The sequence below is a fragment of the Salinarimonas ramus genome, from assembly GCF_014645695.1.
GTDB lineage: Bacteria > Pseudomonadota > Alphaproteobacteria > Rhizobiales > Beijerinckiaceae > Salinarimonas > Salinarimonas ramus.
Map to the genome: position 1 here is coordinate 57011 of NZ_BMMF01000015.1, position 56153 is coordinate 113163.

The 56153-nt window shown below is 68.7% G+C and carries 51 protein-coding genes and 1 riboswitch (1 of these 52 cut by a window edge); of the genes, 19 read left to right on the forward strand and 32 right to left on the reverse strand.

The window, feature by feature from the left end; genetic code table 11:
* Window positions 1-77: 77 nt before the first annotated feature.
* Window positions 78-1451, forward strand: a complete 1374-nt coding sequence (locus tag IEX89_RS21250; RefSeq protein ID WP_188915287.1) for a flavin monoamine oxidase family protein — start codon at window positions 78-80, stop codon at window positions 1449-1451.
* A gap of 15 nt (window positions 1452-1466) precedes the next feature.
* Here the strand turns inward: IEX89_RS21250 and IEX89_RS21255 are convergent, their stop codons facing one another.
* The 9 genes from IEX89_RS21255 to IEX89_RS21295 all read right to left on the reverse strand — a co-directional run bounded on the left by IEX89_RS21255 (window position 1467) and on the right by IEX89_RS21295 (window position 10266).
* On the reverse strand, window positions 1467-2420 hold the full coding sequence (locus IEX89_RS21255) for a LysR family transcriptional regulator (protein WP_188915288.1): 954 nt from the start codon (window positions 2418-2420) through the stop codon (window positions 1467-1469).
* A 146-nt stretch (window positions 2421-2566) separates the two neighbouring features.
* The gene (locus IEX89_RS21260; protein WP_188915289.1) at window positions 2567-3499 is read right to left on the reverse strand and encodes a dihydrodipicolinate synthase family protein; all 933 of its coding nucleotides are present in this window, start codon (window positions 3497-3499) and stop codon (window positions 2567-2569) included.
* A gap of 131 nt (window positions 3500-3630) precedes the next feature.
* Complete coding sequence (gene hydA, locus IEX89_RS21265) at window positions 3631-5055, reverse strand: dihydropyrimidinase (RefSeq protein ID WP_188915290.1); 1425 nt, start codon at window positions 5053-5055, stop codon at window positions 3631-3633.
* Window positions 5056-5068: 13 nt separating this feature from the next.
* Complete coding sequence (locus IEX89_RS21270) at window positions 5069-5482, reverse strand: DUF3830 family protein (RefSeq protein WP_188915291.1); 414 nt, start codon at window positions 5480-5482, stop codon at window positions 5069-5071.
* Complete coding sequence (locus IEX89_RS21275) at window positions 5479-6249, reverse strand: HpcH/HpaI aldolase family protein (RefSeq protein WP_188915292.1); 771 nt, start codon at window positions 6247-6249, stop codon at window positions 5479-5481. Before IEX89_RS21275 ends, IEX89_RS21270 begins: the two co-directional genes overlap by 4 nt.
* Window positions 6249-7217 (reverse strand): DUF6282 family protein, encoded by a 969-nt coding sequence (locus IEX89_RS21280; RefSeq protein ID WP_188915293.1) that lies wholly within the window; start codon window positions 7215-7217, stop codon window positions 6249-6251. The genes IEX89_RS21275 and IEX89_RS21280 overlap by 1 nt, the downstream gene beginning before the upstream one ends.
* A 94-nt stretch (window positions 7218-7311) precedes the next feature.
* Window positions 7312-8289 (reverse strand): TRAP transporter substrate-binding protein, encoded by a 978-nt coding sequence (locus tag IEX89_RS21285; protein WP_188915294.1) that lies wholly within the window; start codon window positions 8287-8289, stop codon window positions 7312-7314.
* Between the two features lie 113 nt (window positions 8290-8402).
* The gene (locus IEX89_RS21290; protein WP_188915295.1) at window positions 8403-9683 is read right to left on the reverse strand and encodes a TRAP transporter large permease; all 1281 of its coding nucleotides are present in this window, start codon (window positions 9681-9683) and stop codon (window positions 8403-8405) included.
* Window position 9684: 1 nt separating this feature from the next.
* Window positions 9685-10266, reverse strand: a complete 582-nt coding sequence (locus tag IEX89_RS21295; RefSeq protein ID WP_188915296.1) for a TRAP transporter small permease — start codon at window positions 10264-10266, stop codon at window positions 9685-9687.
* 617 nt (window positions 10267-10883) lie between these two features.
* Window positions 10884-10984, forward strand: a riboswitch (TPP riboswitch).
* Window positions 10985-11045: 61 nt separating this feature from the next.
* Here IEX89_RS21295 and IEX89_RS21300 point away from each other — a divergent pair.
* Window positions 11046-11864 carry a 3-oxoacyl-ACP reductase gene (locus tag IEX89_RS21300; protein WP_188915297.1) on the forward strand — a complete coding sequence of 273 codons (819 nt, stop codon included), beginning with the start codon at window positions 11046-11048 and terminating at the stop codon, window positions 11862-11864.
* 181 nt (window positions 11865-12045) lie between these two features.
* Here IEX89_RS21300 and IEX89_RS21305 read toward each other — a convergent pair whose 3' ends face one another.
* Complete coding sequence (locus IEX89_RS21305; protein ID WP_188915298.1) at window positions 12046-13722, reverse strand: methyl-accepting chemotaxis protein; 1677 nt, start codon at window positions 13720-13722, stop codon at window positions 12046-12048.
* Window positions 13723-14576: 854 nt separating this feature from the next.
* Between IEX89_RS21305 and IEX89_RS21310 the strand changes: the two genes are divergently transcribed.
* The 7 genes from IEX89_RS21310 (at window position 14577) to IEX89_RS21340 (ending at window position 24997) form a co-directional block, all read left to right on the forward strand.
* A complete protein-coding gene (locus IEX89_RS21310) occupies window positions 14577-16268 on the forward strand; it encodes a methyl-accepting chemotaxis protein (protein WP_188915299.1) in 1692 nt (563 codons plus the stop codon).
* 91 nt (window positions 16269-16359) lie between these two features.
* The gene (locus IEX89_RS21315; protein ID WP_188915300.1) at window positions 16360-19200 is read left to right on the forward strand and encodes a hybrid sensor histidine kinase/response regulator; all 2841 of its coding nucleotides are present in this window, start codon (window positions 16360-16362) and stop codon (window positions 19198-19200) included.
* The gene (locus IEX89_RS21320; RefSeq protein WP_244645625.1) at window positions 19197-19685 is read left to right on the forward strand and encodes a chemotaxis protein CheW; all 489 of its coding nucleotides are present in this window, start codon (window positions 19197-19199) and stop codon (window positions 19683-19685) included. The genes IEX89_RS21315 and IEX89_RS21320 overlap by 4 nt, the downstream gene beginning before the upstream one ends.
* Before the next feature lie 27 nt (window positions 19686-19712).
* Window positions 19713-20096, forward strand: coding sequence for a response regulator (locus IEX89_RS21325; RefSeq protein WP_188915301.1), 384 nt, complete (start codon window positions 19713-19715; stop codon window positions 20094-20096).
* A complete protein-coding gene (locus tag IEX89_RS21330) occupies window positions 20093-20791 on the forward strand; it encodes a hypothetical protein (RefSeq protein WP_188915302.1) in 699 nt (232 codons plus the stop codon). Before IEX89_RS21325 ends, IEX89_RS21330 begins: the two co-directional genes overlap by 4 nt.
* 95 nt (window positions 20792-20886) lie before the next feature.
* Window positions 20887-24006, forward strand: a complete 3120-nt coding sequence (locus IEX89_RS24655; RefSeq protein WP_188915303.1) for a sensor domain-containing protein — start codon at window positions 20887-20889, stop codon at window positions 24004-24006.
* Window positions 24007-24685: 679 nt separating this feature from the next.
* Window positions 24686-24997 (forward strand): hypothetical protein, encoded by a 312-nt coding sequence (locus IEX89_RS21340; RefSeq protein ID WP_188915304.1) that lies wholly within the window; start codon window positions 24686-24688, stop codon window positions 24995-24997.
* Between the two features lie 81 nt (window positions 24998-25078).
* On the opposite strand, the gene IEX89_RS21345 is transcribed toward IEX89_RS21340, so the two are convergent.
* Genes IEX89_RS21345 through IEX89_RS21360 form a run of 4 tightly spaced genes read right to left on the reverse strand, consistent with a single transcriptional unit; the run spans window position 25079 to window position 30499 of the window.
* The gene (locus IEX89_RS21345; protein WP_188915305.1) at window positions 25079-25486 is read right to left on the reverse strand and encodes a hypothetical protein; all 408 of its coding nucleotides are present in this window, start codon (window positions 25484-25486) and stop codon (window positions 25079-25081) included.
* Complete coding sequence (locus IEX89_RS21350) at window positions 25483-28584, reverse strand: efflux RND transporter permease subunit (protein WP_188915306.1); 3102 nt, start codon at window positions 28582-28584, stop codon at window positions 25483-25485. The genes IEX89_RS21345 and IEX89_RS21350 overlap by 4 nt, the downstream gene beginning before the upstream one ends.
* Entirely contained in the window at window positions 28581-29888 is a 1308-nt protein-coding gene (locus tag IEX89_RS21355) for an efflux RND transporter periplasmic adaptor subunit (protein WP_188915307.1), read from the reverse strand. The genes IEX89_RS21350 and IEX89_RS21355 overlap by 4 nt, the downstream gene beginning before the upstream one ends.
* On the reverse strand, window positions 29885-30499 hold the full coding sequence (locus IEX89_RS21360) for a TetR/AcrR family transcriptional regulator (RefSeq protein WP_188915308.1): 615 nt from the start codon (window positions 30497-30499) through the stop codon (window positions 29885-29887). Before IEX89_RS21360 ends, IEX89_RS21355 begins: the two co-directional genes overlap by 4 nt.
* A 181-nt stretch (window positions 30500-30680) precedes the next feature.
* Between IEX89_RS21360 and IEX89_RS21365 the strand changes: the two genes are divergently transcribed.
* The 3 genes from IEX89_RS21365 (at window position 30681) to IEX89_RS21375 (ending at window position 32649) form a co-directional block, all read left to right on the forward strand.
* Complete coding sequence (locus IEX89_RS21365) at window positions 30681-31202, forward strand: DUF2249 domain-containing protein (protein ID WP_188915309.1); 522 nt, start codon at window positions 30681-30683, stop codon at window positions 31200-31202.
* A 10-nt stretch (window positions 31203-31212) separates the two neighbouring features.
* Window positions 31213-31863, forward strand: a complete 651-nt coding sequence (locus IEX89_RS21370; RefSeq protein ID WP_188915310.1) for a DUF542 domain-containing protein — start codon at window positions 31213-31215, stop codon at window positions 31861-31863.
* 399 nt (window positions 31864-32262) lie between these two features.
* Entirely contained in the window at window positions 32263-32649 is a 387-nt protein-coding gene (locus IEX89_RS21375) for a hypothetical protein (RefSeq protein ID WP_188915311.1), read from the forward strand.
* Here IEX89_RS21375 and IEX89_RS24815 read toward each other — a convergent pair.
* The 11 genes from IEX89_RS24815 to IEX89_RS21425 all read right to left on the reverse strand — a co-directional run bounded on the left by IEX89_RS24815 (window position 32633) and on the right by IEX89_RS21425 (window position 45060).
* Complete coding sequence (locus IEX89_RS24815; RefSeq protein ID WP_373290621.1) at window positions 32633-32998, reverse strand: DUF6455 family protein; 366 nt, start codon at window positions 32996-32998, stop codon at window positions 32633-32635. The genes IEX89_RS21375 and IEX89_RS24815 overlap by 17 nt on opposite strands.
* 149 nt (window positions 32999-33147) lie before the next feature.
* The gene (locus IEX89_RS21380) at window positions 33148-33402 is read right to left on the reverse strand and encodes a hypothetical protein (protein WP_188915312.1); all 255 of its coding nucleotides are present in this window, start codon (window positions 33400-33402) and stop codon (window positions 33148-33150) included.
* A 25-nt stretch (window positions 33403-33427) separates the two neighbouring features.
* Window positions 33428-33670 (reverse strand): hypothetical protein, encoded by a 243-nt coding sequence (locus IEX89_RS21385; RefSeq protein WP_188915313.1) that lies wholly within the window; start codon window positions 33668-33670, stop codon window positions 33428-33430.
* Window positions 33667-33984, reverse strand: a complete 318-nt coding sequence (locus IEX89_RS21390) for a hypothetical protein (RefSeq protein WP_188915314.1) — start codon at window positions 33982-33984, stop codon at window positions 33667-33669. Before IEX89_RS21390 ends, IEX89_RS21385 begins: the two co-directional genes overlap by 4 nt.
* Entirely contained in the window at window positions 33981-34892 is a 912-nt protein-coding gene (locus IEX89_RS21395) for a peptidylprolyl isomerase (protein WP_188915315.1), read from the reverse strand. Before IEX89_RS21395 ends, IEX89_RS21390 begins: the two co-directional genes overlap by 4 nt.
* Window positions 34893-34894: 2 nt before the next feature.
* Window positions 34895-35683: a respiratory nitrate reductase subunit gamma gene (gene narI / locus IEX89_RS21400; protein ID WP_188915316.1), complete on the reverse strand. Its 789-nt coding sequence runs from the start codon at window positions 35681-35683 to the stop codon at window positions 34895-34897.
* On the reverse strand, window positions 35680-36390 hold the full coding sequence (gene narJ, locus IEX89_RS21405) for a nitrate reductase molybdenum cofactor assembly chaperone (RefSeq protein ID WP_188915317.1): 711 nt from the start codon (window positions 36388-36390) through the stop codon (window positions 35680-35682). Before narJ ends, narI (IEX89_RS21400) begins: the two co-directional genes overlap by 4 nt.
* Window positions 36387-37913: a nitrate reductase subunit beta gene (gene narH / locus IEX89_RS21410; protein ID WP_188915318.1), complete on the reverse strand. Its 1527-nt coding sequence runs from the start codon at window positions 37911-37913 to the stop codon at window positions 36387-36389. Before narH ends, narJ begins: the two co-directional genes overlap by 4 nt.
* Window positions 37910-41695: a nitrate reductase subunit alpha gene (locus IEX89_RS21415; RefSeq protein ID WP_188915319.1), complete on the reverse strand. Its 3786-nt coding sequence runs from the start codon at window positions 41693-41695 to the stop codon at window positions 37910-37912. The genes narH and IEX89_RS21415 overlap by 4 nt, the downstream gene beginning before the upstream one ends.
* Window positions 41696-41714: 19 nt before the next feature.
* Window positions 41715-44444 (reverse strand): nitrate/nitrite transporter, encoded by a 2730-nt coding sequence (locus IEX89_RS21420; RefSeq protein ID WP_188915320.1) that lies wholly within the window; start codon window positions 44442-44444, stop codon window positions 41715-41717.
* A gap of 220 nt (window positions 44445-44664) precedes the next feature.
* Complete coding sequence (locus tag IEX89_RS21425; protein ID WP_188915321.1) at window positions 44665-45060, reverse strand: hypothetical protein; 396 nt, start codon at window positions 45058-45060, stop codon at window positions 44665-44667.
* Between the two features lie 198 nt (window positions 45061-45258).
* Between IEX89_RS21425 and IEX89_RS21430 the strand changes: the two genes are divergently transcribed.
* Window positions 45259-45621: a hypothetical protein gene (locus tag IEX89_RS21430; protein WP_188915322.1), complete on the forward strand. Its 363-nt coding sequence runs from the start codon at window positions 45259-45261 to the stop codon at window positions 45619-45621.
* A 107-nt stretch (window positions 45622-45728) separates the two neighbouring features.
* Here IEX89_RS21430 and IEX89_RS21435 read toward each other — a convergent pair whose 3' ends face one another.
* Both IEX89_RS21435 and IEX89_RS21440 read right to left on the reverse strand, forming a co-directional pair.
* Window positions 45729-46475: a cyclic nucleotide-binding domain-containing protein gene (locus tag IEX89_RS21435; protein ID WP_188915323.1), complete on the reverse strand. Its 747-nt coding sequence runs from the start codon at window positions 46473-46475 to the stop codon at window positions 45729-45731.
* Between the two features lie 125 nt (window positions 46476-46600).
* Window positions 46601-46927 carry a carboxymuconolactone decarboxylase family protein gene (locus tag IEX89_RS21440; RefSeq protein WP_188915324.1) on the reverse strand — a complete coding sequence of 109 codons (327 nt, stop codon included), beginning with the start codon at window positions 46925-46927 and terminating at the stop codon, window positions 46601-46603.
* Window positions 46928-47119: 192 nt separating this feature from the next.
* Between IEX89_RS21440 and IEX89_RS21445 the strand changes: the two genes are divergently transcribed.
* From IEX89_RS21445 to IEX89_RS21470, 6 genes are all read left to right on the forward strand, one after another.
* A complete protein-coding gene (locus tag IEX89_RS21445; protein ID WP_188915325.1) occupies window positions 47120-47815 on the forward strand; it encodes a Crp/Fnr family transcriptional regulator in 696 nt (231 codons plus the stop codon).
* Window positions 47816-47901: 86 nt separating this feature from the next.
* On the forward strand, window positions 47902-48561 hold the full coding sequence (locus tag IEX89_RS21450; protein WP_188915326.1) for an NnrU family protein: 660 nt from the start codon (window positions 47902-47904) through the stop codon (window positions 48559-48561).
* Between the two features lie 98 nt (window positions 48562-48659).
* Window positions 48660-50183 carry a PAS domain-containing sensor histidine kinase gene (locus IEX89_RS21455; RefSeq protein ID WP_188915327.1) on the forward strand — a complete coding sequence of 508 codons (1524 nt, stop codon included), beginning with the start codon at window positions 48660-48662 and terminating at the stop codon, window positions 50181-50183.
* The gene (fixJ, locus tag IEX89_RS21460; protein WP_188915328.1) at window positions 50173-50790 is read left to right on the forward strand and encodes a response regulator FixJ; all 618 of its coding nucleotides are present in this window, start codon (window positions 50173-50175) and stop codon (window positions 50788-50790) included. Before IEX89_RS21455 ends, fixJ begins: the two co-directional genes overlap by 11 nt.
* A gap of 120 nt (window positions 50791-50910) precedes the next feature.
* Window positions 50911-51318, forward strand: coding sequence for a response regulator (locus IEX89_RS21465; RefSeq protein WP_188915329.1), 408 nt, complete (start codon window positions 50911-50913; stop codon window positions 51316-51318).
* Window positions 51319-51394: 76 nt separating this feature from the next.
* Window positions 51395-52669, forward strand: coding sequence for a molybdopterin molybdotransferase MoeA (locus tag IEX89_RS21470; protein ID WP_188915330.1), 1275 nt, complete (start codon window positions 51395-51397; stop codon window positions 52667-52669).
* A gap of 12 nt (window positions 52670-52681) precedes the next feature.
* Here the strand turns inward: IEX89_RS21470 and mog are convergent, their stop codons facing one another.
* The 5 genes from mog to narI (IEX89_RS21495) form a co-directional block, all read right to left on the reverse strand.
* On the reverse strand, window positions 52682-53224 hold the full coding sequence (gene mog, locus IEX89_RS21475) for a molybdopterin adenylyltransferase (protein ID WP_188915331.1): 543 nt from the start codon (window positions 53222-53224) through the stop codon (window positions 52682-52684).
* 2 nt (window positions 53225-53226) lie between these two features.
* Window positions 53227-54237 (reverse strand): GTP 3',8-cyclase MoaA, encoded by a 1011-nt coding sequence (moaA, locus tag IEX89_RS21480; RefSeq protein ID WP_188915332.1) that lies wholly within the window; start codon window positions 54235-54237, stop codon window positions 53227-53229.
* A gap of 11 nt (window positions 54238-54248) precedes the next feature.
* Window positions 54249-54557: a hypothetical protein gene (locus IEX89_RS21485; RefSeq protein WP_188915333.1), complete on the reverse strand. Its 309-nt coding sequence runs from the start codon at window positions 54555-54557 to the stop codon at window positions 54249-54251.
* A 10-nt stretch (window positions 54558-54567) separates the two neighbouring features.
* The gene (locus IEX89_RS21490) at window positions 54568-55317 is read right to left on the reverse strand and encodes a peptidylprolyl isomerase (protein WP_244645626.1); all 750 of its coding nucleotides are present in this window, start codon (window positions 55315-55317) and stop codon (window positions 54568-54570) included.
* Between the two features lie 162 nt (window positions 55318-55479).
* Window positions 55480-56153 carry the 3' portion of a respiratory nitrate reductase subunit gamma gene (gene narI / locus IEX89_RS21495; protein ID WP_188915335.1) on the reverse strand. 91 nt of this gene lie beyond the right edge of the window, so the window shows 674 of its 765 coding nt (coding positions 92-765); its start codon lies beyond the right edge, outside the window; the stop codon is at window positions 55480-55482.

The window sequence follows — 56153 nt, forward strand, 5'->3', positions numbered from 1 at the left end:
CCTTGGCACCGGCCCTCGGGTCGGCGACGAAGGGACACGCCCCGCGCGTTGCCGCGCCTCGAGGAGGAGCCCCGACCATGGCCATTGCGAGCACCGAGCCCCCGGCCGACGAAGCCGTCGACGTCGCCGTCGTCGGCGGCGGCATGGCGGGGCTCGTCGCCGCCTGGCACCTGCGCCATCGTCGCTGCGTCGTGCTGGAAGCGTCCGATCGTCCGGGCGGGCGGCTTCATGCGCCCTCGCACGACGGCGTGCCGATGAACCTCGGCGCCCACATGGTGCCCGGGCCGGGCACCGCGATCGGCGACCTCGTCGCCGAACTCGGGCTCGAGGCCCGGCCGCTGCCGCCGCATCTGTTCGGGCTCGATTTCCGCGGGCGCCGGCACATGGAGACGCCCGCGACGCTGCTGCCCTTCGTCATGCGGCTGGGGCTCGCCGAACGCATCGCCTTCATGCGCATGGGCGCGCATCTGCGGCTCGGCGCGCACCGCTCGACGCGCGCCGCGCGCCCGCGCGCCAGGGACACGGACGCTCTCGCACGGGTTCTCGCCTTCGAGGACGGACGCACCCTCGCCGAGCTCGTCGGCCCCCTGCCGGCGGGCGTCGATCTCCTCTTTCGCGGGCTGACCGAGCGTAACGGCGCCGATCCCTCCGAGATGTCGGCGGGCCACGGCCTGCGCTCCTTCGCCAACGTCTGGGCCAAGACCGCGCCCGGCACGAACCTCGTCGGCGGCACGGCGACGCTGCCGAAGGCGCTCGCGAGCCGGCTCGGGGAGGCGGTCTTTCGCCCGCGTCACGAGGTGATCCGCGCGCGCGCCATCGCAAATGCCGTCGAAGGCGCGGGCGGCGTCGCCATCGACGTGCGCACGCCGCAGGGCGAGCGACGCATCACGGCGCGCGCCTGCATCCTCGCGACGCCCGCCCCGATCACCCGCGCCATCGCCCGAGGCCTGCCCGACGAGACCGCCTCCGCCCTGGAGCGAATCCGCTACGGTGCCTTCCTCACGCTCGCGGTCTCGCTCGCGCCGCTGGAGCGCGTGCCCTGGCGCGGGACCTACGCGATCGCGACGCCCGAGCTCGGCTTCTCCGTGCTCTTCGACCACGACGCCATGCGCCCCGAGGCCGGCGGGCATTCGATCATGCTGTTTCGCGGCGCGCGCGGCGCGCTCCGGTGGATGGAGGAGGACGACGCGACCATCGTCTCGCGCTGGCTCGAGGATCTCGAGACGCGCTTTCCCGAGACCCGAGAGCGGGTGCGCGAGACGGTCCTGCAGCGATGGCCCGCCGGCGCACCCTTCGCGGCGCCCGGCCGCGCGAGTCTGCAGCCGCCACTGGAAGCGATCAGACCGCCCTTCCTCCTCGCGGGCGACTATCTCGAATTCCCCAACATGGAGGCCGCCGCCGCCTCGGGCGTGCGCGCCGCCGCGGCCGCGCAACGGCGTCTCGCGGCGTGAGCGCGGGAGCGCGCCTCACCGCGCGCGGAGATCGCGCCGTTCGGCGCCCTCGCTCGCCGGGCTGGAATGGCTGCGCAGGAGGTCGAGACGAGCCTGCGCCTCCTTGCGCATGATCGCGATGAAGGAGGCCGTGAGCCGCGAGGGCATGCGCTTCCTCGGCAGGATCGCCGAGAGCATGAGGCGCACCGTCGGCTGGAAGGGGCGCACCTCGAGATCGGAATAGCGCCCGCTCGTGACCGAGAGCTCGTCGAGGAGCGCCGAGCCCCAGCCCTCCTGCACCAGCCGCGCGGCGACGTTGAGGAAGCGCACCTCCACCGTCGGCGAATAGGGCGTCGCCGCCTTGGCGAAGGCCTCCGCGATGAGGACGCCGATGCCGTTGCTCGTCTGGGGCGCGATCAGCTTCTGATCGCGCAGGTCGGAGGGCGTCACGAAGGGCAGCGCCGCGAGCGCGCTCCCGGCCTGGCAGACGCACACGGTCGTCATCGGCGCGATGGGCACGAGGTCGAGGGCGTGGCGATCGTGCGCCTCCATGCCGAAGCCGACATCGGCGAGCCCGGTCTCGGCGGCGTCGAGGACGCTGCTCAAGGGGCGGGTGTCGAGCGAGAGGTGGACCGACGGATGCGCCTCGAGAAAGCGCTTCATGGCCCCGGGCAGGATCGATTCCGACAGCTCGGAGGTCGCCGCGATGCGGATGCGCCCGATGCGCCCGGCCTTCAGGTCGTTGGCGCGTTGGTTGACCGCCTGCTGATGCATGAACAGAGGCTCGGCCTCCTCGAGCAGGATCTTCGCCTCCTCTGTGGGCACGAGCCTGTTGCTCACCCGCTCGAACAGGCGAAAGCCGAGCTGCGATTCGATGTGCTTGATGGCGTTGCTCACCGCCGGCTGCGACATCGAGAGCTCCTGCGCCGCCGCGACGGTCGTGCGGAAGCGCATCACCGCGCTGAAGATCTCGAGCTGCCGCAGGTTCATCCGCGCATCCCTCGCACGCCGCGCCCGTCGCGGGCTCGAACGGGCCCTGCGGTCGCGTATAGTCTTGATCGCACGGAAAGGCGCGCCATCCTAGGCGCGCACGGCGGCACTCTCCCTGGGCAGGGCGCGCAGTGTCGCGCGTTTGCTCAGCCCATCACCTCGACGGCGATCAGGGCGCGGCGCAGCTGCGCGACCTCGTCGTCGGAGAGCCGCGCGAGCGGGCTCCGCACGGCGGGCGTCGCGAGCCTCCCCATGAGCACGAGGCAGGTCTTGAGGCGCAGCGTCGCGAGATGCCCGGGCGCGCCGTAGACGAGGCGCGCGAGCTCGTAGAGGCGCTCGTGGATGCGCCGGCCGGTGGCGAGATCGCCCGCCAGCATGGCGCGGTCGAGGGCGACGATGGCGTCCGGCACCACCACCGCGAGGCTGACGAGGCTGCCGTCGCTGCCGATGGCGAAGCAGGCGAAGAGGTGCTCGTCCCCCGACGCCATCACGCCGACGTCCGGGCGCAGCCGCGCCACGAGCCGGCGGGTCGCGTCGTAGGCCGCCGTCTCCCAGCTGCCTTCCTTGATGCCGACGACGCTCTCGATCTCGAGGAGCCGCGCGAGCACGTCGGGGGTGAAGGCCGTGCGCCCCGCGTTCACCGAACCCTGGAAGAGGAAGAGCGGCAGCCCGGCCGCCTGGGCGATCGCGCGATGATGGGCGACGACGAGCCGCGGGTCGGCGCCGAGCGCCCACGAGAAGGGCGCGAACACCATCACCGCGTCCGCGCCCGCGCGCGCGGCACTTTCCGCCATCCGCGCCGCGACGTCCGTCCGCTCGGCGTTGATCCCGGCGACGACCCGCCGGCGCCCGCTCACGTCGCGCGCGATGCGGACCACGGCGAGGTGCTCGTCCTCGTCGAGGACCGCGTTCTCGCCGGCATGGCCGTTGACGAGGAGGCCCGCCATGCCGTCGGTTTCCACGACGCTCGCGAGATGGCGCGCGAGGCTCGTCTCGTCGATGCCGCCGTCGGCGATCATGGGGCAGATCGTCGATGCGTAGACCCCGCCGAAGGGGTGGCGCGCGTCTTGGTCGGTCATTGTCGTCTCGCTTCTTCTCGGCGGATGCTTCGGTCTTCATCGGCGCGGGGAGGTGCGCCTGCGCCGGTCGATCGCGGCGATCGGCGCTCGGCCACGATCCGTCGGCGCTCGGTCTTGCGCTGGCGGATGGATCAAGCCGCCGCGGCCGGCGACGCGTAGGCGCTGTGATCCCTGCGCACGATCTCGCCGAAGCCCCTCTCGCCGACGATGGCGCCGTCGCGCATGACGATGCGCCCGCGCACGATCGTCATCACCGGCCAGCCGACGACGTCGAAGCCCTCCCAGGGCGTGTAGTCGGCGCCGTGATGGAGGATCTCCTGGCGGATCGTCTCGCGCCGGCTCGGGTCCCACAGCGCGATGTCGGCGTCGAAGCCCACCCCGATCGAGCCCTTGCGGGGATAGAGGCCGTACATCTTCGCGTGGTTCGTCGCCGAGAGCTCCACGAATTTCTGCGGCGTGATCCGCCCCTTGCTCACCCCTTCCGAGAACAGGATCGGCAGGCGCGTCTCGACGCCGGGAATGCCGTTGGGCACCCAGCGGAAGGAGGTGCGGGCCTTCGGGTTGAGCTTTCCCGCGGGCGAATCGTAGCGGAAGGGGCAGTGATCGGAGGAGAACACCTGGAACACGCCCTGCGTGATCCCCTCCCAGATCGCCGCCTGGCTTTCGGCGTCCCGCGGCGGCGGCGAGCAGACGTATTTCGCCCCCTCCATGTTGAGCCCCTGCAGGTCGTCGGCGGTGAGCGTGACGTATTGCGGGCAGGTCTCGGCATAGACCTTGAGCCCACGCTGTTGCGCCCAGCGGATCTGCTCCATCGCCTCGCGCCCCGAGACGTGGACCACCATCATCGGTACGTCGACGAGCTCGGCATGGCTGATCGCGCGATGCGTCGCCTCGCGCTCGACGATCTCCGGCCGCGAGACCGCGTGATAGTAGGGCGCCACCTTGCCGGCGCGCTCCAGCCGCTCGGCCATGAACTTGATCGTGTCGTAGCCCTCGCAATGGACCATGACGAGGGCGCGCTCCTCGCGGGCGACGGCGAAGACGTCGAGGAGCTGGCGGTCGTTCAGGACGAGATCGTCGTAGGTCATGAAGACCTTGAAGGACGTGTATCCGTCCTTCACGAGCGCCGGCAGCTCCTGGCCCAGCACCGCCGGGCTCGGATCGGACACGATCAGGTGGAAGGCCGTGTCGACGTGGCAGGCGCCCTCGGCGAGCGCCCGGTACCCCTCCACCGCCTCGCGCAGGGACGTGCCGCGCTCCTGGAGCGCGAAGGGCATCACGAACGTGTTGCCGCCCGCCGCCGCCGAGGCGGTCGCCGAGGTGAAGTCGTCGGCCATGACGATGTCGGGGCCGGACGGCTGGGCGATGTGGACGTGGCTGTCGATGCCGCCGGGCATCACCCACAACCCCGAGGCGTCGATCTCGTCCGCCGCGCCCTCCACCGCGTCCGCGACGACGACGATGCGTCCCTCGCTGATGCCCACGTCGGCGCGGACCATGTCGGCCGCCGTCACCACCGTCCCGCCCCGAATGGCGAGATCGAGCCGTTTCGTCATCGAAGCCTCCCGGTCAGGCGAGCTCGAAGGAGATGTCCTGGGCGCCTTCCCAGAGGGTGCGGTGCCCGAGCTCGGCGAGGCGGTCGAGGCCGCCGGTGATGGTGATGAAGTGATTGCCGGCGAGCTGCCCCGCCATGGAGGCGAAGTTCACCCGCCCGTAGGCGATGAGGATCTCGGTCTCGCTCACGCCGCCCGGATAGAGGATGATCTCGCCGGGCGCCGGATAGCTCGTGGCGTTCTCGAAGCCGACGCCGAACTCGGCATCGCCCAGGGGCACCCACACGCCCTGCCCGCTCCAGCGCACGTGGATCGCCTTGTTGCGAAAGGGCAGGTGCGCGCGGAAGGCGGCGCAGGTGGCCGGGGCCTTCTGCGTCTCGAAGCGCGCCTCGAAGGGCACGCCGCCATAGATGATCTTGAGCTCGCTCATCGGTCTCGTTCTCGCGTCTCGTGTGTCGTGGAGGCGCCGGGCGCGCGCAGCCGCGCGAGCAGCTCCCGCCCCGCCTCGAAGATGAGATTGACGTCGTTCGTCGCCACGAGCCAGCTCGTGCCGAGCGCGTCCGACCGCGTGCGGATCATGCTCTCCGGCATGCCCATGGCGCCGAAGACGAGGCCCCGGCGCGCAGCCGCGCCCGCGATCGTCTCGATGGCGGCGGCGAGCTCCGGCGCATCCGGCCGCGTGTGGAGGTCGAGGGAGGAGGCGAGATCGTTCGTGCCGACGACGAGCCCGTCGATCCCCGCGACTGCGGCGATCTCGTCCACGGCAGACAGGCCGCGCGCGCTCTCGATCATCACGAGAAGCTCCGGCCCGCGCCCCACCGCCTCGCGCAGCGCCGCGGTCGGCATCGGCACGAAGCCCGTCGCGGCGACGGGCGGCGGCACCGAGCGCGCGCCGAGCGGCGCGAAGCGCACCTTCGCGACGAGGGCCCGCACCACCTCGGCGCTCTCCACGTGCGGCACGACGAGGCCGGCGGCGCCGCAATCGACGATCCGCGAGACGAGCGCGGAGGAAGGGCCCGGCGCGCGCACGTGGACGGGATAGCCCGCCTCGCGCCCGGCGAGGCACAGGGCCGCCGTCTCGGCCATGGAGAACATGCCGTGCTCCATGTCCACCAGCAGGAAGTCGTAGCCCGCATGGCGCGCGATCGCGAGGATCTCGAGCGAGCGGACCGTGCAGGCGCAAAGCCCGATGCGCATCACGGGCCCTCCGCCGAGGGCGGCCGCGCGACCTTGAAGAGCCGGGCCGGATTGTCGACGATCATCCGCCGCAGATCGACGTCCGCGACGCCGCTGGCGCGAAACATCGTCACGAACTCCCGCAGCGCCTCCACCGGCGGCGGCAGCACGACGGCGCCGCTGTCGCTCGACAGCACCACGCGCTCGGATCCCACCTCCGCCACGATGGCCAGCGCCCGGGCGAAGTCCGCGCGAGCGAAGCGATGGCGCTCCGCGTCGATCATGGTCTGGGGGATGTCGGTCGCGTGGCTGAAGACGAAGAACGAGTATTCGAGAAGGCAGCCCGTCTCGACGACGGCACGGGCCTCCTCGGCCGTGAGATAGGCGGCGGGCGCGAGCATCCGCGTGCAGCCGCGCCGGGCGGCCTCGCGCGCGACGACGACCGCCTCGGGCCCCGACAGATGGCCCAGGTTGAAGACGACGTCCGCCTCGATGCACAGATCGACGATCTCGGGGAGCGGATCGGGCAGCGGCCCGCTCTCGGGGACGCGCAGGGTCGTCTCGAGATAGGCGGGGCTGCGCCTCTCCGCCCGCGCCACGAAATCCGTGTGGTGGCAGGGCAGCGACACGAAGCGCGCGCCGCCCGCTCCATAGCCCATGCCGAGCGCCGTCGAGACGACGCGCGGCGAGAGCCCCCCGGCATAGGGCTCAAGGATGATGCCGCCGAACACGTCGACGCCGAGATGGCCGATCTCGCGCATGGCGAGCGCGGCGAGGCCCGACGTGTTGGCGAACACGTCCATGATCCCGAGACCCGACAGCCCATGACGGGCGGCCGCGCGCACGGCCTCGAAGACCGTGACCGTGCGCTGGTTGATGTGCGGCGCGCAATGGACATGGCTGTCGACGGCGCCGCGCAGGAGCTCGAGCCCCGGCGTCATGGGCACGCCGCCGAAGCCCGTCTCCTCGGCCGCCTCGCTCGTCGTCATGGCGATGGCTCCCCTGGCGTCGGCCCGCATCCGCCACCCGCGGCGACGGCACGGATGCCGGGCGCGACCGGCCCGGCATCCGCGACCCGGCGCGTCACTGCGAGAGCGCCTCGAACAGGGCGCGCTGCGTATCGGTCTCGAGGAAGCGCTCGTAGAGCGGCATCGAGGCCTCGCGGAAGGGCGCCACGTCCGGCTCGACGATGGTGACGCCCTTCTCGCGCAGCTCCGCGAGGAGCGGCTGCTCCTGCTCGACGACGTACGTGCGCTGCCACACGGCCGATTCCGCGCCCGCCTCGAGCAGCGCCGTCTGCACGTCCTCCGGCAGGGCGTCGAACTGCGCCTTGTTCATGAAGATGTGCGCCGTCATGTTGATCCAGCCCACGAGCGAGAAATGGTCCGCCACCTCGTAGAAGCGCTGGGCGTTGTAGTCCGAGGTCGCGCCCTCCGCGCCGTCGACGACGCCGCTCTGGAGCGCGCCGTAGAGCTCGCTGTAGGCCATCGGCGTGGGGTTGGCGCCGTAGGTGCGGAAGGCCTCCACGTGCATCGGCTGCTGCATCGTGCGGATCTTCATGTTGGCGAGGTCGTCGATCGTCTCGATGGGACGGCTCGTCATCATGTGGCGGATGCCGGAGGAATAGCTGCCGATGATCTGGTAGCCGGCGTCCGAGGCGGCCTCCACCATCAACGGCTTCGCCGGCCCCTCCAGCGCCTCGCTGAGCGCATCGATGCTCTCGAACATGAAGGGCATGTCGAGGACCCGCAGGTCCGTGACGACGTTGCTCAGCAGCGCGTTCGAGGTCATCGCCATGTCGACGGTGCCGAGCAGCACGCCCTCGACGAGCTGCGCCTCGTCGCCGATCTGCCCGTTGGGGAAGATCTCGATGGTGGCGCGCCCGCCGGTCTTCTCCTCCAGGAGATCGCGCAGGCGCTGCATGCCCATGTCCTGGATCGAGCCGGTGACGTTGGTGTGGCCGGCACGCAGCGTGATCTCCTGGGCCGACGCCGCCTGCGTTCCGAGGATGGCGGCGAGCGTGATCGCCGAGATCGAGAGAGCCTTCTTCGCGGTCTTCATGGCTGTGTTCCCCTTCGTATCGTTGCGTTGTTCAGGGCGTCGCGCGCGGTTCTTCTTGCCATCTCTGTTGCCTTCGGCTCGCGTGGCGACGGCATGCGGCCGAGTTTCGCGCCTCATGGGTAGACGAGGCGCGGCAGGGTCAGCGCGACCGCCGGCACGTAGGCCGTCAGCGCGAGGACGAGGATCATGGGAAGGAGCGGGATCCATACCCGCGTCGAGACCTGCTCGACGCTGCGGCCGGAGACCATGGCCGCGACGTAGAGGCAGATGCCGTAGGGCGGCGTGATCAGCCCCACCGAGAGATTGAGGGTCGCCATCACGCCGAATTGCAGCGGGTCGATCCCGTAGCCCTGAGCGATGGGCATCAGCACCGGCAGGATGATCAGGATGGCCGAGATGCTCTCCATGAACATGCCCACGAACAGCAGCAGCACGTTGACGAGGAGCAGGAACACGATCGGATCGTCGGTAACGCCACGGATCCAGGCGTCGAGGGCCTGCGGCGCGCCGACGCTCGCGATGATCCACGAGAACAGGCTCGCGGTGCTCACGATGATCATCACCGCCGCCGAGAGGCTGATCGCCCGCAGGAAGAGCCGCGGCAGATCGCGAAAGCCGATTTCGCGATAGACGAAGAGCGAGATCACGATCGTCGCCACGACGGCGATGCACGCGGCTTCGGTGGCCGTGAAGACGCCCCCGACGATGCCGCCGACGACGATGACGGGCAGCGTCAGGCCGGGAAGGGCGGCGACGAAGGCGCGGCCGAGGCGTCCGAGCGAGAAGGGCTGGCGATCGCCGCCGCCGTCGGGGCGCCGGCGGGCATAGGCCCAGCAGGTGACGCCGAGCGCGAGCGCGATCATCAGGCCCGGGACGACGCCGCCGAGGAACATGGCGCCGATGGAGAGATTGGAGGTGATCGCGACGATCACCATGATGATGCTCGGCGGAATCACCGGGGCGAGCGAGCCGCAGGCGGCGATGATCGCCGCCGACATGTCCATGTCGTAGCCGCGCTTGCGCATCTCGGGCGACAGGATCGAGCCCACGGCCGCCGTGTCCGCCGAGCCGGATCCGGAGATCGCCGCCAGCCCCGTGCCGGTGACGATGGCGACGAGGTAGAGGCTCCCCGTGATCCAGCCGACGAGGGCGGCGGCGAGATCGACGAAGCGCCGGGCGATGCCGCCTTCCGCCATGATCACGCCGGCGGCGACGAAGAAGGGGATCGCCATCAGCGAGAACGAGTTCACGCCGCCGTAGACGCGCTGCGCGACGATGGTCAGGGGCACGTCGACGAGGAGGAGCACGGCGAGCAAGGCGGCGACGCCGAGCGCGAAGAAGATCGGCATGCCCGAGAGGATGAGGAGGAGAAAGCCTCCGAAGGCGACGCTCATCTCATTCCCCCATCGTCGGCGCGGGGCGCTCTGCGCCCGCCTTGGCGCGCCCGGGCGCAAGCTCGGGCAGGGTGGCGAGGGCGAACTCAAGCAGCAGGTAGGACATGCCGATGGGCAGCGCCGCGTAGGGGATCGCCATGGGGAGCTGAAGCGCCGTCGACTTGATGATCATGCCGAGCCCGATCAGCCCGAAGCTGCCGACGACGAGGACGAGGAGGAACCAGGCGGCGAGGAGGAAGGAGGCCGACTTCAGGATCCATTGCAGCGAGCCGGGCAGGCGCGCCACGACGAGATCGATGCCGATGTGGTTGCGGTTGCGCATCGCGAGGCCGGCGCCCAGCATGACGAGCCAGATCTGGACGAAGATCGCCGCCTCTTCCGACCACGAGATCGAGTAGTTGAACACGTAGCGGCCGAGGATCTGGAACAGGATCAGGAAGATCATCGCCGCGAGCAGGCACACGAGGATCGCATCGACGAGCCGGCGCAGGATCGCGAGGGCGCCGAACGCGACACGGCGCCAGCCGGCGTGCGCGGCCTCTCTCCGGTCGGGATCTTCATCCAGGCGCGGCTTCGCCGTCATTCGCCCAAACCTCCTCCCGCACGCCTCCTCGCTCGGGCCCGCGCGTTCGACCGGGCGGAGTGCGCGCGACGGCGCCGCTCCGGCGAAGGGCGGATGCGGGTTTTCAAGGAGACTTCGGTCACGTGCCTCTGGAGCGGCGGCTGCTCTTGGCGGCAGGTCCGCGTGCTCGACGGGAGGAAGCCTAGCATCGGCGGCGGGCGGCGGAACTACCCGATTCTATGCTATTTCAAGCTTGAACTATTTGCTCGGGTTATCGAGCGGTGCGATCGGCCCCCGAACGCGAGAAGCCCCGGCGCGTGTTGCGCCGGGGCTTCTTTAGTTTTGGTTGCGGGGGCCTGCAACCGCCTTTGTTTGCCGATCTCCACGGTAAGATGCTTGCGTGCCGGTCGACGTGCAACGCTTCCATTCTAAGCCCCCCCGGCTACCCGTCGACAACCCGGTTCTAAGTACGAGACCCAGCATCCAACCTCTGAATTGCGCCGTGGCCAGAGAGCGTAACTCCTCCGGCTGGAAGAGTCGCAGGCGACAGCCGCTGCAAGGGACAATCTAGCAGCCGATGGCAGCGTTCCCGGAGCTTGACGATGTCCTTGATATGGGCCGTGCGAACGTGTATTCGAGGCGAAGGACAGGGGCGTCCGTGCAGGAATGCACGGGCTGAGAAGCACCCTCCGAACCTGAACCAGATCATGCTGGCGTAGGGAGTCCGCGAGCGACCGACGGTCGGGCAACGCCCGCTCATCGGCGCGCCGTCGCTCCCCACGCTCGGCGAGGGGAGAGATATGCAAGATCACGCCATCGAGCGCACGAACGAGACGTCGTCGCGCACGCCATCGTCAGGCAAGCCTTTGTCCGAGACGACCGTCCTCGTGAGCGGGGCGGGCCGCGGCCTCGGCGCCGCGATCGCCCGCGCCTTCGCCCGCGAGGGCGCGCGGGTCGCGATCAACTATCGCCGCAGCGAGACCGAGGCGCGGGCGCTCGCGGCCGAGCTCGGGCCGCGATGCGCCGCCTTCCGCGCCGACGTCGCCGATCCGCAGGCCGTTGCGGCCATGACGGATGCGATCGCCGAGAGGCTCGGCCCGCCCGACGTACTCGTGCACAATGCCCTCGCGGATTTCGCCTTCAACGGCGATGCGCGCAAGCGGCTCGAGACGCTGGCGTGGGCCGACATCGCCGCCCAGGTCCAGACCGCGGTCGGCGGAGGGCTCGCGCTCGTGAAAGCGCTGCGGCCGCATTTCGCGGCGAGCGGCTACGGGCGGATCGTCACCATCGGCACCAATCTCGTGCAGAACCCGGTCGTGCCGTACCACGACTACACGGCCGCCAAGGCCGCGCTCCTCGCCTTCACGCGGACCGCCGCGAAGGAGCTCGGGCCTCTCGGCGTGACCGTGAACATGGTCTCCGGCGGGCTCCTGCGCGTGACCGACGCCAGTGCCGCGACGCCCGAGGCGGTGTTCGACATCATCGCGTCCCAGACGCCGCTGGGCCGCGTGACCACGCCCGAGGAGCTCGCGGACGCGGTTCTCTTCTTCGCCTCGCCGTGGGCGCGTGCGGTGACGGGCCAGAACCTCGTCGTCGACGGCGGGCTGGTGTTCGGCTGACCGCCACAGACGCGTGCGGGTGCGGATGCGCGAGTTGCATGTCGGGCTTGTTCGGCTAGAAACGAAGCAATTAAGAGGTGCGCGCAAAGACTCACTGGTGCCACAGCCGCCGAACGGGCTTGCTGCCCATCCGGCGGCTCCTCTCGTGTTCACACCGCCGAGCGGAATTTCGATGTTGGGATCAAGCGGCCTGCACGCTGGAGAGGAACTCGTCCACCTCGTTCCCGAGGCTCGCCGTATGCCGCGCGAGTTCCTGTGCTGCAGTAAGGACTTGAGAGGCGGCGGCGCCGGTCTCGCCCGCTCCGCGGCGCAGCTCCTCGATGCTGCCGGTCACGAGCTCGGTCCCGCGCGCAGCCTCCTGCACATTGCGTGCGATCTCCTTGGTGGCGACGCCCTGCTCCTCCATTGCAGCGGCGACCGAGGTCGAGATCGAGGCCATCTCGCCGATCGTAGCAGCGATCTCTTCGATCACGCTGACGACATTTCCGGTCGCCTGCTGGACCTCTCCGATCTGCGCGGCGATTTCCTCCGTGGCGCGGCTGGTCTGGGTTGCGAGTTCCTTCACCTCCGACGCGACCACCGCGAACCCACGTCCGGCCTCGCCGGCGCGGGCGGCCTCGATCGTGGCGTTGAGGGCCAAAAGGTTGGTCTGGTTCGCGATCTCGCTGATCAGGGCAACTACGCTCCCGATCTTTTCGGTCTGCAGGGCGAGCGAGCGCACCGTCTGGTCGGTTCGTTGCGCTCCCTCGCGCGCACTCGTCGCGATACGGGACGACTTGGACACCTGAGTGGTGATCTCCTGGATCGAGGCGGCGAGCTCCTCGGTGGCGGCTGCGACGGTCTGCACGTTTGCCGAGGTCTGGCCGGCTGCGGAGGCGACGCCGATGGAGCGGGAATTGGTCTCGTCTGCAATGCCGGACATCGACTGAGCCGTCGCCTCCATCTCGGTGGAGGCGCTCGACAGCCCCTCGGTAAGCGCCGTCACAGTCTTCTCGAAGTGCTTGGTCAAGCGGTCGAGCGTCGCGGTCCGGCGGATCTTGGCTTCGTTCTCCAGAGCGGCGGCTTCGTCCGCTGCCTTCTTGGCGATCAGCGCCTCCTTGAAGGTCCCGAGCGCCTTTGCGAGCGCGCCGATTTCATTGCGCTGGTCCGAATCCGTGACCATGACGGCCAGATCACCGTTCGCGAGCGCCGTCATCTGCCGGGCGATCCGATCCAGCGGACGCGAGACGCCCGCAACGACGGTCTGAGCCGCGAAGACAACACCCAGGACCGCGACAACGACGATGCCGATGAACAGAACCTCGATCAAGGCGATCGTCCTTCCTGCGTCATCATTGATGAGGCGCGCCACATCGAGCTGCAACTCGACCAAGTCGGCGAGCGCCTCCGAAAGCGGGTCTATCGTAGGATAGAGGTCCCTGGCCGCGAAGCGAGCCAGCCGCTCACTGTCGCGCGCTGCTATGATTTCCGAAAGGGTCGTGACGGTGACGTCGGCCTGCACCATCAGGGCGGCGGCGTCGTTGGCGAGGGCACGCTCGCGCTCGTCCATCATCGTCTGTGCGTAGGCGTCCCAGTGATTCCTGATGCCCGTGCGCGCTTCCGTGATTGCAGTGGCGGCCTCGTCCCAGGTCACGGCGCCGTCGCGAAGCTTGTGCGATAGGTCGACTATGTTGACCGCATAAAGGTCCGAGACGGCCTTCAGGTCGCGCAGAGGGACCACGCGATCTTGGTAGGTCGTTACTAGAGCGCTCTTCAATGCCCCGGTGCTGAACCAACCGGACGAAACCGAACCGATCAGCAGAAGCGACAGGACTGTCAGCGCCATGAGAAGGCGCGCGCGGATGGAGAGATTTCGCATTTTTTTCTCCTACATGAGCGGCGGCGTGGTCGCCCTTCTCGGCGCATTGGCGCGCGTCGTTCGCCGGAAGGCTGATCCCGAAAGCTTGCGTGACCGTGAACAATTTTTAGGCACATGACCCTTAAGGGTTGTTACGGAGGCTGGGATCGGCATCGAAAGCTCGGCGGCGCAGCCGAACGGACTCCGGCAAACACCAGGCTTTACGGGAGACGTCAGGAGCCTCGCCGAGTGCGCGCGAGACCGGCCAGGTCGTCGACCTGATGAACCAGCTCGCTGGGCAGATGAAACTGCTCGCACTCGAGACAAACATGAGGCGGCGCGCGCGGGTGGCCGCACCATGGGAAGGCGTGCTTGGGACGCACACGGGAGGCGGGTCGAATCGGTCAGGCAGCCGAAAAATCGCGACGCGGGCCGAGAAGGTGCGGCGTACACAAACCCGCCCTCGGCGGATCGAGTGACGCGAGTAAATCAAGGCATTCGTCGATCGCCACCTGTTCTCGTCCGTCTTCGAAATACGATCGCGCCGTCTCAAGTGCGGAAACGGCGAGCCCGACCGCGCCCAGGCCGGCGTGCCTGTGGAGCAGCCGTTGACGTTCGTCGAGCGGGCGGGAAGTAGGGAGATGTTCGCTTCTCAAAATCATGCCGACACCAATGTTGGTCTAGAGGTCGCGTCAACAGATGCTGCTCAATCGTTGTCGCAGTTCTTCGATTCGCGAAATTACGGGGAAACCCCTAAGGGCTTGAGATCTGGCGCCGATTAAGGTCCCGGAAAGGCTACTTGACTGTAATTCTTCCCACTGACGGAATGGTCCGTCTCATAAATTAAGCGTGTGGAAGTAGTCGGGGGTCATAGCATGAAAGCGCTTCGAAATATTCCAGTCGCCGCGAAGATAGCGCTGCCTGTGGTCGTGCTCATTCTCGTCGCGATCACACTAGTCTGGCAGGCGAAGAACGGCTTCGACGAACTGGGCGCGACCAGCCAGCGGATCGTGGATGTCTATGCGACGCAGAGGGCTACCGGCCTGGTGCTCGGCATGGCGATCAACGAGGCGACGATCCAGGAGAAAAACATCATCTCCGAGACGCGGCCCGAGGCGCTCACGGAATATGTCGAGGGCTTCAACGCGGCGAAGGCGCGAGCCCTCGAGGCTGCGAACAATCTCATCGAGGTGGCGACCAACCCGGAGCGTCGGGCCCGAAACGAAGAGCTGAAGCGGGAGGTTGAGAGCTTTTTCGAGGTCTCGGGCCGCACGGTGGACCTCGCCCGCCAGGGAATGACCCAGGACGCGTTCAGGCTGTCCGCGGGCGAGGGGCGCACAGCGCGCAAGAACATGATGGCCCGCCTCAATGAAGGCATCGTCGCCAATCAAGAGGAAATTCAGCAAGCCAAGGCGGAGTCCGCGGAGCTGGCGTCCTCGACCACCTCCTGGCTCGTCGGCCTCGCCGCGGTCGGTCTCCTGTCCGCGGTCGCCGCTCTCGCCGCCGTCATCGTCTTCGGCGTGACGAAGCCGCTGTCGCGTATCACCAGCGGAATGGGTCGGCTGGCGCAGGGCGATCTCGATGTGTCCGTCGAAGGCGCCGAGCGAAAGGACGAGATCGGCGCGCTCGCCAAGGCGCTCGACGTCTTCAAGGCGAACGCGCTCGAGGCGCGCCGTCTGACAGCGGAACAGCAGGCCGAGAACGAGGCCAAGATGCGCCGCGCCGCCGCGCTCGACGCGCTCACGAAGGAGTTCGAGAACAAGGTCACCGCCTTGACGCAAGGGCTCTCCAGCGCCGCGACGGAGATGGAAGCGACCGCCCAGTCGATGACGGGGATCGCCGATCAGGCCAACACGCAGACAATGACGGTGGCGAGCGCCGCGGGTCAGGCATCGGCCAACGTCCAGACCGTGGCGGCGGCGAGCGAGGAGCTCGCGGCCTCGATTCAGGAGATCACGAGCCAGGTCGCATCCTCGTCTCGGATCGCCGGCAAGGCGCAGGACGATGCCAAGCGCACCGACGCGACAGTCCGTTCCCTGGCGTCACAGACCGAGAAGATCGGCAGCGTCGTCGCGCTCATCAACGACATCGCGGGCCAGACCAACCTGCTCGCGCTCAATGCGACGATCGAGGCGGCGCGCGCCGGCGAAGCCGGTCGCGGCTTCGCGGTGGTCGCCGCCGAGGTGAAGGAGCTCGCGGGCCAGACCAGCAAGGCGACAGAGGAGATCGGTGCGCAGATCAGCGAGATTCAGAACGCGACGCAGGACGTCGTCGCGGTGATCCAGGAGATTGCAGCCACGATCGGAGAGATGGCCGCGATCTCGACGAGCGTCGCCGCTGCTATGGAACAGCAAGGTGCAGCGACGCAGGAGATAGCGCGCAACGTGCAGGAAGCCGCCCGGGGCACCGAGCAGGTCACCGGCAGCATCGAGAGGGTGCGCCAGGGGGCCGGCGAGACGGGCGCTGCGGCGTCGCAGGTCCTGACCTCGGCCCAGGAACTCGCTCGCCACTCGTCGAGCCTCGGCGCAGAGGTCGGCTCGTTCCTCGCGGGCGTAAAAGCGGCTTGAGCGGTCATCGTATCCGCCCGGACCGAGCCGCGGTCCGGGCGGCCAAGAAGAAGATCACGGCGCAGCCGCGCCCGACCAAGTGGGGAACCCGATGGATGACCTCTTGCGCGAATTCCTGACCGAAACAGGTGAGCATCTCGACACGGTCGACGTCGAGCTCGTTCGCTTCGAGCAGGACCCCAACAACGAGAAGATTCTCTCGAACATCTTCCGTTTGGTTCACACGATCAAGGGCACCTGCGGGTTCCTCGGTCTGCCCCGGCTCGAGTCTCTGGCGCACGCCGCCGAGACCCTGATGGGGCGGTTCCGGGACGGCTTCCCGGTGACCACGAACGCGGTGTCCCTGATCCTGGCCACGCTGGACCGGATCAAGGAGATCCTCGCCGAACTCGAGCGCACGGCCGTCGAGCCCGAGGGCGAGGACGTCGACCTCATCGGCGAGCTCGAGCGGATGTCGAGCCTCGAGGCGGACGTGCTCCTCGCGGAGGCGGCCCCCGCGCCGTCCGCCGCGCCCGCCCCCGCGCCGAAGCCCGAGATTCTGAAGCTGCCCGACATCGTCGAGCGCGAGGCCAAGCCCGGCGAGGTCACCCTCGACGATCTCGAGCGCGCCTTCCTTGAGGCGCCCGGCCCGGACGAAGACTTCACCGCGCCGCCACCGCCGCCCCCCGTCGCGGCGAAGGCGCCGCCCGCGCCCATGCCCACACCCGTGCCCGCACCCGCGCCGCAGGTCGAGGCCAAGGCGGAGGCCAAGGCGGAGACCAAGGTCGAGGCCAAGGTCGAGGCGAAGGCAGAGGCCAAGCCCGAGCCTCGCGGCCGTAACGCGCAGGCCGCCGAGAAGGAGGCCCCCGAAGGCGGCGGCTCCTCCGACAGCGTCTCCAAGGTGCAGACGATCCGCGTCAACGTGGATACGCTCGAGCACCTGATGACGATGGTCTCCGAGCTGGTGCTGACCCGCAACCAGTTGCTCGAGATCGCTCGCCGGCACGAGGACAACGGCTTCAAGGTGCCGCTGCAGCGCCTCTCGCACGTCACCGCCGAGCTGCAGGAAGGCGTCATGAAGACGCGCATGCAGCCCATCGGCACCGCCTGGCAGAAGCTGCCGCGCGTCATCCGCGACCTCTCCTCCGAACTCGACAAGAAGATCGAGCTCGTGATGCAGGGCGCCGACACCGAGCTCGACCGCCAGGTGCTCGAGGTCATCAAGGACCCGCTCACCCATATGATCCGCAACTCGGCGGATCACGGCATCGAGACCCCCGCCGAGCGCCGCACCGCCGGCAAGTCCGAGCGCGGCACCATTCGCCTGAACGCCTATCACGAGGGCGGCTCGATCACGATCGAGATCTCCGACGACGGCAAGGGCCTGAACTTCGGCGCCATCCGCAAGAAGGCGGTGGACCGCGGGCTCGGCACCGAGGCCGAGATCGAGCGCATGAGCGAGGTGCAGATCGCCAAGTTCATCTTCCATCCGGGCTTCTCGACGGCCAAGGCGGTCACCGCCGTGTCCGGCCGCGGCGTCGGCATGGACGTGGTCAAGACCAACATCGAGCTCATCGGCGGTACGGTCGACATCCGGTCCGACGAGGGCAAGGGCACCACCTTCACCATCAAGATCCCGCTGACGCTCGCCATCGTCGCGGCCCTGATCGTCGCCGCCGGAAACCAGCGCTACGCCATCCCGCAGGTGGCCGTGCTCGAGCTCGTGCGGGTCAAGAAGGGCGCCGACCACCAGATCGAGCGCATCAACGGCTCGCCGGTGCTGCGCCTGCGCGACCGGCTCCTGCCGATCGTGCCCGCCGGCAAGGTGCTGGGCCTCGACGGGGCCGACGCGAATGCCGGCGACGAGGGGTTCGTCGTGGTCTCCCAGGTCGGGCGCCAGCGCTTCGGCATCCTTGTCGACGGCGTCTTCCACACGGAGGAAATCGTCGTCAAGCCGATGTCGACCAAGCTGCGCCACATCCCGCTGTTCTCGGGCAACACCATCCTGGGCGACGGCGCGGTGGTGCTGATCATCGATCCCAACGGGGTCGCCAAGATGGTCGGCTCCGGCACGGCCGAGCAGCAATACGGGTTCGAGGATACCGGCGAGGCGGCAGAGTCCGACGAGCAGGAGACCGTGACCCTCCTCGTCTTCCGCAGCGGCGGCCAGAGCCTCAAGGCCGTGCCGCTCTCGCTCGTCACGCGCCTCGAGGAGATCGACGCCGGCAAGATCGAATGGGTCGGCGGGCGTCCGCTGATCCAGTACCGCGGCAAGCTGATGCCGCTCGTGCCGGCCGATCCGTCGATCGCGATCAAGCGCGAGGGCTCCCAGGCGCTGGTCGTCTTCTCGGACGGCGAGCGGGCGATGGGCCTCGCGGTCGACGAGATCGTCGACATCGTCGACGACGTGCTCGACATCGAACTCGTGGCCGATCGCTCGGACCTCGTCGGTTCGGCGGTGGTGCGCGGACGCGCCACCGAGATCGTCAACGTGGCCCATTACCTGCCGCTCGCCCACGAGGACTGGACGCGCGGTGGGCCGCCGAAGATGGCGAGCTTCTCGCGTAGCCTGCTGCTCGTCGACGACAGCGCCTTCTTCCGCGACATGCTCACGCCGGTTCTCAAGGCGGCGGGCTTCAAGGTGATGGTCGCCGGCTCGACCGAGGAGGCGCTGCAGGTGCTCTCCGCCGACAAGCGCATCGACGTGATCGTCACCGACATCGAGATGCCGGGCCGCGACGGCTTCGCCTTCGTCGAGGCGGTGCGCGCTCAAGCCCGCCTGCACGACGTGCCGGTGATCGCGCTCTCCGCGGGCGTGGACGCTCAGGCGCTCGAACGAGCCCGAAGGCTCCAGATCAAGGAATTCGTCGCGAAATTCGACCGATCCGGGCTGATCGCCGCCCTCGGCGAGATTCCGGAAGCGCGCATCGAACATTACGGAGAAGCCGCATGACGCCCGCCATGACGCATGCCGCCGGAGCGGAGCCGGGTGTGGAAGACGCCAGCGAATACGTCACCTTGACCGCCTCGGACCAGACGTTCGGGATTGGCATCGAGCGCGTCCAGGACGTCTTCGTCGTGGCCTCGCTCACGTCCGTGCCGACGGCGCCCGGCGAGATCGTTGGGCTGCTGAACTTGCGCGGCCGCGTGGTCACGGCGGTGGATCTGCGCCGGTGCCTCGGATTGCCGGATCGGAACGGGGGCGGCGAACTCATGGCGATCGGCCTGGAGCACAAGGGCGAGGCCTATGGACTGGTGGTCGACGCCGTCGGCGAGGTGCTGAAGCTCCGGCAGGAGACGCGGGAGGCCACTCCAGTGCACCTCAATGCGCGCTGGGGGCAGCTCATGCACGGCGTCCACCGCCTGGGCGACCGCCTGCTGATCGTCCTCGACGCCGATGCGGTCCTCGCCTTCGACCAGGATGCGCGCGCGGCCTGAGCCCGGCGCCTCGACGAAAGACAAGCCATGGCAATCGACACCAGCATCCCCGTCCTCGTCGTCGACGACTATCAGACGATGATCCGGATCATTCGTAATCTCTTGAAGCAAATCGGGTTCTCAGACGTCGACGATGCGGCCGACGGGACCGAGGCGCTGGCGAAGATGAAGGCCCGACGCTACGGGCTCGTTATCTCGGACTGGAACATGGAGCCCATGACGGGATACGAACTCCTCAAGCACGTTCGCGCCGACGATGAGACGCGAACGACGCCCTTCATCATGGTCACCGCCGAATCGAAGACGGAGAACGTGATCGCTGCCAAGAAGGCAGGCGTCAACAACTACATCGTCAAACCCTTCAATGCGGAGACCCTGAAAAACAAAATCCAAGCGGTGATCGGATCATGAGCGCCGCCGCCAAGCCCTATCGCATCGAGCGGCTCCAAACGCCTCCGGACATCTCGGATCAAGGCCACGCGAACGGCGAGATCGTCTCGCGGCTCATCGAGATCCGGCAGCTCCTCGAGGCGGGGGCACAGGGTGCCGCCGTGGCCGCCGAGCCCGTCCAAGGCGAGCGGACCGAGATCATTCGAATGAAGGCGGAGCTGGACGCCGTCGCCTACACGATCGAGAGGACGAAGCAGGAGGTCGCGACCCTGCACTTAACGGACGCGAACGGGCGCGAGATCTCGCGGACGAGCGACGAACTCGGCGCAATCGTGGCCGGGACGGAGGGCGCGACCAACGCGATCCTGCACGCGGCCGAGGCCATCGACGAGGCCTCGGCGAGCTTGATCGCCCGCCTGAAGGGCGACGAGGCTGCGACCGCGCGCGACATAGCCGATCAGGTCGTCCGGATCTTCGAAGCCTGCAACTTTCAGGACATTACGGGGCAGCGTGTCTCGAAGGTGCTGGCCTCGATGCGCTTCATCGAGGACCGCGTGAACCGGATGGTCGAGATTTGGGGCGGCCTGTCCGCGCTCGGCCAGGCCGAGATCGTGCTGGACCCGGACCTTTCGGGGGAGCGGGCACTGCTCAACGGGCCTGCGCTCTCGGCCCTGGATGCGACCACGCAAGCCGAGATCGACGCATTGTTCGACTAGGCTACCGGGAATCAAGCTAGGCGGAGCGCAACCCAGCATCCGACCGATTCTGGAGGGCGCCGTCCGATCGGTATTCGCCACAAGGGGGCTCGACAATGGAAGACGAGCGGCGTGCAATACCAGCGAGCGAGGCCGGACGCGACGTGCTGATGCCGTCGCTCCTCGTGGGGGTCATGATCCTGATCTTCGCGTGGACCGGCTGGAGCCAGCGCGACCGCGAGCACGTGGGGATGCTCGTCCTGTCCGAGCTGGAAAGCGCGGTCGGCGATCACCGTGCGCTCGCGATCCGCACCGGCAAGCTCCTGCTACGATCCCGTCTCGAGCCGCACGAGAGGGACGCGCTCGCAACCGAGCGCGCGCAGATCGCGGCGGAACTGGCCGGGGCGAGCGAGACCGCGCTCGTCCTTCTTGAGAGCACGGAGATGGCCGAGCGCGAGCGATACGCCAGAGCCGTCACCTCGCTCGGGGACAGGATCGGAGGGGCTCTCGCCCTCGCTGCTGGCCTCGACCTCCGGGAAGGCGATCTCCAGCTCGGCGAAGCTGTCGCTGCCGCCGCCGCGCGCACGGCAGTTGAACTGAATCGAGAGCTGACGACCAAAATCTCCAGGAAGTCGCAGCAGGACACGCACGTCCTCCAGGACGTGATGGCTCTGCTCACCGCGCTCGTCGTTGTCGCCTATCTGGCTCTCTCGGTTCTGCCGGCACGCGCTCGTTTTATCGCCGAAGCGAAACGGCTTGCCGAGCTCCGGGACGAGGTCTGGACGCTCTCGACCATCGCCCGCAAGACCCAGAGCGCCGTGATCGTCACCGATGCGCTCGGACGGGTGACCTGGGTCAACGAGGCCTTCACTTGCATCTCCGGGTTCGGGATCGAAGACGTGAGGGGACGCACGCCAGGCTCAGTCCTGCAATGCGAGCAGACGGACGCAAGGACCGTCTCGGCGATCCGCGGCGCGTTGAGAAACCGAGAGCCGATTCGCTGCGAGATCCTCAATCGCGCAAGTGAGGGCCGGCTCTACTGGCTGGATCTGGACATCCAGCCGCTTCACGACCAACGAGGTACGTTCACCGGGTTCCTTGCAGTCGAGAGCGACGTCACCGAGCGCAAGACGCTGCTTCTTGCCGTGGAGGAGCGCAACCGCGATCTCGAGACCATGTCCGAGATCGCGCGGATCGGTGTCTGGACCTGGAGCCATGGGCGGTTCCACCCCAACTTCTCGGCCGAGGCGCAGATCGTGCTCGCCGGACTCTGCGACAGGAAGAGCCCTCGGCTTGCGTTGCTCGCGGCCTTGCCTCCTGCGCGCCGTCGGGAACTAGCAGGCCATCTTCTCGCCTGCGCGCGCGGCGAGGTGCCGGCCTTCGCTGCCAATTTTCCCATCGGCGAGCCGGGAGGCGTGCAGCGCTGGCTGCGGATCACCGCGCGTCTCGACGCGCAGAAGGGCGAGCTCATCGGCTCGGTTCAGGATGTCAGCGATCTGGTCTCGGCGCATCGCGAAGCGCACGTGGCGAAGACACGTCTCGAGCTTGCGGCCCACAGCGCGCGCCTCGGTCCCTTCGAGTGGAATCTCGACTCGGGTATCTTCTGGACGGGGGAAGCCTGGTGGCTCAATCTCGGATTTGAGGAAGTACCCAAAATTGATAATTTGGATAGCATCATTGTTCTCGCGCACCCGGCCGATCGTGCCGATCTCGTCTGCGCCATCGAGGCATGCCAGGGCGATCCGGCAAGGACGCTGAGCGCGGCCTTTCGGATGATGATTGATGGCGGCGAGCACCGCTGGGTCGAGATCGTCGCTCGCAATACCTGCGATGGCGGGGAACGCGTCGGGCGCATCTCCGGGATTATGAGAGACATACACGAGGAGCGCGCAGCCGCGGAACAGGCGCTCTTCGCCGCCTCCCACGATCTTCTGACCGGGCTGCCGAACCGAGCGGAGTTGAAGCGTCGCACCGCGTCCGCACTCGAGGAGGATGCGCCCGGCGGGTCCGTCGCCGTGATGCTGCTCGATCTCGACCGCTTCAAGGCCGTGAACGACACCTTCGGCCACGCAACCGGGGACGAGGTTCTCGTCGAGGTCGGGGCGCGTCTGCGCGCGTGCGTTCGCGATCGTGATCTCGTCGCTCGACTTGGCGGCGACGAGTTCGCGGTCCTGGTCAGGAGCGAGCGAGAACTCGAGAAGGATTGCGCGGCGATTTGCGAGCGCATCATCGAAGCCGTTTGTCGTCCGATCTCGATCGGGGAGCGCCGGATCCAGATCGGAACCAGCGTCGGGATCGCGATCAGCGGGGTCTACGGCCACGCTCCCGATCCCCTTCTGCGCAACGCCGACGCCGCGCTCTACAAGGCCAAGGCCTCCGGAAAAGGCCAGTTCTGCTTCTTCGACGAAAAGCTTGCGGCGAAAGAGGCCGATCGTCGCGTCCTGCAGGCGGATCTGCGCGATGCGCTGGAGCGGAACGAGCTGCAGCTGTTCTATCAGCCCGAGATCGACCTCGCGACGGGCCGCGTCCGCGCCGCGGAGGCGCTGCTTCGCTGGATGCACCCCGAGCACGGCCTCGTCGCGCCCGACAGGTTCATCCCGATCGCCGAGGAGACCGGGCTGATCGTCCCGATCGGGAACTGGGCGATCGAGACCGCTTGCCGTGAGGCGGCCTCCTGGCCCGATGACGTGATGGTGGCCGTCAATCTCTCGGCGGCGCAAGTCGGGAAGGTCGATCTCGTCAGCATCGTTCAGAACGCCCTCGCGGACGCGGGCATAGCGCCGTCGCGTCTGGAGATCGAGGTGACCGAAAGCCTCTTCCTGACGGCCGATCCAGCCCTCCTGCGCGATCTCGAGCACCTCGACGCGATGGGGGTACGCCTCGCCCTGGACGACTTCGGAACGGGCTACTCGTCGCTCTCCTATCTCCAGAGGCTGCCGTTCAAGCGCATCAAGATCGACCGCAGCTTCGTTGCCGGCATCACCGAGGATCCCCGTGCCATGGCCATCACGAAGGCCGTCATCGATCTTGCCGCCGCGCTCGGAATCGAGACGACGGCAGAAGGGGTCGAGACGTCCGCCCAGCGCAGGCTCCTGGCCGAGCACGGCTGCACGCACGCGCAGGGGTTTCTGTTCGGCAAGCCTCGCCCCAGGATCGAATTACCCGCGGCTGGGGAAGGCGCCAATGTCGTCGCTGGTCCGTGGGCCGCGCAGCGGGATAATGCCTCGAATTTATAACGTAAACAGCCCTGCACACCGATAGGCGTTCGCGTCTTTGATGCGAGCCATCAGGTTCATTATCCTCTTTTACTTTGTGCCATACTGGATGATTGCGGCGTCTCATTCCGATCGGCGAGGGAATTTTATCAAAAAACCAAATATATATTTATACGCTGACATAAATGGTTTCCAACGCAATCGGTCGGGTTCTCATGACAAACGAGGGAATGGCTATCATGCGAGGCCACCCTCAATCTATCGAGCGAATACTCCCGGCTCGACAGCGCACTGCAGTTCACGCTCCGTTCGGTCACGTCCCCGGTGAGGGCGCGATTACGTCGATAGGATTAACAGGGCGAGCATGATGCCCGACAGCGTCGAGCCAAGCGCGACCACCGTTGCCGTTTTCGAACGGTATTGCACACGATCTCCCTCACGCCCCCGGCCGAGGCCCCCTTGGGAGCACATTTGATTATAGCAAATGATCGCTTGCCGCTGCCGCAATCTGTCAAGGTCGCCTAAGGCGTTAGGCGGAGTGACAATGCGACGCACAATACCTCGACGACGACATTCTGTGGATCGGCGGCGGGGTTTCGCGCCGATCGGCGCGGGGTCCCAGTCCTGAAGGACATCCCTTTACAGGGCTCCGCCGCGGGAAGGCGGGGTCCCGCGATGGAGCCGAGTGACAGGAGCGAGCATGAGACCGACCGCGACGCGTATTTGCTGCATGATCGGCGGCCTCTTTATCGCGGCCCCGGTCTTCGCGCTCGTCGACATGCCCGGGCACGAGGGTGAGGACCTCTCGGCCGAGCAGAAGAAGGAGCTGATCCCGCGCACCGAACGATTTCGGGAGGAGCTTCCAGCGATGCTCAAGGAGATATCGGCGGCTCTCGACGAACTTCGGAGCAAGGCCCGGTCCGAGGGCAACGAGGACATCGCCCAGCTGGCGAGCGAGATCATGACGCACGCCCGGACCGAGGAACTGGTACTCTACCCGCCTCGCTGCTGATCGGCGATTATCTCGCGGCGACCAACGTACGCGAGCAGTGACATCCGCCGGCGCTGCACTCTCATCGCAGCTCGAGCGTCCTCACCGAAGACCGTCTGCCGGACGGTCCCCGGGTCCCGTCGTGGCGCGTGCGCGCGCCAGCGAGGCGACGACGATCCAGAACACGAGACGAAGCGTCAGCGCTCCCAGCGTGCGCGTTTCCCATGGCGCCCCACCGAGCACATGCCAGCCGAAAGCCCCCATGACGACGACGAGCGCCCCGACGATCAGCCACGCCAGCAGCCGCCCCCACGATTTCGATAGAAAGATGCCGATCCCGGCGATTACGTAGAGAAAGCCGGAGGCGAAGTTGAACCAGAGCACGAGCGGGACGACCGCTCCTGCCGCTGCCCTGGCGTCAGTAGGCCCAAACAGCACCATGCCTCCGGAGAACAGCGTCATCAGGCCGAAGACGACGGCGAAGCCGCCGAGAAAACGGTTGCGTGTCATGTGATCACCTTCGGTTTGGAGCGACTGAGCCCGAAATCGTCGAGGATGGCGTAGAGCGCCGGAAGCACCATCAGGACCAGGACGGTCGAGGCCAGCAGGCCGAAGACGACCGAGATCACCAGGGGCTTGAGCGTCTGCGCCTGCGTGCTCGTCTCGAGCAGAAGCGGCGCCATTCCCATGATGGTCGTCGACACGGAGACGAAGATCGGGCGAAAGCGCGCCCGGGCCGCGAGCCCCGCCGCTTCGGCGACGGCCAGTCCCTCCAGCGCCCGCTCCTTCGTAACCTGGACCATCAGGATCGAGTTGTTCACCACGATGCCGGCGAGCGAGGCGGCGCCCACGAGCGAGGGCATCGAGATGTCGTAGCCCATCAGTACATGGCCCCAGATCGCCCCGAGGAAGGCGAGCGGGATCGTCGCCATGACGATGAGCGGCTCGACGTAGCTGCGGAACATGAACGAGAGCACCACGAAGATGCCGACGAGACCGATGGCGAAGCCCCGCAGAATCGACGCGACGGTCTCGGCGGAGTTCGCGCTCTGCCCGCCGATGGCGAAGCTCGTTCCGGGCAGGCTCCCGGTGAGATCCGGCAGGAAGTCCCGGGCGATCGCGGTGACGATGGCGTCCGCGTTGGCGATCCGGCCGTCGACCTCGGCCTGGACTCTCACCGTCCTCACGCCGTTCACGTGCGTTATGGTCGACCAGCCCTGCGCCTCCTCAATGGTCGCCACCGTCGAGAGCGGCACCGTCCCGCCCCCGGGCAGGGCGATCGTGAACGCCTCCAGATCCGCACGCGCGTCGCGATCGGCGGCCGCCTGGACGATCTCGATCTCGTGGGCGACATCCCCCTCCCGCACGGTCATGATCGTGGTCCCGAGGAATGCGGCGCGCAGCTGCCCGGCGATCTCCGCCGTCGTGAGCCCCAGCGCATGTGCGCCCCGCGCGAGCTCGAGCCGCAGCTCAGGCGTTCCGGGCCTCAGATCCACCGAGGCGTTGCGCACGCCGCGGTAGGTCTCGAGCTCCGCCAGCGTCGCGAGCCCGGCCGACCGGAGCCTCCCCAGATCGGGGCCGGAGAGGCGTATCTCCACGGCGATCCCCTGCGGTCCGATCCCCGGCTCGGTCAGGACGAGCGAGCGCACACCCGGCAGCGGACCGATGGCGGCGCGCCATCGGGCGATCAGGTCGTCGAGGGTCGTCGTTCGCGTTTCCGCTCCGAGCAGGTCCGCCGACACGGTGGCGACGTGCGCGCCGCTCTCGCCTGCGGCGGGATTGTAGTTGAAGCGCGTGATCGTCCGCTTGACGAGCGGCGCGCCTTCGGGCTGTGCGGGCGACAGCTCGCGGTTCACCTCGTCGAGGGCGGCGACCACCTGTTCCGCCACCTCGCCCGTGCGTGCGAGCGGCGTGCCCGCCGGCATCAGGATGCGGGCCTCGAGCACGTCGCCATCGATGTCGGGCATCGCCTCCCGCTCGACCAGCCCGCCCGCCAGCGCGCCGACGGTGACGATCAGCGCGGCCGCGACGACCCCCGCCACGAGATAGCGCCGGGCGATGGCGAAGTCGGCCATTCGTCCGACGCCCCGCTCGCGCAGGGTGGCGAACGCCGCGTCGAACCGCGCCCGGAACCGAGACGGCGCGCTCTGCGTGCTCCGCAGGCCGTGCTGGAGGTGGTGCGGCAGGATGAGGAAGGCCTCGACCAGGCTCGCCGCGAGCGCGGCGACGAGGACGACCGGCAGCACCTCCAGAACCGCGCCGAGCTCGCCCGCGAGGAACGAGAGCGGCGCGAAGACCGCAACCGTCGTCAGGAACGACGACATCACCCCCGGAGCCACGGCGCCGACGCCCTTCACGACCGAGGCGACCGAGATCCCCTCTCGCGCCGCCTCCACGGCGACGGAGTCGGAGATCACGATGGAATCGTCCATCACGATGCCGATCGCCATGAGGAGCGCGACGAGCGTCATCATGTTGATGGAGAGGCCCAGCAGCGCCATCGCGAGGAAGGCCCCCAGGAGCGCCACGGGCAGCCCCATCGCGGCCCAGATCGCGAAGCCCGGACGGAAGAAGAGCGTCATCACTGCGAAAACCAGGACGAGCCCGATCACGCCGTTCTTCACCAGCATCGCCAGCCGGTCGCGCACGATGCTCGTCATGTCCTGCACCACCTCGAGCCGGATCCCCTCGGGAAGGGCCGCGTTCTCGGCCGCGACGAGCGCCGTCAGGCTGTCGAGCGCGCGCAGCGCATCGGCCTCCAGCGGCTTGTGCACGGCGAGCAGCACGGCGCGCTTTCCGTCGACGTAGGCCCGCTCCTCCGCCGGCGCGTACTCTTCCTCGATCGTCGCGATCTGCCCGAGTGTCAGCGTGGCGCCCTCGGGCAGGGTCAGCACGGGGATGTCGCTCAGCGCCGCGATGCTGCGCCGCTCCTCCGTGAAGCGCAGGCGCAGATCGGAGGCCGCCGTCTCCAGCTCGCCCGCCGGAAGATCGACGCTTTGCGCCTCGATCGTGGCCGCGAGCCCCGCGGCCGACAGGCCGTGCTGCTCGAGGACCGCCCGGGGGACCTCGATCCGCAGCTGCCGCTGGCCGATCCCGTCGACCGTCACGCGCGCGACCTCGGGCAGGGCCGCGATCGCGTCCTCGAGGCGCAGGGCGACGCGGTCGAGCTCGCGTTCCGGCAGGTCGCCCGAGATCGCCACGGAGGCGACCCGGTCCGTGCGGTGCAGCTCGCGAACGATCGGCGGATCGGCGCGGTGCGGGAGATCGTCGATCGCCGCCGCCTCCGTCCGGATCTCGTTGACGAAGCGCAGGGCGTCGGCGCCGGCGCTCATCGTCGCCACGGCGCGGGCGCGGTTGTCCTGCGCCGTGCAGGTCAGCTCCTCCAGGCCCTCGACCGGCTGCAGCGCGGTCCAAAGCGGGCGGCAGATCGCATCCTCCACGTCGCCCGCGGCGCCGCCGCGATAGACGACCACGATCTCGGCCTCGACGGGGCGGAAGTCGGGGAAGGTCTCGCGCTTCAGGCCCGGAGCCGCCATCACGCCCGCCGCGATGAACAGGACGAGCAGCAGGTTGGCGGCGGTCGGGTGAGCGGCGAACCAGCGGATCACGGCGTCTCCTCCACGACCGAGAGGGGCGTGCCCGGAAGCGCGGGGGAGAGATCGTCGAGGACGACCGACTCGCCGGCGGCCAGCCCTCCGGCGATCACCGCCTCCCCGTGCTGGCGAAAGGCGACCCGCACCCGACGGGCGTCCAGCCGCCCCTCCTCGTCGCGCACGTAGACCGTGTCGCCGCCATGCACGGCCTCTTCCGGAACGACGACGCTCGGCGGGAGCGGCGGACCGGTGAGGGTCGCCTCCACGTACATGTTGGGCACGAGCGGGAGGCGCGCGGGCGGGGCGGCGCCGGCATACGGATCGTCCACGCTGACAACGACCCGGACCGATCGCGCCTGCGGGTCGAGCTCTCCCTCCACCCGGCGGACCCGGCCGCGCCAGACCTGCTCGGGATGCGAGACGAGGCGAAGGACGGCTTCTATCCGCTCCGCCGGGCCTTCCCGCAAGGCGGCGAGCGGGTCGACATCGTCGTCGTGGGCGGAGCCGAGCAGCCGCACGAAGGAGTCGAGCGGCACGTGCGCCACCACCTCCGCCCGGTCCACGCCGTGGCCGACGAGAAGCCGCTGGCCGATGTTGACGTACTCGAACCGCTCGATCTCGACCGTGTCGACGCGGATGTCGATGGGCGCCGTGATCGCCGTATGCTCCAGGTCCCGCCGCGCCCGCGCGAGCGCCGCCTCGACGCGCGCGACCTGCGCCGCGAGGCGGTCGCGCCGTGACGGCAGCAGGGTGAGGGTGTTGCGCAGCTCGGCCACCGTGCGACGGATCTGAAGCGTGGCGCGCTCCTGCTCGTCCGCCCGCGTCTGCGGCACGGTCCCCCGCTCGACGAGGGCGCGGGTGCGGGCGAGCTCCTCTTCCGTGAGTGCGAGCCGCTCTTCCTCCAGCGCGAGAATGCGCCGGGTGTTCTCTTCTTCCGCGGCGAGCTGCGCCTTCTCCGCCTCGAGCCCCGCCAGATCGGCCTCGGCCTGGGCGATCGCCAGGCGATAGTCGGCGGGGTCGATCTCCAGGACCTTCGTCCCCGCCAGGATCAGGCGCCCGGACTCGAGCTCGGGATGGCGGAAGACGATCCGCCCCGCGACCTCGGCCACTGCGGTCCAGGTCTCGCTCGCCCGGGCGTTGCCCCAGCCCCGGGCCACGGGCCGCACCTCCTCCATGCGGGCTTCGACGACACGCACCGCTACCGCGGACGGCGTCGCTTGCGTCTTCTCCGGGCCAGGCGCGCGTGCGACGAAGAAAGCCGCGACGGTGAGCCCAGCGAGGATCGGCACGAGAAACAGAAGCAGCCTGAACCTCGTCATGGCTCGTCTCCCGCGGTCCGCGTCGTCATCAATCGCAGTTGTTCCTTCGCGAGGCGGGCTCCCTCCTCCGCGAGATCGAAGCTGCGCCCGCTGATCGACCAGCGCACGACGAGACCCTGGAGCAGCGCGATGACGAGAAAGGCGGCGTCCTGCGGATCGACGTCCGGACGCATCAGGCCCGTCTCCCTCGCCCGGGACGCATGCTCCGCGATCATCCGATGAAAGCGCGTCAGCAGACCGTGAAATATCGTCCGCAGGCCCTCGTTCCTGGCGTGCAGCTCCCGGGAGAACAGAATCGCCGGGATCGCGGGCGTGCCCTGGATCAAGCGCAGCTGCGCCTCGACCAGGGCCTGGATCTCGTCGATCGGTGTATCGCCCGAGCCGTGCGCGGCCTTCCAGCGCGCCTCCATCATCGTCCCGATCCGCGTGGCGACCGCCTCCCAGAGGTTCTGCTTCTTGGGGAAGTGCCGGAAGACGCCGGGCTGCGTGAGACCGATCTCCTCGGCGACGGAGTCGATCGTGAGCCGCTCCGGCCCGAGCCGGTCCGCGATGAGCAGAGCCGCCTCGACGATTTCGGCCTTACGGTCCTCGGCGGATTTGCGGGTGCGCATTCGTGCTCTCTAAGTTAGCGTCTAGTCACTAACTAATTGCGGCTCGCACCAAGTCAAGGGGGACGATGCTCGATCGGAGGCGCCCGCACGGAAGTGGAGATCGCCCCTGCTCTCTTTGCGCTCCGGCAACGTCCCCGACGCCGTCGTCGGGCAATGGTCGGGATGAAGGGAGCACCCGACCATGGCGACATTGACAGATTGCACCAGCCTCGCGGAGGCGCTCGAAACCGACGAGCGGATCTACGATCGTTTCGTCGCGGCGGGCTCCGCGTTCCAGCGCCTCGCCAAGGTCGTCATGCGCGAGGACACGGCCGGCCGGCTGACGCTCGCCGACATCGCGCGGATGGGCGGCGTTCCGCTCGCATCCGTCCTGCCGGACGCCGAGAGCGTGTCGGAGCGCACGCTCTCCCGCCAGTCCCGACCGACGCCGGTCGCAGCCGTCTTCGACGCGCGCCCGATGCTTGCGGCCGGCTTCGAGCCGCTGCCGTCGATACTCGACTTCGTCGAGGAGCTCGCGCCGGGATCGTCCTTCGCGGTCGAGGCCTCGTTCGAGCCCAAGCCGCTCGTGCGGCTGTTCGAAGGACGCGGCTACTCGGCCAATTCGCAGGCGCTCGCAGCCGATCATTGGCGCGTCGAATTCCAACCGGCCATCGAGGAGACGGACGCGTGCCTTCCCCTCGGCGCGCCATCAGCCCAGCCTTGAAAGGGCAGCCATGACCACCCTCGCAGAGACACAGACCCTCACCCTGGCCGAGCGCAGCGTCGGCGAGATCGCGACGAGCGTTCCCGGCGCGACCGCAATCTTCCGCAAGTTCAAGCTGTCCTTCTGCTGCGGCGGCGAAGCGCCCCTGGCGCAGGCGGCCGCCGAGCGCGGGATCCCGCTCGAGACGCTGCTCGCCGAGCTGTCCGCTCTCGACGCCGTCATCCCTGCGGCCGATCCGGCCGACAAGGGCCGCATCGCGCAGCACGTCGCCGAGCGCTTCCATGCGGCTCACCGCCGCGAGCTGCCCGAGCTGATCCGGCTCGCCCGAAAGGTCGAGCGGGTCCACGGCGATCACGAGCAGGCGCCGCACGGCCTCGCCGACACGCTCGAGGATCTCGTCGCCACCCTCGCCGATCAGATGGAGCTGGAGGAGACAACGCTGTTCCCGGCCTTGTCCGCGGGAGATTCGTCCCGCCAGGAGGAGATTACCGCGGAACATGCGGCGGTAGAGCGCGCGCTGCACGACCTCGAGCACTTGACCGACGGTTTCGCTCCGCCTCCGGGAGCCTGCCGCTCCTGGCAGGCGCTCTATCTCGGGGGCGCCAAGCTCGCCGACGACCTGCGCGCCCACCTCGCCCTGGAGCGCAGCCTCGTCGCCTGAGGCCGAACCGCGACGAGTGCTGTTCGCCGTCACGCGCACGCACACCTCAGGAACCGCCCGGAATGGCAGCGGGCGGCACTATTCGCCAGATTGACGGCGTACGGCCAGCGAGCCCAAGAAGGAGAAACTAGGTGAGTGATCCGGAACGACCGCCGAATCCGCTCGACGAAACGCCCGGCCCCGGGGCTCGGCCCCTGCCGGCGGGCTCGCCGAAACGGCCGGAGGACCCCGGCAAGCCGGCGCCGGACGACGCCGGGCCGAGCGGCGTGCCAGAGGCCCCTCCGGCGGATCAGAAGGATCCGCACGGAGATGACGAGGATCATGGGTCCTGACACGTGCAAGATGTCGACAATCCAGCCGGCGAGACGCTCTCGCCGGCCGCACGATGAGAGATGCTCCATGGCTTCGAACGACTTCGACGCGCTGATCGAGACGGCACTCGGCGAGAGCGGGGGGGCGCGGCTCCTCCTCGTGCTCCTAAGGTCTGAGACCGACGCACAGACGAGCGGCAGCGGCAGCCTCACGCCGGTTCTCGCCAACGACGTCGTGGTGGAGGCGGGAGTCGACCTCGATGCCGTGGTCCGTCAGGCCGACCTCGTCGGGTTGCCGTGGGACTTGATCATGGCCGCCGTCCTCACCGATCCGACGGGCAATGTCCCATCGAGCGCGGCCGCCGAGCCCCACCTGAAGAAGATGGCCGACGATCTCATGCGCAGCGGCGACGTGTCCCGCTACGCGGTGTTCGATCGGACGGGCAATCGACTGTCGATCAGCCGCGCCCACTGACCGGCGAGTACTCCCCTTCCGGCCTGTCTGCAGGTCCGCGCGCGGCGGCACGCGCGAAGAAGGCTCGGTTCGGGCAGAAGGGCGGCGCCGCGCCAGGCTCCGTCGCCCCGTCGCGCCGGGCGAGCCAGGCCTCGCACGCGCCCGCCGCCGGGCACAGCAGGCAGGCCGTGCGCGCCTCTGCGAAGGCGCGACCGCCATCCGGGACGAGGCCGTGCTCGGGCCGGAGGCCTACCGACGCGCACATGGCGTCGAACAAGGCGTTGTGCTTCAGGACGCGGCGGACCCGCGGCCGCAGCGGTCGCGCCGCGATCACAGGACACCGCCCGACAAGACGAGATACGCCGTCCACTTGACGACGACGAGCCCGGCGAGGGCCAGCGTCAGCTTCCGCTCCATCGATACGCTCCCTGGCAGCGACACCGTCGAGAGGTAGGTTGGTAGGACCGCCCGCGGCGGGCGTTGCGCCAGCGCAAGGTGCGACGGTTCAGGGGCGGCGGCTCATCGCGTGGCCGGCGCATTCTCAAGCGCGCCCGCGGGCGCGGTCGTCACCGGCGCGACGGGCCTCACCTGATAGAGGCGCCAGCTCCAGAAGGCGAAGGCGACCGCGAGGATCGCGACCAGGACGAGCCCCGCGATCGCCTGCCCTTGCCCCGGCCCGCCACGCCGCTTGCCCACGAAGCCGACGGCGACGACGATCAGCGCCACCAGCGCGAGGGCCATCAGCGCCCAGACGATTTCTCCGATGCCTATCACCAGCCATCTCCCTCCCGGCTCGTGCTCAAAGGAGAAGCCAAATCGTGATCAGGATGCCCCCGATCACTACCGCGGCCCAGACGTATGGCCACCAGCGGCCCTCCTCGCGCTGGACCGAGGCCGACTCCGCCGGCCCGGGGGTGCGCCGAGTCGTGTCGTGGGTCTCGTCCGTGCGCCGCTTCAGGGCGGGGTTGAGCCCGGGATCGTTCTGCGGGCGGCCTCCCGGGTCCGTCGGCAGGTCTCCCGTGTTCTTCGGATCAGAGCTCATGATCGGGCCTCCTGGTCGGTGGTCGTCGTGGCCGTCTCGTCCGCGGCGAGCCGCCAGGCGATGATGTCGGCGAGGCAGGCGAGGCCCGGATCGTCCGTTCGACGCAGCCCCGAGGTCATGGAAGCCCATTCCTCCTCGCGCGCATGGCGCTCGAACGCGGTGAAGGAGGCGCGGGCGAAGCCGGCGAGCGTCTCGCCGGCGGCGCGCGCCGCCTCTTCGGCGCGCACGGCGAGTGCGGGCTCGTTGTGCGCGAGCCACGCCGCGAGCTCGCCGTCGGCCCGACGGGCGGCGGCGAGGAGATCGCCCAGCATCATCGCGCGTCCCCCGCGCCGGCGGGAATCCGGGACAGCTGGACGCCCTCGATGTTCGCGCGCGCGACGAGTTCCGCTACGTAGTCCGACGCGGCCTGCGACCAGCTGCGCGCTTCCAGCATGTCGGCGATGCGCTCGCGAACGGCTTCGAACGGCAGCACCCGTCCCGCGATGCGGCGGTGGAGCCGGACCGCATGCCAGCCGAAGCGGGACCGGACCGGCTCGCGATGGGTCTCGCCCTCGCTCAGGCTCTCGACGACGACCGCGAGCGAGGGAGCGATCTCGCGCAGGCGCACCTGCCCGAGCGAGCCGTCCTGCTTCGCCGAGGGGCAGGTCGACAGGCCGCGCGCCGCCTCCGCGAAGGCGGCCGGGTCGTCCCCGACCTCCGCGATGAGCGCGCGCACGGTCTCCTCCGCTTCGGCGGAGGCGGCGTCGGCGTCGCCGTCCGGCTCGATCAGCACGTGCGAGACCTCGAACAGGTCGGGTGTGCGGAAGCGGTGCGCATTCTCGTCGTAGAAGCGCCGCTCTTCGTCGCCCGCGACGGGAACCACCTCGATGCGGGCTTCCAGGAGCGCGCGGATCAGGGCGTCGTCCTCGGGCTCGTGGTCGTCCGCCTCGGTCGCGAGGCCGAGACGTTTCGCCTCCCCGAGAAGCAGCGCGCGCACGATCAGCGCGCGGGCCGCTTCGCCCCAGGCCGTCTGCGGATCGGACGCGGGATGGTTCTGCATCTCGCGCGCGATGGCCTCCGGCGAGATCTCGACCCCTTCGACGCGCACCGGCGCGACGTCGAGGGGTGGCGGCGGCTCGGACGCCGGCCCGCCGCCGCAGCCGCCGCTGCTGCAGGCCTCGGGCATCGTCGGCGCCGGGCGTCGCGTCGTTGCGCGATGGTCGATCTCGATGCGATGGGCCATGGCTATTGTCCACTCTCGGCCTGGCTGCGCATCGTCGTCTGGCCGCCGTAGGTCGGCGCCGCTCCGGGCTCTCCGTGGGAAGGCGCGTAGTGCGGACGCTTCAGCGCGGAGAGCTGGCGCACGATCTGGTAGCCGGGCCTGAACAGGAACCAGATCGGGGCGCTCCAGATATGGACGAGCCGGGTGAAGGGCGTGATCAGGAACAGCGTCAGCCCGAGGATGATGTGCAGCTTGTAGACGAGCGCCACCTCCGAGATCAGCGTGGCCGCCGTCGGATCGAAGCGCATGAGCCCGCTTGCCCAGCCCATGAACAGGACCATCTCCTCGCCGGACAGATGCTGCATCGTCCACCAGGTGGTGGCGACGCCGACGACGAGCTGCAGCCACAGCAGGGTCAGCACCGCGATGTCGCCGAAGGACGAGGAGCGCCGGATGCGCGGCTCGAACAACCGGCGATGGAGCAGCAGCGACGTTCCGACGAGCGCCGCAATGCCGGCGATCCCGCCCACCACGAGGGCGGCGAGCTGCTTGAAGCCGTGCGTGATCCCGAAGGCGTCGAAGACGCCGATCGGCGTCAGGAGCCCGATGAAGTGCCCCACCAGCAGGACGAGCAGGCCCATGTGCATCAGGTTCGAGCCGATCGTCAGCTGACGGCGCCGCAGGAACTGGCTCGACTGCGAGCGCCAGCTGTACTGGTCCTTGTCGAACCGCAGAATGCTCCCGAAAACGAGCACGGTCACCGCCAGATACGGGTACCAGCCGAAGGCGAGCTGGTTGATGAAGGCGTTCATGAGCGCTCTCCTTCGTGGCCGCGCGCGGCGGTGGAGGGGGGACGGCGCCCCGACCTGATCTTCGCGACGATCCCGGTGGGTCCGCCCATCTCGTGGGGTGTGGAGAAGGTGACGGGCGCCTCCTCCCATTCGGCGTCGATGTCAGCCGCATCGTCCGACGCGGCGCTCTCCTCGAGCCCGGCCAGCGCATCGGCGTCGACCTTCCCCGCGGCGAGCCCGACGACGGCCCGAAGCACGGCGGCATAGGGCGTGGCCCGCGACTCGAGCCGCTCGGCGAGGGCGACGAAGACGTGCAGCGGCTCGGCCAGGAACGCGCGCGCCTCGCGCGGAGGCAGGCAGGAGGCGAACTCCAGGAAGACGGGGATGAAGTCGGGAAGCTCTGTGGAACTCATCAGGGATCCATGGCTCGCATAGTGCTCGCCGAGGTCGATCATGGCCTGGCCGCGCTCGCGGCTGTCCCCATGCACGTGCTCGAAGATGTGGAGCGACAGCGAACGCGAGCGGTCGAACAGCTCGCTGTAGGCGGCCTGGGCGGCGAGCAGATCCTGCGTCTCGAGGGTGGAGAGCAGCGGCTCGAGCGCCGCCCTCGCTTTTCGATCGAGCGCGCCCTCGGCCGCGAGCGCGGTTCGGATCTCCCCGACATGCGCCAGGAGCTCCGATGAGGGATAGGCGAGGAGCGCGGAGAGCGCGCGGAGGGTCGTTCTCATGTCGGCACATCCATGAAGGGCTTGCGCGGCGTATGCTTCGCGCCGCCGAAGAGGTTGGTCTTCGTCGAGCCGTTGGTTCCTTCCCGGAACCCGAAGCCCGTCGAGCCGCGCAGCGCGTAGGCGTCCTCCTCGAGCTCGCGGTGGGTGGTGGGGATCACGTAGCGGTCCTCGTAGGCCGCGAGCGCCATGATCCGGTACATCTCCTCGATGATCTCGGGCGTGAGGCCGACGCGCTCGGCGATCGCCGGCTCGACCTTCCCTTGAACGCTGCGGGCGCGCATGTAGGCCCGCATGGCAAGCATGCGCTCCAGCGCCCGTACGATGGGCTCCTCGTCACCCGCGGTCAGGAGGTTCGCGAGGTAGCGCATGGGGATACGCAGCGAACCCACATCCGGCATGCCGTCCTTGGCCGACATCTTGCCGGCCTCGGCCGCCGACTGGATCGGCGAGAGCGGGGGCACGTACCAGACCATCGGCAGCGTGCGGTATTCCGGGTGGAGCGGGAAGGCGATCTTCCAGTCCACCGCCATCTTGTAGACCGGCGAGCGCACGGCGGCTTCGAGCCATTGCTCCGGCACGCCGTCGATGCGCGCCTGCTCGCACACCTGCGGGTCGTTCGGATCGAGGAAGATGCCGAGCTGCGCCGGGTAGAGGTCCTTCGGGTCCTCGACCGACGCCGCCGCCTCGATCCGGTCCGCGTCGTAGAGCACCACGCCGAGATAGCGGATGCGGCCGACGCAGGTCTCCGAGCAGACGGTGGGCTGGCCGGTCTCGATGCGCGGGTAGCAGAAGATGCACTTCTCGGATTTGCCGGAAGACCAGTTGTAGTAGATCTTCTTGTACGGGCAGCCGGAGACGCACATGCGCCAGCCGCGGCACTTCTCCTGGTCGATCAAAACGATCCCGTCCTCGGCGCGCTTGTAGATCGCTCCCGAGGGGCAGGACGCCAGGCAGGACGGGTTGAGGCAGTGCTCGCACAGCCGCGGGAGATACATCATGAAGGTCTTCTCGAATTCTCCGTAGATCTCCTTCTCGATGCCTTCGAAGTTGTAATCGTGAGAGCGCTTTTCGAACTCGCCGCCGAGCATGTCCTCCCAATTGCCGCTCCACTCGATCTTCTCGATGACCTCGCCAGTGAGCAGCGAGCGCGGCTTGGCGGAGGGCTGGGCCTGGAGCTCGGGGGCGTTCTGCAGCCACTCGTACTCGAACGTGTAGGGCTCGTAGAAGTCGTCGATCTCGGGCAGATGCGGATTGGCGAAGATCTTGGCGAGGATGCGCCATTTCGAGCCCTGGCGCGGGACGATCTTGCCCCGCTTGTTGCGGACCCAGCCGCCCTGCCAGCGCTTCTGGTTCTCCCAATCCTTCGGGTAGCCGATGCCGGGCTTCGTTTCGACGTTGTTGAACCAGACGTACTCGACGCCTTCGCGGTTGGTCCAGACGTTCTTGCAGGTGATCGAGCAGGTATGGCAGCCGATGCACTTGTCGAGGTTCAGCACCATTGCGATCTGAGCGCGCACTCTCATCGGGCAGCCTCCTTCTCGCCGGGGGCGCCGGTGCCCCAGTCGGCGGTTCCGCCGGGGACGTCCGCACTGTCGTCGGCCGCCTTGTCGAACCAGTTGATCGCGCTCATCTTCCGCACCACGACGAACTCGTCGCGGTTGGCGCCGACCGTCCCGTAATAGTTGAAGCCGTACGCGAGATGCGCGTAGCCGCCGATCATGTGCGTCGGCTTCATGTTGATGCGCGTGACCGAGTTGTGGATGCCGCCGCGCTGGCCGGTGACTTCGGAGCCCACGGTGTTCACCAGCTTCTCCTGCGCGTGGTACATGATGCAGGAGCCGGGCCGGATGCGTTGCGAGACGATCGCGCGGGCGGTGAGCGCGCCGTTGACGTTGAAGGCCTCGATCCAGTCGTTGTCGACGATGCCCGCCACCTTCGCGTCGTCCTCGCTGATCCACACCGCCGGCCCGCCGCGGTTGAGGCTGAGCATGATCAGGTTCTCGGCATAGGTGGAGTGGATGCCCCATTTCTGGTGCGGCGTGAGGAAGTTGAGCAGGATCTCCGTATTGCCGTTGGGGAGCTTGCCCAGGACCTGATGCACGGTCCGTGTGTCGATCGGCGGGCGCCAGGTGATGAAGCTCTCGCCGAAGGCCCGCATCCACTGATGGTCCTGGTAGAGCTGCTGACGGCCCGACAGCGTGCGCCACGGGATCAGCTCGTGGACGTTCGTGTAGCCGGCGTTGTAGCAGACCTTCTCCGACTCGAGGCCCGACCAGATCGGCGAGGAGATGATCTTGCGCGGCTGCGAGACCACGTCGCGGAAGCGGATCTTCTCCTCCTCCTTGCCCTCGGCGAGATGCGCATGCTCCCGCCCGGTCGCCTTGGAGAGCGCCTCCCAGGCCTTCACCGCCACCTCGCCGTTCGTCTCCGGCGCGAGCATCAGGATCGTCTCGCAGGCGTCGATGTCGGTGTCGACCTTGGGCCGCCCGGCGGTGGGACCGGTCGCGATCCGGCCGTTGAGGTCTCCGAGGTTGGCCACCTCGCGCTCGGTGTTCCAGTTGAGCCCCTTCGCCCCGTTGCCGAGCTTCTCCAGCGCCGGGCCGAGGGAGGTGAACCGGGCGAAGACGTCCGGATAGTTGCGCTCGACGAGCGCCACCGACGGCATCGTCTTCCCGGGGATCGGCTCGCACTCGCCCTTGGCCCAGTCCTTCGGGTCGTAGGCCTGGGCGAGCTCGCCGGGGGTGTCGTGCTGGATCGGCGTGAGCACCACGTCGTGCTCGACGCCGAGCACCTCGGGGGCGACCTCCGAGAACTTCTTGGCGATGCCGCGGAAGATCGCCCAGTCCGATTTCGCCCCCCAGACCGGATCCACCGCCGCCGTGAGCGGATGGATGAAGGGGTGCATGTCGGACGTGTTGAGGTCGTGCTTTTCGTACCAGGTCGCAGTGGGGAGCACGATGTCGGAGTAGACGCTCGTCGTCGACATGCGGAAGTCGATGTTGACCATCAGGTCGAGCTTGCCGACGGGCGCCTCCTCCCGCCAGACGACGTCGTCTGGACGCACGAGACCCTCCGCGTCCTCGGTGCCGACCACGCCGTGCAGCGAGCCGACGAGGTGCTTGAGGAAGTACTCGTGCCCTTTGCCGCTCGCGCCGAGCACGTTCGAGCGCCAGAAGAACATGTTGCGCGGCCAATTGCGGGGGTTGTCCGGATCGGTGTTGGCGAAGGCGAGCGAGCCGTCCTTCAGCCCCGCGGCGACCGCCTCCCCGGGATTGGCGCCCTCCTCGGAGAGGCGCTTGCCGAGATCGAGGGGATTGGTCGAAAGCTGCGGCGCGGACGGAAGCCAGCCCATGCGCTCGGCGCGCACGTTGAAGTCGATCATCGCGCCCGACCAGTCGCCCGCGGGCGCGATCGGGGAGAGAATCTCCGAGACGTGGAGCGACTCGTAGCGCCATTGGTCGGTGTGCGCGTACCAGAAGCTCGTGCCGTTCATCTGCCGGGGCGGGCGCGACCAGTCAAGCGCGAAGGCGAGCGGCAGCCAGCCGGTCTGCGGGCGCAGCTTCTCCTGGCCGACGTAGTGCGCCCAGCCGCCTCCGGACTGGCCCACGCAGCCGCACATCACGAGCAGCGCGATGATGCCGCGGTAGCTCATGTCCATGTGGTACCAGTGGTTCAGCCCCGCCCCGAGGATGACCATGGATCGGCCGTTGGTGTCCTCCGCGTTCTGGGCGAACTCGCGGGCGACCTGGATGATGGCCTGGCGCGGCACGCCCGTCACGCGCTCGGCCCAGGCTGGCGTGAAGGGCACGTCGTCGTCGTAGCTCGAAGCCACGTTGGCGCCGCCGAAGCCGCGGTCGAGCCCGTAATTGGCGCAGTAGAGATCGAAGACGGTGGCGACCTGCGCCGTGGTTCCGTCAGCGAGCGCGACTTGCTTGACCGGCACGTTGCGCATCAGCACACGGTCGTGGTCGGTCGCGACGAAATCGTGCGGCGCGGTGGAGCCGAAATAGGGGAAGGCGACGGAGGCGACGGCGTCGTGGTCGGGCGCGAGCGTCGTGCGCAGGCGCACCTCCTTGCCGCTGCCGTCCTTCTCCTCGAGGTTCCACTTGCCCGGATCGCCCCAGCGATGGCCGGCGGAGCCGTGCGGCGCGACGAGCACGCCCGAGAGCTCGTCGAGGGCCACGGGCTTCCAGTCCGGGTTGACCTTCTCGCCGAGCGCGCCCTTCAGGTCGGCCGCGCGCAGGAGCCTGTCCGGGACGATCTTGCCGTCCCGCTCGACGAGCTTCACGAGGAGCGGGAAATCCGAGTAGCGGCGGGCGTATTCCGCGAAATACGGAACCGTCCGGTCGAGGTGATACTCGCGCAGCACGACGTGGCCGAAGGCCAGCGCCAGGGCGGCGTCGGTGCCCTGCTTGGGATGAAGCCAGAGATCCGAGAACTTCGCTGCCTCGTTGAAGTCCGGCGCGATCACCACGCTCTTGGCACCGCGATAGCGCACCTCCGAATAGAAGTGCGCGTCCGGCGCCCGCGTCATCGGGACGTTCGAGCCCCAGACCAGCAGGAAGCCGGCATTGTACCAGTCGGCGCTCTCGGGAACGTCGGTCTGCTCGCCCCAGGTCTGCGGCGAGGAGGGCGGCAGGTCGCAATACCAGTCGTAAAAGCTCAAGAGCGCCCCGCCGATGAGCGAGAGATAGCGGCTGCCCGCCGCGTAGGAGATCATCGACATGGCTGGGATAGGCGAGAAGCCGGCGATGCGGTCCGGGCCGTACTCGCGGATCGTGTAGGCGTTCGCCGCCGCGATGATCTCGTCGACCTCGTCCCAGCCGACCCGGACGAAGCCGCCCCGCCCGCGCCGCGACACCCAGTCCCGCCGCTTCTCGGTGTCCTGCACGATGGAGCGCCAGGCCGCGACGGGGGCCATCGTCTCGCGCGCCTTGCGCCAGTGGCGCACGAGGCGCTCGCGCACGAGCGGATATTTGATCCGGGTTCCCGAATAGAGATACCAGCTGTAGCTCGCCCCGCGTGGGCAGCCCCGCGGCTCGTGGTTGGGGAGATCGGGCCGGGTGCGCGGGTAGTCGGTCTGCTGCGTCTCCCAGGTGACGATCCCGCCCTTGACGTAGATCTTCCACGAGCACGAGCCGGTGCAGTTCACGCCGTGCGTCGAACGCACGATCTTGTCCGCGGCCCAGCGCTTGCGGTAGGCGTCCTCCCACTCCCGGCTCTCGCGCGTCGTGACCCCGTGCCCGCCCGAGAACGTGTCCGTCTCTCTCCTGAAATACGTGAGGCGATCGAGAAAATGGCTCATTGAGCGCTCCTTGGGGATTTCAGGACGAGGTCGTCTCGGTGGCGCGGGGCGGCTGGCCCCGCTCGAGGTCGTGGAGGATGCCGCGCGGGCCGCTGTAGACGGCCCACGTGATCGCCGCGCAGGAGACGTAGAAGGCGAGGAAGCCCCACAGGGCGGCGTTGGCTTCGCCCGTCAGGTCGATCGACGAGCCGTAGGCCTTGGGGATGTAGAAGGCGCCGTAGGCGGCGATGGCCGAGGTGAAGCCGATAATCGCGGCCGATTCCCGGTCCGCCTGCTTGCGCCGCTCGGGCTCGGTGAGATCGCCCGCGGTGCGCTCCATCTCGCGGCGCATGATCCCCGGGATCATCTGGAAGGTCGACGCGTTGCCGACGCCGCTGATGAAGAAGAGCGCCAGCACCATGCCGAAGAAGCCCCAGAAGGCGTGCGCCTCGAGGAACCAGATCATGCCCAAAATCGCGAGGATCTGCCCGATGAAGACCCAGAAGGTGACGCGCGCGCCGCCGAGCCTGTCGGCGATCCAGCCGGTGCCAGCGCGAGAGAGCGCGCCGACGAGGGGGCCGAGGAAAACGAGGTTCAGGACGTCCATCTCGGGGAAGACCAACCGGGCGAGCAGCGGAAAGCCCGCGGACATGCCGATGAACGTCCCGAAGGTGCCGGTATAGAGCCAGCACATGATCCAGGTATGCGCCCGGCGGAAGATCGAGGCCTGATCGGCGAAGGACGAGCGCGCGCTCATAATATCGTTCATGCCGAACCAGGCGGCGACGACGCCCACCAGAATGAACGGGATCCAGACGAAGCCCGCGTTCTGCATCCACAGCTGCTCGCCGGTCTCGGTCACCTGTGGAGCGCCGCTCAACGCGCCGAAGAGGCCCACCGTGATCGCGATCGGCACGAGCCCTTGCATCACGCTGACGCCGAGATTGCCGAGGCCGGCATTGATGGCGAGCGCGTTGCCCTTCTCGCGCTTCGGGAAGAAGAAGCTGATGTTGGCCATCGAGGAGGCGAAGTTGCCGCCGCCGAAGCCGCACAGGAGCGCGAGCACGAGGAAGATCAGGAACGGCGTCTGCGGGTCCTGGACCGCGTAGCCGATGCCGAAGGCGGGGATGAGCAGGGATGCCGTCGAGATGGTGGTCCACAGCCGCCCGCCGAAGATCGGCACCAGGAAGGCGTAGAAGATGCGCAGGGTCGCGCCCGAGAGCCCCGGGACCGCCGCGAGCCAGAACAGCTGAGCGGTGGTGAAGTCGAAGCCGATCGCCGGCAGGCGGGCGACGACGACGCTCCAGACCATCCACACCGCGAACGAGAGCAGGAGGCAGTAGGTCGAGATCCAGAGGTTCCGGCGCGCGACGGGGCGCCCGGTCTCCTCCCAGAAGCGCTGGTCCTCCGGCCTCCACTCGGCGAGGACGCCGGCGCGACGCGGCGGATGCGTGGTTCCGGGCTCGCCCATGCCCTCCAGCTCGGGAAGCTCGGGGAGCGCTTCGAGCGAGCCCGCCACGGCCGCGCGGCGCTCCATGCGCCGGACCGCGAGGTGCATCCAAACGAAGGCGATCGCGACGAGAAGGAACAGGAGCGCGAACGAGCTCGTCCAGATGCCGGTGAGATCGTTCAGGACGCCGAAGGCGAGCGGCAGCACGAAGCCGCCGAGCCCGCCGATCATGCCGACGAGGCCGCCCACCGCGCCGACGTGGTTGGGGTAGTAGGCCGGGATGTGCTTGTAGACCGCGGCCTTGCCCAGGCTCATGAAGAAGCCGAGCACGAAGATCAGGACCACGAAGGGAACGAGACCCATCGCGGTGCGGAAGGTGATCGTCTGGTTGACGCCCTCGATCATGTAGGTGGTGGGCGGATAGGACAGCATGAAGCAGCACAAAGCCGCCACGCCGAAGGTCCAGTACAGCACCGAGCGCGCGCCGTACCGGTCCGACAGCCGGCCGCCGTAGACGCGAAACACGCTGGCTGGAACCGAGTAGAAGGCGGCGAGCATGCCGGCCGACTTGATGTCGAGGCCGTAAACGCCGACGAGGTATCGCGGCAGCCAGAGCGCGAGCGCGACGAAGCCGCCGAAGACGAAGAAGTAGTACAGCCCAAAGCGCCAGACCTGGATGTTCCTCAGCACCGCGAGCTGATCGCCGGCCGACGCCCGCGGCTTGCCGGCTCGCGCCTGCTGCTGGGGGTCCTCCTTCGTGAAGAGGAGGAACAGGACCGCCACGACGAGCAGCGCCGCCGCCCAGATCTGCGCCACGCCCTGCCATCCGACGGCGACCATCACGAACGGCGCCACGAACTTCGTCACCGCCGCGCCGACGTTGCCGGCGCCGAAGATTCCCAGCGCCGTCCCCTGCTGCCCCTGCGGATAGAACCGCGAGACGTAGGCGACGCCCACCGAGAACGAGCCGCCTGCGAGGCCGACGCCGAGCGCCGCGAGGAGAAGGAAGGGATAGGTGCTCGCTTGAGCTGTCAGGAAGGTCGCGATGGCGGAGAGGACCATGACCCCGGCGAACAGGCGCCGTCCACCGAACTGATCGGACCAGACGCCCAGCACGAGCCGCGACAGCGAGCCGGTCAGGATCGGCGTGCCGATGAGAAGGCCGAACTGCGTCTCGGACAGGCCCAGCTCGTCCTTGATGCCGAGCCCGATGATGGAAAAGATCGTCCAGACCGCGAAGCAGGCGGTGAAAGCCCCTGTGCTGACCCAGAGTGCGCGAGACGCGCCATCGTGAGGGCGGTCGGGAGCCGGCTCCGTCATTCCGCAAGCTCGCTTGCTGCTCTCATCCCGTCACCCACTCCCGGCATGCTTCGAGGCGCGGACCGTCGCATCGGCTGGCCTGAGCCTCGCCGAGTGCCGCTCGGGTCCGAGCGCGGGGGATCTTTCGAGACAACGGAGCAGAGGGCGTATACGTTCCCAAAGTAGTAACCCGGTCGGGATAACTGCCTAGGTCCAGAGAGAGCTGTCGCTCATCCGGACGCTATCGCTCGGTCGCGCCCCACCAGGATTGCGCCTCGAGCATCGCGAGCGAGGCGGCGTTGGGGCAGGTGTGTTGGTAGACCGCGCGCGCGACGCCGCGGTCGAGATGCTTTCTGCAGGCGCGCACGGTCAGGCAGGTCGAGCAGGTGGCGCTCATGTCGCGCATGAGGACCGGCTCGCGCGCCTTCACGGCCTCGGGGTCGAGCCGGAGCGCTGCGAGCATCCGGTGCAGCTCACGGCCGGCCTGCGGCCCCCTTGCCGCGATCCGTTCCAGAGCGTCCCGGCCAAGGCCCAGATCCCGAGCGAGCGCCTCGCGCTCCGTGGTATCCATCGCAAGCACGGACCCTTCCCGCGCGCGGCCCGTCCACCAGCTGAGAATGTCGACCATCACGCTCATGATGCGCTCCTCCTAAACGTCGGCACTCTACCGGGCCGGCGGCTTCGACGCGTTGCGCCAGCGCAACCTCGTCGGCAGGGGCGAGCACATCCGCGCGATGATGCGGTGAGGTTGCCTTGGAACAAGGTCGAACCGTCCGATTCGGTGGGATCGTATAGGTGGGTCCGAGACGACACCGCGGGCCGATGGAGGACTCCGGTGACCGTTGTCGACCTGCCCGTCCGGGCTCTTTCGGCCGAAGCACCCGGCTCCGCGCTCAAGCGGGTGCGCGCCGTCATCGCCAGCATCGATTTGAGCTGCGAGTGCAAGGCTCGGCTGGAGAGCGCGCTCGATCGCTTCTCGGCGCTCGAGGAGAACCGAGCACGCCGGGAGGCGCTCGCCACGGCGCGCGACGAGCGCGAGCGCATCGCGCTGCTCCTGCAGCTCCTCGCGGAACTCGACGAGCTCCCCCTGGCCGAGCCGGACGGCAGCGTCTACCGCGAACTCGAGTTCCTGTTTCGCGACGTCGCGGCGGCGGCGGAGCGAGGTGCGCAGGCCGTGTCTCGAGCGGGCGAAAGCTGAGAAAAAGACAGCGCCTGAAGACGGAGAGACGCCCCCCTCCTTATCAGCGCCCCGTCGATCGGCACGCGCACTCTATGGTCGGGCGAAAGCACCGCGGCACGGTGTACTCAGTCTAAAGAGGCCACAGGGGGGAGGCCGACGCCTCTGCTCGCGCCATCGGGGTCGGGGCCGTCGATCAGCCAGTCGGGCTTGGCCAGGGCCGCGAGCATTGCGCGGTCGGTGATCGTGACGCGCGAGCCGTCGAGCTTCAGGCCGTAATCCTCCAGCGACTTGAGCGCGCGGCTCAGGTTCTCGGGCGTCATCCCGAGATAGCTCGCGAGTAATCGTTTCTCGACAGGAAGGGCAAAGGTATCCAAGTCCCCGGCCTGGCGGGATTGCCGGAGCAGGTACGAGGCGATTCGCTCGCGTGACGTGCGCAGCTTCAGGCCCTTGGCGTGCCGAACGACGGCGCGGTAAGCGCCTGCGAGTTCTTGTATAACCGATACCGCGAACTCGGCATCGCGGCGGAAGATGGCCCGCAGATCCGATGCAGGAAGGCGAACGAGGCGCACGTGCTCCAGGGCGCGCGCCGACATGAGGTAGGGCGCGTCGCGGATGCAGGCTGCGAGAATGAAGGTGCCCGCCGGACCGATGACCGCCATCGTGGTTTCGCGCCCTTCCCATCGAGCGTAGAGTTCAACCGATCCTTCCATCACGACATGAAGGTAGTCCGCTGGCGCGCCCTGCTGGATCAAGCCGTCGCCAGCGGCGCAACTGTTGGTGCCGGCGCTCTGCATGAGCGCATCGAAGCTCGCCAGCATCATGTCGCGAAAGAGAGGGAGATGGCGGATTTCCTGGAGTTCGTCGGGATGCATGCTCGCCCAGGCGGTTCGTCGCCCGATATCTCTTCATCCGGAAGCCGCGCATTGCAAGCGTCTCGTACCGCCTCGTGCTGCGAAGCGACCCATGCGTCCCGAGAAAGACGCCTCGGTCGCGGTCCTCAGTCCGGATCGGTAATGTCCTCGATCCAGGTGAGCGCGCGAACGCCCTGGGGAAAGCCCATCGTCGGAATGGCCATCAGCGCCACCTGCTTGAGGGCCGTAGGCTCGATACCCTCCTCCAGCGCCCGACGCGTGTGGGAGTGGACCGCCCCCTCCGAGAGCGCGCCGATAGCGAGCGCGAGCTTGACGAGTCTGGCAGTACGCCCGTCGATCGGGCCGGCCTCGGAGGTCGCCTTGCCGAGCGCGGCGTAGGCGTCCCAGACTTGCGGATAGTCGGCGGCGACGTCGCCTGCACCGGATGGCAGCTTCTTTGGATCGATGCTCATGACAAAATCTCCTGGTCTGGTCCATTGATGCCGCGAACGCGCTCTCATGCCAAGCCGCTCGATAAGAGGCGCCGGCTTATGAGCCGCCGGCATCGGCTCTTGTCGTGTTCTGGGCGTCTCTCGACCCGCGACCGCCGGCGGTGCTAAACCGGGGACGCATCGCGGCGACACGCCGCCGAACGGAGCACGCCCATGACGCCGATCGAACGCGCCCGGCTGGCTGCCATGCCGCTCTTCGCAGGCGTCGAGGGGCCGACGCTTAACGAGATTTTCGCCGCGGCGCGGATCGCCCGCTTCGGCAGGGACGCCGCCGTCTTCGCACAGGAGGAAGAGGCCCATTCCTTCTTCGTGCTGCTCGAGGGGCGCCTTCGGGTCACGAGGCTGACGCCAGACGGACAGCAGGTCGTTGTGCGCTTCGTCTCCGCCGGCGACCTCTTCGGCATCGCGCCGGCGGTCGGCCGCACGAGCTATCCCGCCACCGCGACCACGATCGTCGAGAGCGTCGTGGCCGCTTGGCCCACCGCCGCCTGGCCTCGTCTCCTCGCGCTCAACCCGGCCTTCGCCGCGAACGCGCTTCAAACCGTCGGCGGACGGCTACAGGATGCGCATACACGCGTCGTCGAGCTCGCAACCGAACCGGTCGAGCAGCGTATCGCGCACGCGCTCCTGCGCCTCGCCGAGCGCTCCGGCCGCCCCGGCGCGGACGGTGTCGAGATCGACTTCCCGCTCTCACGCCAGGACGTTGCCGAGATGACGGGCTCGACGCTCCACACCGTGAGCCGTATCCTGAGCGCCTGGGAGCGCGACGGCATCGTAGCGGGGGGGCGGCGGCGCATCGCGCTTCGTGATCGTGAGACACTCGCCCGCATCGCCGAAGGCGCGGGCTGAACGAGATAACGTCGAGCTTGCTTTGGGACAACGACGGGACGCGCGCATAGCCGGATGGGTTCTGCACTAGGATTACACCACCCGCCATGATCGAGTTCACCGCTGCCCTCGTCGTCTTCCTGCTCGCCCACAGCCTTCCCGCGCGACTCGGGTTGAAGGATCACCTCGTCGCGCGGGCCGGCCTGCGCGGCTACCTCGTCGGCTATTCGCTGGTCTCACTTGCGCTGCTCGCCTGGCTGATCGACGCCGCACGGCGCGCTCCCTATTTGCCGCTCTGGGATCCGGCACCCTGGCAGGCGTGGGTCCCGCTTCTGGCCATGCCCGTCGCCTTCGTGCTGCTGGTGGCGGGCCTGACGCAGCCGAACCCGCTGTCTATCTCATTGCGCGCCGGCGAGAAGCCGGGGTCGATCGTCGCCCTGACACGCCATCCGGTGCTATGGGGCTTCCTGTTCTGGGCGGTATCCCACATTCCGGCGAACGGCGATGTCGTGTCTCTTGTCCTATTCGGCGGCATGGCCGCCTTCGCCGTCGCCGGCATCCCGATCGTCGACCGGAGAGCGCGTCGGCGCTTGGGCGAGGCGCGCTGGCATACGCTTGCCGCGCGCGGCGCGCCGCGTGCCGCGCCGGGCGGCCTGGCCGTCGCGGCGCTCGCGGGGACCGCGCTCTATGTGTGGTTCCTGCTTCAGGGGCATGCCGTCCTGATCGGTGTCGATCCGACGGCGTGGCTTTCGTGGGGCGCGTCATGACCGAACCTCTTCGGATGCCGACGCGGCTGGCGTCGTGCGTTGCGGCGTCCTACATCTCGGCTTCGTTCATTGTTTCGGACACGGAGCCGGCCTCGCGCATGGCGCAGACCAACAACACCCATCACCTCGCCGCCGACCGGCTGGTAGCGGCCATCACCGACATCGCCCTCGTCATCCTCGACGCCGAAGGCCGCATCACGAGCTGGAACGTCGGCGCGCGCGCCATCACCGGCTGGACGGCCGAGGAGGTGATCGGCCAACATTTCTCGCTCATCTACCCGCCCGAGGACGTCGCCGACGGCAAGCCGGAGCGAGAGCTCACAATCGCCCGCGAGACCGGCCGCTATGTCGAGCAGGGCACGCGGCAGCGCAAGGACGGTTCGCGCCTCGTCGCGAAGACCACCATTACCATCTTGACCAACGACGAGGGCGCGCCCGTCGGCTTCGCCAAGGCGACGATCGACATCACCGAGCTCGTCGCCGCCGAGGATGCGCTGGAGCGGCGCGAGGCGCACCTCACCTCGATCCTCGAGACCGTGCCCGACGCGATGATCGTCACCGACGAGCGCGGCACGATCGAGAGCTTCTCCGCCACCGCGGTGCGGCTCTTCGGCTACGAGCCGCCCGAGGTGATCGGCGAGAACGTCCGCATGCTGATGCCCAGCCCCTACCGGGAGCATCACGACGGCTACATGCGGCGCTATCTCGACACAGGCGAGCGGCGAATCGTCGGCACGGGCCGTGTCGTCACCGGGCAGCGCAAGGACGGCACGACCTTCCCCATGGAACTCGCCATCGGCGAGATGCGCGAAGGCGGTCAGCGCCGCTTCACCGGCTTCATCCGCGACGTTTCCGATCGCCAGCGCGCGCAGACGCGGCTCGCCGAGCTGCAAGCCGAGCTCGTGCACATGTCGCGCTTCACGGCGCTCGGCGAGATGGCCTCGACGCTGGCCCATGAAATCAACCAGCCGCTGACCGCAATCGCCAACTACCTCAAGGGCTGCCGGCGCATCCTGGAGAAGATGGAAGGTCCGCAGGTCCCGATGTTGTCGGGAGCCGTCGACGAGGCGGCGAACCAGGCGTTGCGCGCCGGCCAAGTCATCCGGCATCTGCGCGAGTTCGTGGCCCGCGGCGAAAGCGAGCGGCACATCGAGAGCCTGCCCAAGCTTGTCGAGGACTCGAGCGCGCTCGCGCTCATCGGCGCGCGCGAGAAGGGGGTGCGGGTCGCCTACGAGTTCGACCCGCGCGCCAAGCTCGTGCTGGTCGACCGCATCCAGGTCCAGCAGGTCCTGCTCAACCTCATCCGCAACGCCATCGAGGCGATGGCGGACGGCCCGCACCGCGAGCTCGTCGTCTCGACCCAGGCGTTGCCAGACGAGGGCCTCGTCCAGATCCGCGTGTCCGATACGGGACCCGGCATCGCGCCAGAAATCGCTGAACGGCTGTTTCAACCGTTCATCACCACGAAGGCCCACGGCATGGGAGTGGGCCTCTCGATCTGCCGGACCATTGTCGAATCGCACAGCGGCAAGATCTCCGCGGAGAGCGTGCCCGGGCGGGGCACGACCTTCCGTTTCACCCTGCGCGCTTTGGACGAAAAGGAACTCAACGATGTCGAATGACGCCATCGTGCACGTGATCGACGACGATCCCGGCGTGCGCGACTCCCTGTGCTTCCTGCTGGCGTCCGAGGGGCTCGCCGTGCGCGCCTACGACTCCGCCGACGCGTTCCTCCAGAAGACGACGTCCACCCCGTCCGGCTGTGTCGTGTCCGACATCCGCATGCCCGGGATCGACGGCATTGCGCTCTTGCGGAGGATCAAGACGAACGGCTGGTGCGTGCCGGTCGTCATCATGACAGGCCATGCCGACGTCCCTCTCGCGGTCGAGGCGATGAAGCAGGGCGCCGTCGATTTCGTCGAGAAGCCCTTCGACGACGAGCGGCTCCTCTCGACGGTTCGCGGCGCTCTCGAGCGCAGCGTCTCGGCCGCACGACAGGAGGCCGAGACGGGCGAGATCAGAACCCGTCTCGGAACGCTCTCGGAGCGGGAGCGGCAGGTGCTTGAGGGGCTCATCGCGGGCAAGGCGAACAAGGTTATCGCCTACGATCTCGAGATCAGCCACCGCACGGTCGAGATCTATCGCGCCAACCTCATGACGAAGATGAAGGCGGGCAGCCTCTCGGAACTGGTCCGGATGGCGCTCGTCTGCGACGTCGCCCCTCGATGATCGGCTAAAAGCATAGGTCCTTAAGGGTTGGCCCGGAATGGAGTGCCCCGTTTTTCTTGGTCATATGGAAGCTCTGAGGGCGCTCTCACGGCGAGAGCGGCCGCTGTGGGGAGCCCGGCCATGGATCATGCGCGGGAACTCGTCGTGGTCGTGGACGATGACGACGCCGTCAGGCGGGCGCTGACATTCTCGCTCCGGCTCGAAGGGCTGCGGGTCGAGGCGCACGAGAGCGGAGACCATCTTCTCACCTCGGCCCCGTCGACCGTCGGCTGCCTCGTCGTCGATTACCGCATGCCGGGAATGGACGGCGTGACGCTGGTCGAGCGCATGCGCGAGACCGACCGGGAGCTGCCGGCGATCCTCATCGCATCGAAGCTCGATCCCGCGCTGATGGCGCGTGCGCGCGCGGCGGGGATCGATCTCGTGCTGGAGAAGCCGCTTGAGGACGCCGCCCTCATCGAGGGGATCAAGGCGGCGCTCGCGCGCCCCCGGACCGGCTCAGGGACCATCCTTAGGGAAGGGGCCTGAATTTCGGGCCGACGTGGGGTGATGTAGGGCTGATCCGGTGAGCTTGCCTGTGCAGCTGAAAGCCGGAGAGTACCTGATGCCGCCGCTCGCCGTTCTCGACGCACCCGCCAACGACGCCTGCGCCTGCGACCGACCGACGAGCGCAAAGCTGTCGATCGACGCCGCGCTCGCGCGTGCCGCCGCTTGGGCGTCTCCGGTCACCGATGTCGATTTCTTGCCGCTCGGCGCCGCCGCCGGGCGCTTCCTCGCCCATTCGGTTCGGGCGCGTCTGTCGTCCCCGGCCTTCGACCGCTCGGCCGTGGACGGCTACGCCGTTCGCGCCGGCGCCGGCCTGGAGGCGGGCGAGCGGCTGCCTGTCATCGGCCGCATCGCGGCCGGAGCGCGGGGCACCCGCCTCAGGGAGGGAGAGGTGGCTCGCATCTTCACGGGCGCGCCGATCCCGCCGGGCGCGGACGCCGTCGTCATGCAGGAGGACGTGCGCCAGGACGGGAATGCGATCGTGCTCGCGCGCCCGGTGCACGCAGGCGCCCATATCCGGCCGGCCGGAGAGGACGTCGCCCTCGGCGATCGCCTCGCCGAGGGAGGCGCGCGCGTCGACGCCCGGCTGATCGCGCTTCTCGCCGCGCAAGGGATCGCCATGGTGGCGACGCGCCGCCGGCCACGGGTCGCGGTGCTCTCGACCGGTGACGAGGTCGCCGAGCCCGGCGCGCCGCTCGGACCGGCTGCCATCTACGACGCCAACCGCCCGATGTTGCTCGCGCTGCTCGAGGTCTCGGGCTGCGAGACCGTCGACGCCGGGATCGTCCGCGACGATCCGCGGGAGCAGGCGCAACGGCTGTCCATGCTGGCTGAGCGGTGCGACCTGATTGTTACCTCCGGTGGCGCCTCGGTGGGCGAAGAGGATTATGCCGCCCGCGCGGCGCACCTCGCCGGCGGCGACGCCGAGCCGCTTGCGATGGCGCTCAAGCCCGGCAAGCCGGCGCTCGTCGGGCGGATCGGCGCGGCGGCTTTCCTCGGGCTGCCGGGCAATCCCGTCTCGGCGCTCGTCGTGTTCTCGCTTCTCGGCCGGGCCATGCTCGCCCGCCTCGCCGGCTCGACGCCGAGCCCCCCGCAAGGCCTACCCGTGCCGCTCGCCGAGCCTCTGTCACGCAAGCCGGGCAGGACGGAGTTCGTCCCGGCGCGGCTGCTGCGCGAGAACGGCATGGTGCGCCTCGCGCTCCTGTCCTCCAACTCCGCCCGGCTCCAGCCCCTCGTCGACGCCGACGGCTTCGCCGAGATCCCGGCCGACGTCGCGCACGCCGCGCCCGGGACGCCCGCGGCGTTCCACGCGTTCGCAGGGCTGCTCGGCTGAGAGCGACCGCCGTCAGGCGGGCCGGTAGGCCGCCACGACCTCGGGCCGCGTCTCGAAACGCGCCGCGCCGATCAGGTCGAGGCAATAAGGGATGGCGGGCATCACCGCGAGCAGCGTCGTGCGGATCGAGGACGGCTTGCCGGGCAGGTTGATCACGAGCGCGCGCCCTCGGATGCCTGCCGTTTGGCGCGAGAGGATCGCGGTCGGCACGCGCTCCAGGCTCCTCGCCCGCATCAGCTCGCCGAAGCCGGGGAGCAGCTTCTCGCAGGCGGCCTGCGTCGCCTCCGGCGTGAGGTCGCGCGGCGCGGGGCCGGTGCCGCCGGTGGTGAGGACAAGGTCGCAGCCGGCCTCGTCGACGAGCGCCACGATGGCATCGCGCACGCTGTCCACGCCGTCCGGCACGATCCGGGCGATCGCCTCGAACGACGTCGCCAGCATCTCCTCCAGCGCCGCGCGGATCGCCGGCCCGCTCGCGTCGTTGTAGATCCCCGCGCTGGCGCGGTCGGAGACCGTGAGAATGCCGATGCGCGCCGGGAGGCTGGTGACGTCCGGCATCCTCAGCCTCCGGTGACGTTCATATGGCGCGCGACCGTCGGCGCGCTGCCTCGCTCGACCACGAAATCGTGCCCCTTCGGCTTGTTCGCGATTGCGGCGTCCATCGCCGCGTCGAGGCGTTCGTCGCCCTCCGAGCCGCGCAGGGCCGCGCGCAGGTCGTGGGCGCCCTCATGGCCGAGACAAGTGTAGAGCTGGCCGGTGCAGGTGACGCGCACCCGGTTGCAGCTCTCGCAGAAATTATGCGACAGCGGCGTGATGAAGCCGAGCCGACCACCGGTCTCCGCCACCCGCACGTAGCGCGCCGGCCCTCCGGTGCGATGCGCGATCGGCTCCAGCGTGTACCGCTGGCCGAGGCGCGCCTTCACCGTCTCGAGCGAGAGGTACTGGTCCGCCCGGTGCGCGCCGACGTCGCCGAGCGGCATCACCTCGATCAGCGTGAGGTCCATGCCGCGCCCGTGGGCGAATCGCATCAACCGCTCGATCTCGCCCTCGTCGGACTCCTGCAGCGCCACTGCGTTGAGCTTCACCGCGAGGCCCGCCGCCTGCGCGGCGTCGAGGCCGGCGAGGATCTTGTCGAGCGAGCCCCAGCGGGTGATGGCTCGGTAGCGGTCAGGGCAGAGGGTGTCGAGAGAGACGTTGATACGGCGCACGCCCCGTTCGGCGAGCGCCTTCGCGTGGCGGGACAGCAGCGTGCCGTTCGTCGTGAGCGTGATTTCGTCGAGAGCGCCCGCATCGAGATGACGCGAAAGGCCGCCGATGAGGTCGATCAGGTCACGCCGCACCAGCGGCTCGCCACCGGTGAAGCGCAGCTTGCGCACGCCGCGTGTTATGAAGGCCGAGCACAGCCGGTCGAGCTCTTCGAGCGAGAGCAGCTCGCGCTTCGGCAGGAAGGTCATCGCCTCCGACATGCAGTAGACGCAGCGAAGATCACAGCGGTCGGTCACGGAGACGCGCAGGTAAGTCACGCGACGGTCGTGCCCGTCGATCAACGGCGCGAAGGCGGAGCAGGCCATGGAGCGTCTCCTCAGTGCGCGTGGCCGCAGGCGGGACCGGCCCGTGAGGCCTTGAGCGCGAAGGCGAGCATGCCCTTCAGGCACGCGCCGCCGGGATCCTCCGCCCGGCCGATCGTCCCGATCAGCGAGACCCAGTCCTCGTCGCTGGCGCTCGCGGTGAAGGCCTGTACCGCGCGTGCGGCGAAGCCGCCCGGGGTGAGGCCGTCGCGCGACGCGGCGGCCTCGACCTCGGCGAGAAGCGACAGGTCGTCGAGGCTGACGAGCGCCTCCAGTGCGACGACCTCGTCGTCGAGGCGGGCGATGACGTCTCCGAGCAACATGGCCGACTCCTCAATACACGTTGAGCGCGCCGGGCGCGGGGATCTCGAGGCCCTCGACCGCCGCCGCGGCGAGCAGTCGGGCGACGTACTGCGCCTCGGCCCGCCGGCGCACCGCCTCGCGGAGATAGGCTGCGATGCGCGCCTCCACGATCTCGAAGGGCAGGATATCGCCCGCGATCTTGCGGTCGAGGCGGATCACGTGGACGCCGTAGCGGGTCTCGACCGGCTCGGACACCGCGCCCGGCGCGAGCGCGTCCATCGCCGCCTCGAATTCCGGGGTGGTCTCGCCCTGGCGGACCTGGCCTAGATGGCCGCCCTCCTGCCCCGACGGGCAAGTGGAATGCAGGCGGGCGAGCTCGGCGAGATCGCCGGGGCGCTTGCTCAGATGGCCGGCGAGCGTGCGGGCCTTGTCGAGCGCGGCGGCGAAGGCGGCCTCGTCTCCCCGCGGAGCGCCGATCAGGATGTGTGCCGCCTCGTAGAGGGTCGGCGCGCGGAAGCGCTCGCGGTGGGTCTCGTAGTAGCGCCGGCACTCGTCTTGGGTTGGCTCGGGGGTGATCACCTCGCGCTCGACCAGCGCGCGCTGGTCGGCTTCGGCTTGCGTCTCCCGCCGTCCCTTCGCGTCGGCCCGGGGCTCGCCGACCACGCCGAGCCGCTCGGCCTCATGGGCGAGGGCCTCGCGCAGGACGAGGGCCAGCGCCGCCTGCTTCCAGGCCGCGACGGGGGTGAGCGCCGGATGGTTCTGCACCTCACGGGCGATCATCGCGTGCGAGAGGGTCTTTCCCTGGACGCGTATTGGCCGGCGTGGGGCATTCGGGGTCTGGCGCACGGAGCAGGTGGCGGACATCGGGAGCGCTCCTCGGGGCGAGCTTGAGGGGTAGAGGGCCGGCCCGGACGGCAGCTGCCGGGCCGGCGAGGGTCCAAATCACTCGGCGGGCTGAGCCGCGGGGACGGGACGGGCAGGCGCGGGACGCGCCGCCGGGACCGGCTCTTTCGCGGAGGCCGGCTTCTTGGTGCGGACCACCTGGTAGCCGCGCCGGCCGAGATACCAGACCGGGGCGGACCAGATGTGGACGAGGCGGGTGAAGGGGAAGACGAGGAAGATCGTCATGCCGAGGAGGAGGTGCAGCTTGAAGATCGGGTGCACGTCCGCGACCACCGCCGAGACGCCGGGCTGGAGCGTCAGGATGCCCTGCGACCAAGTCATGAACTTGAGCATCTCGTACCCGTCCAGATGCCCGAGCGAGAGCGGGATCGTGGCCAGCCCGAGCAGCAGCTGAGCGAACAGGATGAGCAGGATCGCGGTGTCGGCGAACGACGAGGTGGCGCGGATGCGCGGGTCGAACAGGCGCCGATGCGTGAGCAGCGAGATGCCGACGAGCGTGGCGAGACCGGCGACGCCGCCGACAACGATCGCCATGCCCTGCTTGAAGGACTTCGAGATCCCGACCGCCTCGAAGACGAAGGCGGGGGTGAGGAGCCCGGCCGCGTGGCCGAAGAAGAGCACCAGGATGCCGACATGGAAGAGAACCGAGCCGAGCACGAGCTGCTTGCGGCGCAGGAGCTGGCTCGAGCTCGCCTTCCAAGTGTACTGCTCGC

Coding starts and splice junctions, on each gene's coding strand:
- IEX89_RS21250 (WP_188915287.1), top strand. CDS start 78: ATGGCCATTGCGAGCACCGAGCCCCCGGCCGACGAAGCCGTCGACGTC.
- IEX89_RS21255 (WP_188915288.1), bottom strand. CDS start 2,420: ATGAACCTGCGGCAGCTCGAGATCTTCAGCGCGGTGATGCGCTTCCGC.
- IEX89_RS21260 (WP_188915289.1), bottom strand. CDS start 3,499: ATGACCGACCAAGACGCGCGCCACCCCTTCGGCGGGGTCTACGCATCG.
- hydA (WP_188915290.1), bottom strand. CDS start 5,055: ATGACGAAACGGCTCGATCTCGCCATTCGGGGCGGGACGGTGGTGACG.
- IEX89_RS21270 (WP_188915291.1), bottom strand. CDS start 5,482: ATGAGCGAGCTCAAGATCATCTATGGCGGCGTGCCCTTCGAGGCGCGC.
- IEX89_RS21275 (WP_188915292.1), bottom strand. CDS start 6,249: ATGCGCATCGGGCTTTGCGCCTGCACGGTCCGCTCGCTCGAGATCCTC.
- IEX89_RS21280 (WP_188915293.1), bottom strand. CDS start 7,217: ATGACGACGAGCGAGGCGGCCGAGGAGACGGGCTTCGGCGGCGTGCCC.
- IEX89_RS21285 (WP_188915294.1), bottom strand. CDS start 8,289: ATGAAGACCGCGAAGAAGGCTCTCTCGATCTCGGCGATCACGCTCGCC.
- IEX89_RS21290 (WP_188915295.1), bottom strand. CDS start 9,683: ATGAGCGTCGCCTTCGGAGGCTTTCTCCTCCTCATCCTCTCGGGCATG.
- IEX89_RS21295 (WP_188915296.1), bottom strand. CDS start 10,266: ATGACGGCGAAGCCGCGCCTGGATGAAGATCCCGACCGGAGAGAGGCC.
- IEX89_RS21300 (WP_188915297.1), top strand. CDS start 11,046: ATGCAAGATCACGCCATCGAGCGCACGAACGAGACGTCGTCGCGCACG.
- IEX89_RS21305 (WP_188915298.1), bottom strand. CDS start 13,722: ATGCGAAATCTCTCCATCCGCGCGCGCCTTCTCATGGCGCTGACAGTC.
- IEX89_RS21310 (WP_188915299.1), top strand. CDS start 14,577: ATGAAAGCGCTTCGAAATATTCCAGTCGCCGCGAAGATAGCGCTGCCT.
- IEX89_RS21315 (WP_188915300.1), top strand. CDS start 16,360: ATGGATGACCTCTTGCGCGAATTCCTGACCGAAACAGGTGAGCATCTC.
- IEX89_RS21320 (WP_244645625.1), top strand. CDS start 19,197: ATGACGCCCGCCATGACGCATGCCGCCGGAGCGGAGCCGGGTGTGGAA.
- IEX89_RS21325 (WP_188915301.1), top strand. CDS start 19,713: ATGGCAATCGACACCAGCATCCCCGTCCTCGTCGTCGACGACTATCAG.
- IEX89_RS21330 (WP_188915302.1), top strand. CDS start 20,093: ATGAGCGCCGCCGCCAAGCCCTATCGCATCGAGCGGCTCCAAACGCCT.
- IEX89_RS24655 (WP_188915303.1), top strand. CDS start 20,887: ATGGAAGACGAGCGGCGTGCAATACCAGCGAGCGAGGCCGGACGCGAC.
- IEX89_RS21340 (WP_188915304.1), top strand. CDS start 24,686: ATGAGACCGACCGCGACGCGTATTTGCTGCATGATCGGCGGCCTCTTT.
- IEX89_RS21345 (WP_188915305.1), bottom strand. CDS start 25,486: ATGACACGCAACCGTTTTCTCGGCGGCTTCGCCGTCGTCTTCGGCCTG.
- IEX89_RS21355 (WP_188915307.1), bottom strand. CDS start 29,888: ATGACGAGGTTCAGGCTGCTTCTGTTTCTCGTGCCGATCCTCGCTGGG.
- IEX89_RS21360 (WP_188915308.1), bottom strand. CDS start 30,499: ATGCGCACCCGCAAATCCGCCGAGGACCGTAAGGCCGAAATCGTCGAG.
- IEX89_RS21365 (WP_188915309.1), top strand. CDS start 30,681: ATGGCGACATTGACAGATTGCACCAGCCTCGCGGAGGCGCTCGAAACC.
- IEX89_RS21370 (WP_188915310.1), top strand. CDS start 31,213: ATGACCACCCTCGCAGAGACACAGACCCTCACCCTGGCCGAGCGCAGC.
- IEX89_RS21375 (WP_188915311.1), top strand. CDS start 32,263: ATGGCTTCGAACGACTTCGACGCGCTGATCGAGACGGCACTCGGCGAG.
- IEX89_RS21385 (WP_188915313.1), bottom strand. CDS start 33,670: ATGAGCTCTGATCCGAAGAACACGGGAGACCTGCCGACGGACCCGGGA.
- IEX89_RS21390 (WP_188915314.1), bottom strand. CDS start 33,984: ATGATGCTGGGCGATCTCCTCGCCGCCGCCCGTCGGGCCGACGGCGAG.
- IEX89_RS21395 (WP_188915315.1), bottom strand. CDS start 34,892: ATGGCCCATCGCATCGAGATCGACCATCGCGCAACGACGCGACGCCCG.
- narI (WP_188915316.1), bottom strand. CDS start 35,683: ATGAACGCCTTCATCAACCAGCTCGCCTTCGGCTGGTACCCGTATCTG.
- narJ (WP_188915317.1), bottom strand. CDS start 36,390: ATGAGAACGACCCTCCGCGCGCTCTCCGCGCTCCTCGCCTATCCCTCA.
- narH (WP_188915318.1), bottom strand. CDS start 37,913: ATGAGAGTGCGCGCTCAGATCGCAATGGTGCTGAACCTCGACAAGTGC.
- IEX89_RS21415 (WP_188915319.1), bottom strand. CDS start 41,695: ATGAGCCATTTTCTCGATCGCCTCACGTATTTCAGGAGAGAGACGGAC.
- IEX89_RS21420 (WP_188915320.1), bottom strand. CDS start 44,444: ATGACGGAGCCGGCTCCCGACCGCCCTCACGATGGCGCGTCTCGCGCA.
- IEX89_RS21425 (WP_188915321.1), bottom strand. CDS start 45,060: ATGAGCGTGATGGTCGACATTCTCAGCTGGTGGACGGGCCGCGCGCGG.
- IEX89_RS21435 (WP_188915323.1), bottom strand. CDS start 46,475: ATGCATCCCGACGAACTCCAGGAAATCCGCCATCTCCCTCTCTTTCGC.
- IEX89_RS21440 (WP_188915324.1), bottom strand. CDS start 46,927: ATGAGCATCGATCCAAAGAAGCTGCCATCCGGTGCAGGCGACGTCGCC.
- IEX89_RS21445 (WP_188915325.1), top strand. CDS start 47,120: ATGACGCCGATCGAACGCGCCCGGCTGGCTGCCATGCCGCTCTTCGCA.
- IEX89_RS21450 (WP_188915326.1), top strand. CDS start 47,902: ATGATCGAGTTCACCGCTGCCCTCGTCGTCTTCCTGCTCGCCCACAGC.
- IEX89_RS21455 (WP_188915327.1), top strand. CDS start 48,660: ATGGCGCAGACCAACAACACCCATCACCTCGCCGCCGACCGGCTGGTA.
- fixJ (WP_188915328.1), top strand. CDS start 50,173: ATGTCGAATGACGCCATCGTGCACGTGATCGACGACGATCCCGGCGTG.
- IEX89_RS21465 (WP_188915329.1), top strand. CDS start 50,911: ATGGATCATGCGCGGGAACTCGTCGTGGTCGTGGACGATGACGACGCC.
- IEX89_RS21470 (WP_188915330.1), top strand. CDS start 51,395: ATGCCGCCGCTCGCCGTTCTCGACGCACCCGCCAACGACGCCTGCGCC.
- mog (WP_188915331.1), bottom strand. CDS start 53,224: ATGCCGGACGTCACCAGCCTCCCGGCGCGCATCGGCATTCTCACGGTC.
- moaA (WP_188915332.1), bottom strand. CDS start 54,237: ATGGCCTGCTCCGCCTTCGCGCCGTTGATCGACGGGCACGACCGTCGC.
- IEX89_RS21485 (WP_188915333.1), bottom strand. CDS start 54,557: ATGTTGCTCGGAGACGTCATCGCCCGCCTCGACGACGAGGTCGTCGCA.
- IEX89_RS21490 (WP_244645626.1), bottom strand. CDS start 55,317: ATGATCGCCCGTGAGGTGCAGAACCATCCGGCGCTCACCCCCGTCGCG.